Source organism: Bacteroides acidifaciens (genome assembly GCF_903181435.1).
Taxonomy (GTDB): domain Bacteria; phylum Bacteroidota; class Bacteroidia; order Bacteroidales; family Bacteroidaceae; genus Bacteroides.
In genome coordinates this window covers 403700-461370 of record NZ_CAEUHO010000005.1, presented here as the reverse complement: position 1 = coordinate 461370, position 57671 = coordinate 403700, and the positions used below count along the sequence as shown (strand labels likewise).

57 protein-coding genes and 2 pseudogenes (2 of these 59 running past the window's edge) are annotated in these 57671 nt (G+C 41.7%); 26 read left to right on the top strand and 33 right to left on the bottom strand.

The window, feature by feature from the left end; all coding sequences use genetic code 11:
• Positions 1-689, bottom strand: the 5' portion of a protein-coding gene (locus CLIN57ABFB40_RS19150; protein WP_175631513.1) for an ROK family protein. Its footprint begins 292 nt before the window's first position; only the first 689 of its 981 coding nucleotides appear in the window; the start codon lies at positions 687-689; its stop codon lies beyond the left edge, outside the window.
• 179 nt (positions 690-868) lie between these two features.
• Between CLIN57ABFB40_RS19150 and CLIN57ABFB40_RS19145 the strand changes: the two genes are divergently transcribed.
• From CLIN57ABFB40_RS19145 to CLIN57ABFB40_RS19110, 8 genes and pseudogenes are all read left to right on the top strand, one after another.
• Positions 869-1585 (top strand): ABC transporter ATP-binding protein, encoded by a 717-nt coding sequence (locus CLIN57ABFB40_RS19145; RefSeq protein ID WP_175631512.1) that lies wholly within the window; start codon positions 869-871, stop codon positions 1583-1585.
• 33 nt (positions 1586-1618) lie between these two features.
• Complete coding sequence (locus tag CLIN57ABFB40_RS19140; protein WP_175631511.1) at positions 1619-2878, top strand: ABC transporter permease; 1260 nt, start codon at positions 1619-1621, stop codon at positions 2876-2878.
• 4 nt (positions 2879-2882) lie between these two features.
• On the top strand, positions 2883-4124 hold the full coding sequence (locus CLIN57ABFB40_RS19135; protein ID WP_175631510.1) for an ABC transporter permease: 1242 nt from the start codon (positions 2883-2885) through the stop codon (positions 4122-4124).
• 57 nt (positions 4125-4181) lie between these two features.
• Positions 4182-5282 (top strand): efflux RND transporter periplasmic adaptor subunit, encoded by a 1101-nt coding sequence (locus tag CLIN57ABFB40_RS19130; RefSeq protein WP_175631509.1) that lies wholly within the window; start codon positions 4182-4184, stop codon positions 5280-5282.
• Positions 5283-5291: 9 nt separating this feature from the next.
• Entirely contained in the window at positions 5292-6632 is a 1341-nt protein-coding gene (locus tag CLIN57ABFB40_RS19125) for a TolC family protein (protein WP_175631508.1), read from the top strand.
• Between the two features lie 90 nt (positions 6633-6722).
• Positions 6723-7694, top strand: coding sequence for a peptide-methionine (R)-S-oxide reductase MsrB (gene msrB, locus CLIN57ABFB40_RS19120; RefSeq protein ID WP_175631507.1), 972 nt, complete (start codon positions 6723-6725; stop codon positions 7692-7694).
• 127 nt (positions 7695-7821) lie between these two features.
• Positions 7822-9450: an ATP-binding protein gene (locus tag CLIN57ABFB40_RS19115; protein ID WP_175631506.1), complete on the top strand. Its 1629-nt coding sequence runs from the start codon at positions 7822-7824 to the stop codon at positions 9448-9450.
• Between the two features lie 17 nt (positions 9451-9467).
• Positions 9468-9656: pseudogene (locus CLIN57ABFB40_RS19110) on the top strand (penicillin-binding protein); the annotation flags it as partial.
• A gap of 30 nt (positions 9657-9686) precedes the next feature.
• On the opposite strand, the gene CLIN57ABFB40_RS19105 reads toward CLIN57ABFB40_RS19110, so the two are convergent.
• The 4 genes from CLIN57ABFB40_RS19105 to CLIN57ABFB40_RS19090 form a co-directional block, all read right to left on the bottom strand.
• On the bottom strand, positions 9687-10865 hold the full coding sequence (locus CLIN57ABFB40_RS19105; RefSeq protein WP_175631505.1) for a hypothetical protein: 1179 nt from the start codon (positions 10863-10865) through the stop codon (positions 9687-9689).
• A 14-nt stretch (positions 10866-10879) separates the two neighbouring features.
• The gene (locus CLIN57ABFB40_RS19100) at positions 10880-11566 is read right to left on the bottom strand and encodes a DUF4476 domain-containing protein (protein WP_175631504.1); all 687 of its coding nucleotides are present in this window, start codon (positions 11564-11566) and stop codon (positions 10880-10882) included.
• Between the two features lie 30 nt (positions 11567-11596).
• Positions 11597-12274, bottom strand: coding sequence for a DUF4476 domain-containing protein (locus CLIN57ABFB40_RS19095; RefSeq protein ID WP_175631503.1), 678 nt, complete (start codon positions 12272-12274; stop codon positions 11597-11599).
• 115 nt (positions 12275-12389) lie between these two features.
• Complete coding sequence (locus tag CLIN57ABFB40_RS19090; protein ID WP_175631502.1) at positions 12390-13229, bottom strand: S1 RNA-binding domain-containing protein; 840 nt, start codon at positions 13227-13229, stop codon at positions 12390-12392.
• A gap of 186 nt (positions 13230-13415) precedes the next feature.
• On the opposite strand from CLIN57ABFB40_RS19090, the gene CLIN57ABFB40_RS19085 reads away from it, so the two are divergent.
• Positions 13416-14417 carry a malate dehydrogenase gene (locus tag CLIN57ABFB40_RS19085; protein ID WP_175631501.1) on the top strand — a complete coding sequence of 334 codons (1002 nt, stop codon included), beginning with the start codon at positions 13416-13418 and terminating at the stop codon, positions 14415-14417.
• A 281-nt stretch (positions 14418-14698) separates the two neighbouring features.
• Here CLIN57ABFB40_RS19085 and CLIN57ABFB40_RS19080 read toward each other — a convergent pair whose 3' ends face one another.
• From CLIN57ABFB40_RS19080 to CLIN57ABFB40_RS19035, 9 genes are all read right to left on the bottom strand, one after another.
• Positions 14699-15121, bottom strand: a complete 423-nt coding sequence (locus CLIN57ABFB40_RS19080; protein ID WP_175631500.1) for a Fur family transcriptional regulator — start codon at positions 15119-15121, stop codon at positions 14699-14701.
• A gap of 6 nt (positions 15122-15127) precedes the next feature.
• Positions 15128-17074, bottom strand: a complete 1947-nt coding sequence (locus CLIN57ABFB40_RS19075) for a heavy metal translocating P-type ATPase (RefSeq protein WP_175631499.1) — start codon at positions 17072-17074, stop codon at positions 15128-15130.
• 80 nt (positions 17075-17154) lie between these two features.
• The gene (locus tag CLIN57ABFB40_RS19070; protein ID WP_175631498.1) at positions 17155-17784 is read right to left on the bottom strand and encodes a porin family protein; all 630 of its coding nucleotides are present in this window, start codon (positions 17782-17784) and stop codon (positions 17155-17157) included.
• A 186-nt stretch (positions 17785-17970) separates the two neighbouring features.
• Positions 17971-18222, bottom strand: a complete 252-nt coding sequence (locus tag CLIN57ABFB40_RS19065) for a hypothetical protein (protein WP_175631497.1) — start codon at positions 18220-18222, stop codon at positions 17971-17973.
• Positions 18223-18239: 17 nt separating this feature from the next.
• A complete protein-coding gene (locus CLIN57ABFB40_RS19055; RefSeq protein WP_254871841.1) occupies positions 18240-22862 on the bottom strand; it encodes a hypothetical protein in 4623 nt (1540 codons plus the stop codon).
• A gap of 23 nt (positions 22863-22885) precedes the next feature.
• Positions 22886-23344, bottom strand: a complete 459-nt coding sequence (locus CLIN57ABFB40_RS19050) for a hypothetical protein (RefSeq protein WP_175631496.1) — start codon at positions 23342-23344, stop codon at positions 22886-22888.
• Between the two features lie 2 nt (positions 23345-23346).
• Positions 23347-26964 (bottom strand): hypothetical protein, encoded by a 3618-nt coding sequence (locus CLIN57ABFB40_RS19045; RefSeq protein WP_175631495.1) that lies wholly within the window; start codon positions 26962-26964, stop codon positions 23347-23349.
• Positions 26965-27134: 170 nt separating this feature from the next.
• Positions 27135-28163 carry a hypothetical protein gene (locus tag CLIN57ABFB40_RS19040; protein ID WP_175631494.1) on the bottom strand — a complete coding sequence of 343 codons (1029 nt, stop codon included), beginning with the start codon at positions 28161-28163 and terminating at the stop codon, positions 27135-27137.
• An 11-nt stretch (positions 28164-28174) separates the two neighbouring features.
• Complete coding sequence (locus CLIN57ABFB40_RS19035) at positions 28175-28747, bottom strand: hypothetical protein (RefSeq protein WP_175631493.1); 573 nt, start codon at positions 28745-28747, stop codon at positions 28175-28177.
• Positions 28748-29000: 253 nt separating this feature from the next.
• On the opposite strand from CLIN57ABFB40_RS19035, the gene CLIN57ABFB40_RS19030 reads away from it, so the two are divergent.
• Positions 29001-29273 carry a hypothetical protein gene (locus tag CLIN57ABFB40_RS19030; RefSeq protein ID WP_175631492.1) on the top strand — a complete coding sequence of 91 codons (273 nt, stop codon included), beginning with the start codon at positions 29001-29003 and terminating at the stop codon, positions 29271-29273.
• Positions 29274-29545: 272 nt separating this feature from the next.
• Here CLIN57ABFB40_RS19030 and CLIN57ABFB40_RS19025 read toward each other — a convergent pair whose 3' ends face one another.
• Entirely contained in the window at positions 29546-30595 is a 1050-nt protein-coding gene (locus tag CLIN57ABFB40_RS19025; protein WP_175631491.1) for a hypothetical protein, read from the bottom strand.
• An 11-nt stretch (positions 30596-30606) separates the two neighbouring features.
• Positions 30607-30966: a hypothetical protein gene (locus tag CLIN57ABFB40_RS19020; protein ID WP_175631248.1), complete on the bottom strand. Its 360-nt coding sequence runs from the start codon at positions 30964-30966 to the stop codon at positions 30607-30609.
• Between the two features lie 324 nt (positions 30967-31290).
• Between CLIN57ABFB40_RS19020 and CLIN57ABFB40_RS20425 the strand changes: the two genes are divergently transcribed.
• On the top strand, positions 31291-31497 hold the full coding sequence (locus CLIN57ABFB40_RS20425) for a hypothetical protein (RefSeq protein WP_254871840.1): 207 nt from the start codon (positions 31291-31293) through the stop codon (positions 31495-31497).
• Between the two features lie 64 nt (positions 31498-31561).
• On the opposite strand, the gene CLIN57ABFB40_RS19015 is transcribed toward CLIN57ABFB40_RS20425, so the two are convergent.
• Positions 31562-32050, bottom strand: coding sequence for a hypothetical protein (locus tag CLIN57ABFB40_RS19015; RefSeq protein ID WP_175631490.1), 489 nt, complete (start codon positions 32048-32050; stop codon positions 31562-31564).
• 51 nt (positions 32051-32101) lie between these two features.
• Positions 32102-32593, bottom strand: coding sequence for a hypothetical protein (locus tag CLIN57ABFB40_RS19010; protein ID WP_175631489.1), 492 nt, complete (start codon positions 32591-32593; stop codon positions 32102-32104).
• A gap of 221 nt (positions 32594-32814) precedes the next feature.
• Between CLIN57ABFB40_RS19010 and CLIN57ABFB40_RS20420 the strand changes: the two genes are divergently transcribed.
• Positions 32815-33012: a hypothetical protein gene (locus CLIN57ABFB40_RS20420; protein ID WP_254871839.1), complete on the top strand. Its 198-nt coding sequence runs from the start codon at positions 32815-32817 to the stop codon at positions 33010-33012.
• Between the two features lie 66 nt (positions 33013-33078).
• On the opposite strand, the gene CLIN57ABFB40_RS19005 is transcribed toward CLIN57ABFB40_RS20420, so the two are convergent.
• From CLIN57ABFB40_RS19005 to CLIN57ABFB40_RS18990, 4 genes are all read right to left on the bottom strand, one after another.
• Positions 33079-33357: a hypothetical protein gene (locus CLIN57ABFB40_RS19005; protein ID WP_175631488.1), complete on the bottom strand. Its 279-nt coding sequence runs from the start codon at positions 33355-33357 to the stop codon at positions 33079-33081.
• Between the two features lie 25 nt (positions 33358-33382).
• Positions 33383-33784, bottom strand: coding sequence for a hypothetical protein (locus tag CLIN57ABFB40_RS19000; RefSeq protein WP_254871838.1), 402 nt, complete (start codon positions 33782-33784; stop codon positions 33383-33385).
• A gap of 19 nt (positions 33785-33803) precedes the next feature.
• Complete coding sequence (locus CLIN57ABFB40_RS18995; protein ID WP_175631486.1) at positions 33804-34199, bottom strand: structural protein P5; 396 nt, start codon at positions 34197-34199, stop codon at positions 33804-33806.
• Positions 34200-34461: 262 nt separating this feature from the next.
• Positions 34462-34935 (bottom strand): hypothetical protein, encoded by a 474-nt coding sequence (locus tag CLIN57ABFB40_RS18990; protein ID WP_254871837.1) that lies wholly within the window; start codon positions 34933-34935, stop codon positions 34462-34464.
• A 213-nt stretch (positions 34936-35148) separates the two neighbouring features.
• Here CLIN57ABFB40_RS18990 and CLIN57ABFB40_RS18985 point away from each other — a divergent pair, with 213 nt between their 5' ends.
• Positions 35149-35568, top strand: a complete 420-nt coding sequence (locus CLIN57ABFB40_RS18985) for a hypothetical protein (protein ID WP_175631484.1) — start codon at positions 35149-35151, stop codon at positions 35566-35568.
• A 731-nt stretch (positions 35569-36299) separates the two neighbouring features.
• On the opposite strand, the gene CLIN57ABFB40_RS18980 is transcribed toward CLIN57ABFB40_RS18985, so the two are convergent.
• The 5 genes from CLIN57ABFB40_RS18980 to rpoN form a co-directional block, all read right to left on the bottom strand.
• Positions 36300-38138, bottom strand: a complete 1839-nt coding sequence (locus tag CLIN57ABFB40_RS18980; protein ID WP_175631483.1) for a 4-hydroxy-3-methylbut-2-en-1-yl diphosphate synthase — start codon at positions 38136-38138, stop codon at positions 36300-36302.
• On the bottom strand, positions 38138-38647 hold the full coding sequence (gene purE / locus CLIN57ABFB40_RS18975; protein WP_004296231.1) for a 5-(carboxyamino)imidazole ribonucleotide mutase: 510 nt from the start codon (positions 38645-38647) through the stop codon (positions 38138-38140). Before purE ends, CLIN57ABFB40_RS18980 begins: the two co-directional genes overlap by 1 nt.
• Positions 38648-38699: 52 nt before the next feature.
• The gene (gcvH, locus tag CLIN57ABFB40_RS18970) at positions 38700-39080 is read right to left on the bottom strand and encodes a glycine cleavage system protein GcvH (protein ID WP_175631482.1); all 381 of its coding nucleotides are present in this window, start codon (positions 39078-39080) and stop codon (positions 38700-38702) included.
• 29 nt (positions 39081-39109) lie between these two features.
• The gene (locus tag CLIN57ABFB40_RS18965; RefSeq protein WP_175631481.1) at positions 39110-39781 is read right to left on the bottom strand and encodes a hypothetical protein; all 672 of its coding nucleotides are present in this window, start codon (positions 39779-39781) and stop codon (positions 39110-39112) included.
• Between the two features lie 63 nt (positions 39782-39844).
• Positions 39845-41329 (bottom strand): RNA polymerase factor sigma-54, encoded by a 1485-nt coding sequence (rpoN, locus tag CLIN57ABFB40_RS18960; RefSeq protein ID WP_175631480.1) that lies wholly within the window; start codon positions 41327-41329, stop codon positions 39845-39847.
• Positions 41330-41467: 138 nt separating this feature from the next.
• On the opposite strand from rpoN, the gene CLIN57ABFB40_RS18955 reads away from it, so the two are divergent.
• Positions 41468-42841 (top strand): aminopeptidase P family protein, encoded by a 1374-nt coding sequence (locus CLIN57ABFB40_RS18955; protein ID WP_175631479.1) that lies wholly within the window; start codon positions 41468-41470, stop codon positions 42839-42841.
• 8 nt (positions 42842-42849) lie between these two features.
• Positions 42850-44157, top strand: coding sequence for an acetylxylan esterase (locus tag CLIN57ABFB40_RS18950; protein ID WP_175631478.1), 1308 nt, complete (start codon positions 42850-42852; stop codon positions 44155-44157).
• Between the two features lie 79 nt (positions 44158-44236).
• On the opposite strand, the gene CLIN57ABFB40_RS18945 is transcribed toward CLIN57ABFB40_RS18950, so the two are convergent.
• Together CLIN57ABFB40_RS18945 and CLIN57ABFB40_RS18940 are read right to left on the bottom strand one after the other, a co-directional pair.
• Positions 44237-44644, bottom strand: a complete 408-nt coding sequence (locus CLIN57ABFB40_RS18945; protein WP_175631477.1) for a hypothetical protein — start codon at positions 44642-44644, stop codon at positions 44237-44239.
• A gap of 219 nt (positions 44645-44863) precedes the next feature.
• Entirely contained in the window at positions 44864-46537 is a 1674-nt protein-coding gene (locus CLIN57ABFB40_RS18940) for a nucleoside kinase (protein WP_175631476.1), read from the bottom strand.
• An 82-nt stretch (positions 46538-46619) separates the two neighbouring features.
• On the opposite strand from CLIN57ABFB40_RS18940, the gene CLIN57ABFB40_RS18935 reads away from it, so the two are divergent.
• The 7 genes and pseudogenes from CLIN57ABFB40_RS18935 to CLIN57ABFB40_RS18905 all read left to right on the top strand — a co-directional run bounded on the left by CLIN57ABFB40_RS18935 (position 46620) and on the right by CLIN57ABFB40_RS18905 (position 50640).
• Positions 46620-48317 (top strand): Na/Pi cotransporter family protein, encoded by a 1698-nt coding sequence (locus tag CLIN57ABFB40_RS18935; protein ID WP_175631475.1) that lies wholly within the window; start codon positions 46620-46622, stop codon positions 48315-48317.
• Between the two features lie 458 nt (positions 48318-48775).
• Positions 48776-48844 (top strand): annotated as a pseudogene (locus CLIN57ABFB40_RS20630) (hypothetical protein); the annotation flags it as partial.
• A 90-nt stretch (positions 48845-48934) separates the two neighbouring features.
• The gene (locus tag CLIN57ABFB40_RS18925) at positions 48935-49228 is read left to right on the top strand and encodes a nucleotidyltransferase family protein (protein ID WP_175631474.1); all 294 of its coding nucleotides are present in this window, start codon (positions 48935-48937) and stop codon (positions 49226-49228) included.
• Complete coding sequence (locus tag CLIN57ABFB40_RS18920; RefSeq protein ID WP_175631473.1) at positions 49212-49598, top strand: DUF86 domain-containing protein; 387 nt, start codon at positions 49212-49214, stop codon at positions 49596-49598. The genes CLIN57ABFB40_RS18925 and CLIN57ABFB40_RS18920 overlap by 17 nt, the downstream gene beginning before the upstream one ends.
• A 110-nt stretch (positions 49599-49708) precedes the next feature.
• Positions 49709-50017 (top strand): helix-turn-helix domain-containing protein, encoded by a 309-nt coding sequence (locus CLIN57ABFB40_RS18915; protein WP_175631472.1) that lies wholly within the window; start codon positions 49709-49711, stop codon positions 50015-50017.
• Entirely contained in the window at positions 50010-50240 is a 231-nt protein-coding gene (locus CLIN57ABFB40_RS20625) for a heparinase II/III family protein (RefSeq protein ID WP_175631471.1), read from the top strand. The genes CLIN57ABFB40_RS18915 and CLIN57ABFB40_RS20625 overlap by 8 nt, the downstream gene beginning before the upstream one ends.
• Entirely contained in the window at positions 50230-50640 is a 411-nt protein-coding gene (locus CLIN57ABFB40_RS18905) for a hypothetical protein (protein WP_175631572.1), read from the top strand. Before CLIN57ABFB40_RS20625 ends, CLIN57ABFB40_RS18905 begins: the two co-directional genes overlap by 11 nt.
• Positions 50641-50732: 92 nt before the next feature.
• On the opposite strand, the gene CLIN57ABFB40_RS18900 is transcribed toward CLIN57ABFB40_RS18905, so the two are convergent.
• Positions 50733-51443: a hypothetical protein gene (locus CLIN57ABFB40_RS18900; protein WP_254871834.1), complete on the bottom strand. Its 711-nt coding sequence runs from the start codon at positions 51441-51443 to the stop codon at positions 50733-50735.
• A 131-nt stretch (positions 51444-51574) separates the two neighbouring features.
• The gene (gene rd / locus CLIN57ABFB40_RS18895; RefSeq protein ID WP_004306971.1) at positions 51575-51739 is read right to left on the bottom strand and encodes a rubredoxin; all 165 of its coding nucleotides are present in this window, start codon (positions 51737-51739) and stop codon (positions 51575-51577) included.
• Between the two features lie 227 nt (positions 51740-51966).
• On the opposite strand from rd, the gene CLIN57ABFB40_RS18890 reads away from it, so the two are divergent.
• The 4 genes from CLIN57ABFB40_RS18890 to CLIN57ABFB40_RS18875 all read left to right on the top strand — a co-directional run bounded on the left by CLIN57ABFB40_RS18890 (position 51967) and on the right by CLIN57ABFB40_RS18875 (position 57133).
• A complete protein-coding gene (locus CLIN57ABFB40_RS18890; RefSeq protein WP_175631470.1) occupies positions 51967-54651 on the top strand; it encodes a calcium-translocating P-type ATPase, PMCA-type in 2685 nt (894 codons plus the stop codon).
• Between the two features lie 10 nt (positions 54652-54661).
• The gene (locus CLIN57ABFB40_RS18885; RefSeq protein ID WP_175631469.1) at positions 54662-55282 is read left to right on the top strand and encodes an HAD family hydrolase; all 621 of its coding nucleotides are present in this window, start codon (positions 54662-54664) and stop codon (positions 55280-55282) included.
• A 14-nt stretch (positions 55283-55296) separates the two neighbouring features.
• On the top strand, positions 55297-56268 hold the full coding sequence (locus CLIN57ABFB40_RS18880) for a bifunctional riboflavin kinase/FAD synthetase (RefSeq protein WP_175631468.1): 972 nt from the start codon (positions 55297-55299) through the stop codon (positions 56266-56268).
• A gap of 85 nt (positions 56269-56353) precedes the next feature.
• The gene (locus CLIN57ABFB40_RS18875) at positions 56354-57133 is read left to right on the top strand and encodes a CPBP family intramembrane glutamic endopeptidase (protein WP_175631467.1); all 780 of its coding nucleotides are present in this window, start codon (positions 56354-56356) and stop codon (positions 57131-57133) included.
• A 15-nt stretch (positions 57134-57148) separates the two neighbouring features.
• On the opposite strand, the gene CLIN57ABFB40_RS18870 is transcribed toward CLIN57ABFB40_RS18875, so the two are convergent.
• Both CLIN57ABFB40_RS18870 and CLIN57ABFB40_RS18865 read right to left on the bottom strand, forming a co-directional pair.
• Complete coding sequence (locus CLIN57ABFB40_RS18870; protein WP_175631466.1) at positions 57149-57574, bottom strand: SufE family protein; 426 nt, start codon at positions 57572-57574, stop codon at positions 57149-57151.
• A gap of 11 nt (positions 57575-57585) precedes the next feature.
• A protein-coding gene (locus CLIN57ABFB40_RS18865; RefSeq protein WP_175631570.1) for a M20 family metallopeptidase crosses the window boundary here: on the bottom strand, positions 57586-57671 show its 3' end. Its footprint extends 898 nt past the window's final position; only the last 86 of its 984 coding nucleotides appear in the window; the start codon falls outside the window, past its right edge — the gene reads right to left on this strand; it ends in the stop codon at positions 57586-57588.

The window sequence follows — 57671 nt, the reverse complement described above, 5'->3', positions numbered from 1 at the left end:
GCTGCGTCATATACATCTTTCGAAGTGATGTTTTCTGCAGGAATGTTACGAAGCAAACTACTGTCTGTACGAGCAGCCAGGAATTCACGTGCAGTACGGGCTACACCGGTAGCCGAGCAGTAAGTTTCCAGACAACCTTTACGGCCGCAACCGCAGATACGACCGTCACGACGAGCAATCACGTGACCTAATTCACCTGCAAAGCCGTCATGACCATACACCATCTGACCGTTGATAACGATACCGCTACCCACACCGGTACCGAGTGTAATCATGATAAAATCTTTCATACCACGGGCAGCACCGTAAGTCATTTCACCGATAGCGGCAGCATTAGCGTCGTTTGTCAAAGCAGTAGGAATACCCAGTCTTTCTTCAAACATAGCAGCTAATGGAAGGATACCTTTCCAAGGCAAGTTCGGAGCAAATTCAATCGTTCCCGTATAGTAGTTACCATTCGGAGCACCGACACCGATACCTCTGATTTTGTCAACACCGCCATTGGCGATAATCAACGGAAGCAGGTTCTTGCAAACTTCGTCAGCATATTCTTCGGCAGTAGGATAACCGGCAGTTTTGATTGAGCTGCTGGCAATAATAGTTCCGCGTGCGTCTACAATTCCAAAGACGGTGTTCGTTCCGCCTATGTCAATACCTACTACGTAGGGCTTTTCCATGTTTGAATTCATGATACTTTTATTTAAAAGGGTTAGTTAATCATTAAGTTTACTGCACACAAATTACGTAAAGAAGATTGAGTCTACAAAATGTTTTTGAAAAAAAGTTCAACCTCTTTGCAACTTTTCGTATCTTGCAGTCGTCTAATAGTAGAAAATAATTAGAAAACAGAAATTAAATAAAGGAAATTGTGATACAACTAACAAACATCAACAAGACCTACAACAACGGAGCTCCCCTCCATGTACTCAAAGGCATCAACCTCCATATCGAACGAGGTGAGTTCGTTTCCATCATGGGAGCATCAGGTTCGGGCAAATCAACCTTACTTAATATATTAGGTATTCTTGATAATTATGATACCGGAGATTATTATCTGAACAATGTACTTATCAAAAATCTGAGCGAAACCAAAGCTGCCGAATACCGGAACCGTATGATAGGATTCATTTTCCAGTCGTTCAACCTGATTTCCTTTAAAGATGCCGTAGAGAATGTTGCACTTCCTTTATTTTATCAGGGAGTGGGCCGCAAGAAACGCAATGCGCTTGCTCTGGAATATCTCGACCGTCTGGGGTTAAAGGACTGGGCGCATCATATGCCGAACGAAATGAGCGGCGGGCAAAAACAGCGTGTAGCCATCGCCCGTGCACTTATCACCCAACCGCAAATTATCCTGGCGGACGAACCGACAGGAGCATTGGACAGTAAGACTTCCGTAGAAGTAATGCAGATTCTGAAAGATTTGCACCGGACGGGAATGACAATTGTAGTCGTCACCCACGAAAGCGGTGTCGCCAACCAGACAGACAAGATTATACATATCAAAGACGGTGTCATCGAGCGAATCGAAGATAACATCGATCATGACGCCTCTCCTTTCGGTAAGGACGGCATCATGAAATAATTCAAAATCCACCACTACTATACAAACATTATCATGATTGATACTTGGCAAGAAATATATAGTACCATCAAGCGCAACAAGCTGAGGACTTTTCTCACCGGATTTGCCGTAGCATGGGGTATCTTTATGCTTATCGTCCTCTTGGGAGCCGGGAACGGACTGATTCACGCATTCGAAGAATCTGCTTCGGAACGTGCACTGAACAGTATTAAAATCTATCCGGGCTGGACCTCCAAGTCTTACGACGGATTAAAAGAGGGACGGCAGATTCAACTGGACAACAAGGATTTCCAAATCACCGATACCCATTTTCCCAAAAATGTAATTACGACAGGAGCATCACTCTGGCAAGGCTCCGTCAACATCAGTTTCGGTTCGGAATATGCCAGTGCCGGACTGGCGGGAGTCTTTCCCAACCACATAGAAATGGAAACCATAAAGCTTTTTAAAGGGCGTTTCATTAATGAGACGGATATAAAAGAAAGACGGAAAGTAATTGTCCTACATAAGAAAACAGCAGAGATTCTTTTTAATAAGACACATACCGAACCTATCGGACAATTTGTCAACATGGGAAATGTCGCCTATCGGGTAGTCGGACTTTGCGTCGACAAAGGAGACAGTGGAGAGAATCCCGCTCTCATTCCTTTTTCCACCCTGCAAATAATCTATAACAAAGGAGACAAGCTGAACTGTCTGACCATTGCTACAAAGAATCTGGAAACAATCGAAGCGAATGAGAACTTTGAAAAAGAATACCGGAAAGCCCTAGGTGCCAACCATCGTTTTGACCCAACCGATCATAGCGCTATCTGGATATGGAACCGATTCACCAATTATCTACAACAACAAAAAGGCATGGGCATTCTACGCACCGGAATCTGGGTAATCGGTATCTTCACTCTTCTAAGCGGTATTGTAGGGGTATCCAATATCATGCTGATCACCGTGAAAGAACGTACACGCGAGTTCGGTATCCGCAAGGCATTAGGAGCTAAACCAAGCTCAATTCTCTGGCTAATTATTGTAGAAAGTATAATCATCACCACTATATTCGGATATATCGGCATGGTAGCAGGCATCGGAGTGACCGAATGGATGGACAATGCTTTCGGAAATCAGACTATGGACACCGGAGTGTGGACAGAAACGGTTTTCCTGAATCCTACCGTAGATATAAGAATTGCCATACAGGCTACACTCACATTAGTAATAGCTGGAACGTTAGCCGGATTGTTCCCTGCCCGCAAAGCGGTCAGCATCCGACCGATTGAAGCACTTAGAGCAGATTAAGAGTATGAGAATAGACATGGATACCTGTGAGGAAATCCTCATAACCATCACAAGAAATAAAACGAGAAGCCTGCTGACTGCCTTCGGGGTGTTCTGGGGAATCTTCATGCTTGTTGCCCTTATCGGCGGCGGACAGGGACTGGAAGATATGATGAAAAAGAACTTTGAAGGATTTGCCACCAATTCCGGCTTCCTAGCTTCACAAAGAACGGGTGAGGCGTACAAAGGTTTCCGCAAAGGCAGATGGTGGGACTTGGAAGCTACTGACGTCGAACGTCTCCGTTCCCAAGTCAAGGATGTGGAAGTCATAACTCCTTCCATAGCCCGTTGGGGTTCGAAAGCGGTGTATGAAGATAAAAAATATGATTGCAGCGTGAAAGGATTGTATCCCAACTATCTCCATATCGAATCGCAGGAAATGGCTTACGGCAGATTTATCAATGATGTGGATATAAAGGAAGCCCGCAAAGTGTGCGTTATCGGAAAGCGGGTTTATGAAAGTCTTTTCAAAGCAGGAGAAGACCCGTGTGGCAAATACATACGTGTAGACGGTATTTATTACCAGATTATCGGAATGTCTTCTTCCGAAGGGGATATGAACATACAGGGACGGGCTTCGGAGGCTGTCACCCTGCCCTTCACCACCATGCAGCAAACGTATAACCTGGGCGGACGAATTGATGTAATCTGTTTCACCGTGAAGCACGGCGTCAAAGTGTCCGACGTACAACCGGAAATGGAACAGATTATCAAAGCCGCGCATTATATCGCTCCCAATGACAAACAGGCGCTTATGTACTTGAATGCAGAAGCTATGTTTTCGATGGTTGACAACTTATTCACCGGTATCAACATCTTAGTCTGGATGGTTGGCTTGGGAACCCTGCTGGCCGGTGCCATCGGTGTGTCGAACATCATGATGGTGACTGTGAAAGAGCGCACCACCGAAATCGGTATTCGCCGGGCAATCGGGGCACGCCCGAAAGACATCATGCAACAAATCCTGTCTGAAAGTATGGTGTTGACAACCATTGCAGGAATGTGCGGAATCTCCTTTGCCGTCATGGTACTGCAACTGGCAGAAATGGCTGCCAACTCAAGCGGTGGAGATACTCGTTTCCAAGTCAGTTTCGGACTGGCAATCGGTACTTGCGCTTTGTTGGTAGCATTAGGAATGTTGGCAGGGTTGGCCCCCGCTTACCGAGCGATGGCTATCCGACCGATTGAAGCTATCCGGGACGAGTAGAAATTGAGAATAGAGAGTTGAGAACGAAGAATTAAAAATTAAACACATATATCCAAGATGAAAAAGTATCTGAAAATCGCATTATTGGTAATCATTGCCATAATCCTTATTGGAACGTTCGTATTCCTTTATCAGAAATCACAGCCGAAAGTTACTGTCTACGAAACAGTGAAGGCGGAAATAACAGATTTGCAAAAGACTACAGTAGCCACCGGAAAAGTGGAACCGAGAGATGAAATCTTAATCAAGCCGCAGATTTCCGGCATCATAGACGAATTATACAAAGAAGCGGGACAAAGTGTAAAGAAAGGCGAAGTGATAGCCAAAGTTAAAGTTATTCCCGAACTCGGCCAATTAAACTCAGCGGAAAGCCGTGTACGGCTGGCAGAAATCAATGCGGCTCAGGCTGAAACTGACTTTAACCGCATAAAGAAACTGTATGACGACCAGCTAATCAGCAGGGAAGAGTACGAGAAAAGCGAAGTAGCTTTAAAACAGGCACTTGAAGAGAAACAGACTGCCAAGGATAACCTGGAAATCGTAAAAGAAGGAATCACCAAAAACAGTGCGTCTTTCAGTAGCACCATGATTCGCTCTACGATTGACGGACTGATTCTGGACGTACCTGTAAAAGCCGGAAACTCGGTTATTATGAGCAACACCTTTAATGACGGAACGACCATTGCAACGGTAGCCAACATGAATGACCTGATTTTCCGCGGCAATATTGATGAAACGGAAGTAGGACGTATCCACGAACAGATGCCGATAAAGCTGACAATCGGTGCTTTACAGAATCTGACCTTTAACGCAATCCTGGAATATATATCTCCCAAAGGAGTGGAAACGAACGGAGCCAACCAGTTCGAAATCAAGGCTGCCATTTCCGTTCCGGACTCCGTACAAATCCGTTCCGGTTATTCTGCCAATGCAGAAATCGTATTACAACGTGCCAATCAGGTATTGGCTGTCCCCGAAAGTACCATTGAGTTCAGTGGTGATTCTACTTTTGTGTATATCATGACGGATTCCGTGCCTCAACAAAAGTTCCAACGTACCCAAGTGACCACAGGGATGAGCGATGGTATCAAGATAGAAATAAAGAAAGGGGTAACTGCGCAAGACAAGATACGTGGTGCTGAAAAAAAAGACAAATAATAGATTTCCATGAAAACAATCCGTAAAACCATATCCGTACTCCTGCTCTCAGGAATCGGAATAATTTCCATCCAGGCGCAGGAAAACAGTTCGTCACAAGCGTGGACGTTGCGGCAATGCATCGACTATGCCATTGAACATAATACAGGGATTCGCCAATCCGCTAACAATGCGGAAATAAGTAAAGTGGATGTACACACCACTAAGTGGGCACGTCTACCCAACTTGAGTGGTAGCGCCAACCAAAACTGGAGTTGGGGACGCACCGCTTCACCGATAGATAACTCATATAGCGATATCAACAGTGCCAATACAAGCTTCAGTTTAGGCACAAATGTACCTATATTTACCGGTTTGCAGTTGTCTAACCAATATTCACTTGCCAAACTAGACTTGAAAGCGGCTATTGAAGACCTCAACAAAGCCAAAGAGGACATTGCCATCAATGTCACTTCTGCCTATTTACAAGTTTTGTTTAATCTGGAAATTAGCAAAGTCGCTTATAATCAAGTAAATTTGAGCAAAGACCAACTGAAACGAATTCAAGGACTTTTCGGAGTAGGTAAAGCATCTCCGTCCGAAGTGGCCGAAGCACAGGCACGAGTCGCCCAAGATGAAATGACCGCTGTGCAGTCCGACAATAAATACAAATTATCATTACTGGACCTCAGCCAACTTTTGGAATTACCCACACCGGAAGGTTTCATCCTTGAAAATCCCCAAGAGGAACTGGTGTTTGCCCCTCTCACTCCGCCGGATGATATTTATACACAGGCACTTGCCTACAAGCCAAGTATCAAGTCCGCAGAATACAAATTACAAGGGAGTATCAACAGCATCCGTATTGCGCAAAGTAACTTCTACCCACAGTTGTCTTTCAGTGCCGGATTAGGAAGTAATTACTATACAGTCAACGGAAAATCGGAAAGGGGCTTCGGCAACCAGATGAAAAACAATTTGAACAAATATGTAGGATTCAATCTTAGTGTCCCGCTCTTCAACCGTTTTTCTACACGCAATAAAGTACGGACAGCCCGCTTGAAGCAGAATAATCTTACACTGCAACTTGACAATGCTAAGAAAAAGCTCTACAAGGAAATTCAACAATCCTGGTACAATGCTTTGGCTGCAGAAAGCAAATATAATTCCAGTGAAGTTGCAGTAAAAGCCAATGAAGAATCTTTCCGGCTTATGAGCGAAAAATTCAATAACGGCAAAGCTACGTTTGTAGAATACAATGAATCAAAGCAGAATTTGACAAAAGCCCTCTCAGACAGGCTGCAAGCCAAATATGATTATCTGTTCTGTACTAAAATTCTGGATTTCTATAAAGGACAGATTATAGAATAGAACGTTTATGTGTCATAAATAAGACTGCACTGTCCGTATCTTAAAACATATCCGTCGGTTCATTCGTTACTATAGAAAGAACCAACGGATATGAAACATTTTATTATTGCAGCAGAAATTTATCTGGCAGGAGGATGCTTCTGGGGAACGGAACATTTCCTGAAACAAATCAGAGGAGTAGAAAGTACTCAGGTGGGATACGCCAATAGTATCATCACTAATCCGACATACCAACAGGTATGTTCGGGAGAAACGAATGCAGCCGAAACGGTGAAAGTGGTCTATGACCCTGAAACGATAGATTTAGGACTGCTCCTCGAACTCTATTTTAAGACAATCGATCCTACCAGTCTTAATCAGCAAGGGAATGACCGCGGTACGCAGTATAGAACAGGGATTTACTATACAAACAAAGACGATGTGCCTGTTATCAATCAAGCTATTCAAATGCTAGCGAGTCAATATAAAAATCCTATTGCTATAGAAGTGAAGCCATTAACCAATTTCTATCCGGCAGAAAACTATCATCAGGATTATCTGGATAAGAATCCGAACGGATATTGCCATATCAATCCTGCTTTATTTGAAATGGCACGGAAAGCCAATGCTCCCCAGGCTAAGAGTTATCAAAAACCGGATGATGCAACTCTACGAAAGAAATTGTCAGCAGAGCAATATGCAGTAACTCAGAAGAATGCAACAGAACCGGCTTTCAGGAATGAGTATTGGGATGAACATCGCCCCGGCATTTATGTAGATATTACTACCGGAGAACCCTTGTTTGTTTCTACCGACAAGTTCGACTCCGGTTGCGGATGGCCCAGTTTCTCCAAACCCATTCGGAAAGAACTGATTGCGGAAAAAAAAGATACTACCTATGGAATGATTCGGACAGAAGTACGCAGCAAAAGCGGTGACGCCCATTTGGGACATGTATTCACTGACGGTCCGAAAGAAAAGGGTGGACTCCGCTATTGCATCAACAGTGCCTCGCTTCGTTTTATTCCAAAAGAGAAGATGAAAGAGGAAGGTTATGGAGACTACTTATCACTCGTTAAATAATGGATCGAAATAGATAAAAGCTCACCAAATAATCAAAAGCTGTGGACAATATATCCAATTAATCATTTGCATTTATGCCCGTTTTCACGTATCTTCGTCTAGTGATTCATAAAAAGCTGATAAGAAGATGAAATATCCCATTGGAATACAGAGTTTCGACCAAATCCGTGAAGACGGATTTGTTTATGTAGACAAGACAGACTTGATTTACGACCTTGTCATGAATGGAAAAATCTATTTCTTGAGCCGTCCACGCCGCTTTGGGAAAAGCCTGTTGGTTAGCACGCTTGCCTGTTACTTCCAAGGGAGAAAAGAACTTTTCGACGGACTAGCAATCGCCAGTCTTGAAAAAGACTGGTTACAATATCCTATCTTCCGTGTGGACTTCAACGGCGGAAACTACACCCGTGAAGCAGAACTGGAAAAAAGTATCGAAACCTACATAGCCAAATGGGAAGTGGAATATGGTAAAGACCCCCTTGAAACCACCACAGGAGATCGCTTCAAGGGAGTATTACAACGTGCCTACCAAAAGACCGGGCAGCGCGCCGTAGTGCTAATCGATGAATATGATAAACCCATCCTCGATGTGTTGGACACCGGAGCTTTCACACGCAATCACGAAGGAGAAAAACTACTGCTCGAAGAGCATCACAGAGAAATTCTGAAGTCGTTCTATTCCACCTTCAAAGGAGCCGACGAGTATCTGAAATTTGTACTGCTGACGGGAGTCACGAAATTCTCACAAGTAAGTGTATTCAGCGGTTTCAACCAGCCTAAAGACATTAGTCTGGACGAACGCTACGAATCATTATGCGGAATCACCCAAGAAGAGTTGGAAAAATACTTCGAAGAACCTATATCGCGATTGGCAACTAAATACGAATGTACGGTTGAAGAAATGAAGGACTGGCTAAAAAGACAGTACGATGGTTATCATTTTAGTACGAACATGGCAGCCATTTACAATCCGTTTAGCTTACTCAATACTTTTGATATGAATGAAATCCACAACTATTGGTTCTCTACCGGGACTCCTACTTATTTGATACGCTTGCTACAGCACAATCATGAGCAGATGAACGAACTGACTGGCAAATTTTATAAACCGTCTTTATTTGTGGACTACAAGGCAGATGTGGAACAGCCTTTACCTATGATTTATCAAAGCGGTTATCTCACAATTAAGGAGTATAACAAAAGAATGGGAACCTATTTGCTTGACTTCCCGAATAATGAGGTGCGTGAGGGATTCTTGTCTGTATTAGCAGCCAATTATATGAAGCCGAAGAGTAAGGAAGTGACGAGTTGGATAACAGATGCCGTGATGGACCTTGAACAAGGTGATACAGACGCGTTCCGCCGTTCCCTCACCTCTTTTTTGGCAAGTATACCCTATGACTCCCACGGTTCGTTGAAAGATATAGATATAACAGAAAAGCATTTTCAATATACTTTTTATCTATTACTTCGACTGATAGGCGTATATTGCACTGCCATCCATTGTGAAGACCGCCAAAGCTACGGACGGGTGGATTGTACGCTGGAGATGGAGGATTACGTCTATATCTTTGAATTCAAAATGGACGGAACAGCACAGGAAGCTTTGGAACAAATAGAGAAGACCGGCTATGCCAAACCTTACCTGGCAGACAGACGAAAGGTGGTTTGTATTGGAGTCAACTTTTCATCCGCCACACGGACAGTCGAAGATTGGGAAGAAATCTCCATCGTTTCCCAAACAAAGAGTTATTAAAAGTAGGATAAATAATAAAAGGCGAACATCTGAAAGAGAATATGGAAGGCTATTATAAACTGATTGCCGGACGTCTTGCACAGAAAGGGCTGATAAGTGAAATCGAGGCGGATACAATCCGCCCCGACACCCAAGTTACGGGCAATGCCCGGAATAGTCTAGCCGACGAGAAGTCGGAGTCTAGTTCTCCTACCACCGAGGAGTAGTGATAATGATATTAATAATAAAGGAATAGGTTATCTTCTTGAACCGTTGCTTCTTTCAGATGAACGGGAAGAGCTATTACTTCTCACACTTCCAGAAGAACGTCTTTCTGTCTGTCCACTAGAAACATTGCTCCTACTGGGACTACCGCTTCGAGTAGAGCTGGAGTTGCTGCTACCACGGTTTGAACTGCTACTGTTTCTCCGACTGGAAGAGCCGTTGTTTCTTTCGGAACTGTTATTTTTACTAGAGGAACTACTTTCACTTCGTCTGCTTGAACTTCCTGTCGAACTGCTGTTTGTACGTCCGCTTTCACGATTAGAACCGGAAGTTGTCGAGTTACCACTTGCCGGTCTACGCCCGGAACTTGATGAACCGGAATTCGTTTCCGGACGACGATTGAAATGACCTTCACCTCTGTTGTTGTTTCTATCAGGCACAACGTCCTTGTTCGGTCTTTCATTCCCGGACGGCCTAGATGGTCTGGTAGAAGTGGACGGCCTATGTTCCGTTCCGGGACGAGAACCCGTTGATGTTCCGGGACGTGAAGAACTACCCGGACGTACAGCCACTCCTGGACGAGTCGGTGCATTATGCGGACGGGTGGAAGAATTCGGACGGAAATGAACCGAGCCAAAATCCGAACGGCGATAAGAGTGATATACTCTCTGATCCCTCACCCGATGCGGAGTAGAATAATGGTGGAAATTAGTATATCTGCCCCGATAATAGCTTGTATGATGAATATACGGACGATAATGTGCTCCACAATATGTACGATAATGATAAGGTACTCCAAAGTAGAACAAGCTACGATTCGGATAATTGACATAAACGCGGAAACTCCATTTTCCTCCGGTCACGTATATCGGCCGATAGAAATAATCGGCTCCCATAAAACGGCGGTATTGCACATCACTCAATACCCAGCGAAGGTCATCATTACGAATATCCAATGCTTCATAATAATCGTCCAACGCCCATTCATAACCACGTGCCACATAATCCATTATATTACGGACAGAATAAATAAAGTCGTAATTAATCTCATACGCATCATTATATTGCTGAGTACTCAGACTCAATTCATATGCCATCTTATCCGTAAGGAAACGTGTCTCCTTACGCACTTTGCTGGTGCTCATTCCAGCCATCACGGTCATACTGGCACTCAGACCGACAGCAAAGAGTAAAAACAGTATTCGTTTCATAATTCAATCTCCTATCATTTATTATTCTGATGATACTCCTTGATAAACTTACGCACTTCATCTTTATAGATATCAGAGAATAAGATATTAATCACCTTATTAAAATTCTGTTTGTCCCTTACATACGGATACATCTTCTTCATCATCTCCACCTGGTCGGGAGTATAAGAAATCTCCTTCACCATTTCCACACATTGAGCCGAAGTGACATCATGCTTTTGTAGCATCCTCTCAATCATTTTTTTCTGTTCATCATCCATTATTGTAAACTTCAACTTATCATGAAAATTTTCAAACTCCGAGTCGGACATTACCCGAATCTCTTCCACCGGATAACGGTTCGGAAAGGCTCCGATTGCAGTAACAGCCGTTGGCGAAGGGGTTACTACCGTAGTAGCGTTCATCTCCATACTTCTGTCTTTAAAAGAATCCATTCCCGATACACGCCCGTCTGTGAACTGAATCAGCACAACAGACCATCCAGCATTGGCAGTCGTTGAATAACGGCGATATTCCCATTCTTCCGAATTTCCTTCGAAACGGCGAAAGTCGGGTTCTGCTCCAAAAACATTACGAACCTCAAGCGGTGTCATTCCCTGCTGAATGCTCATCAACATTTTACCGGACATATTACTGGACGTGAAGCAAGCACTGGTCAAAAGAATCAATGACAAAAACAAAACAGCGTGTATCTTTTTCATAACGATATAGTTTTTATTAATTAGCAAATATCAGCGTCTTCCGTAGTTCTGCACAAACTCATTCATCTTATCCTTATTCGAAGAGAATGTCAGCGTAGAAATTACTGTGAAGAACGCCTCTTTATCAACAATCCGGGGATACATCATCTTCATTATCTCCATCCGATCATCATCAAAAGTATAGAGTTTCGTCAATTGGAGACATTGACCGGAAGTGAAATCCGAACTTGCCAATGCTGCATTTATCAATGCTATGCGGTCATCTTTGAAAGGTTCTTTCTTCACATTACCAAGAAATGTCTGAAAGAGTTGGTTGTCCATCACTCTGTCGTGGCGGTCGTAATTCGGGCGATGCCCTCCTTGTCCGGGACGTCCGGGTCTGTTGTCCGGGCGAATCCCGCCACGTTCATTCACCATTATCTCTTTTACACCATTTCCATTGAAATAGACACGTTCATTATATAACTTTTCTCCTTTCCATACACGCTCTCCCGGACGGGTGAAACGGGTAGCATACACTTCAATAGTATAATAGCCCGACCTCAAGTTGGCAACGAAACACGTTGTAGTCGGCAGACACATCTGATTGCCGCCAAAGTAAACAAGAATCGGTGTATTTCCACCGTCAATGCGGATTCCGCTAAGGGATTGCGCCTTCAAGGAAAGGGCAGCAAACAGTATACAGAGACTTATTATTATCCTACGCATAGCATATCTAGTTTTTATTATTAATACCTTTAATCTGATACCACAAAAATAGGGTGAGAAAACTCCCCACCCCAATGATTCTCTCTATTCGTATGTAGGGATTTCCCTATTCTATTTAGGATTCCGCCAAAGTGATGCCATCCTCATGCAGGGCAATCAAACGTTTCTTATACAAGTCACCCACTCCTTTCTTGAAGGTCTTTTTGCTCACACCGAACGTAGCATAAATATCTTCCGCAGGGCTTTTATCATTCAAGCTGATTCGCCCGCCCTGTTCTTTGATATAATCCAGCAATGTTATCGCAAAATCATCAATCTTCTCAAAGCCCGGTTTCTGAAGAATCAAGTCTACTTTGCCATCTTCGCGCACCTGCTTCACGAAAGCTTTCATTTCCATCCCTGTCTCCAGCGAACGGAATATTTCATTCTCATACAGCAGACCGCTATACTTATTATCTATAATAGCCTTAAAGCCCAAATCCGTTTTTTGCCAGATAAGGATATTCACCTCATCACCCGAAGCATACTCCGGTTTGTCTTTCGACAGATAACGCTCCACCTTTGCCGAAGCCACGATACGATAACTTTCTTCGTCCAGATGCGCATGAACCACGTATTTACGTCCCACCTGCATCTTCATCTTCTGCTCACGGAACGGCACAAACAAGTCTTTCATCAGCCCCCAATTCAAAAAAGCCCCGTATTGATTCACCCAAGACACTTCGAGACAAGCAAACTGGTCGACCTGTACGAACGGGGTCAGCGTAGTGGCAATCAACCTCTCATCCATATCCAGATAAAGAAACACATTCAAAATGTCCCCAATCTTACAATCCTCGGGCACATAGCGGGTAGGCAACAAAATCTCACCTTCTTCCCCACCGTCGAGATATACGCCGAAATCGACTTCTTTCACGACTTCAAGCTGGTTGAACTTTCCTAATTCGATGCTCATATTCTTATCTATTTATTATATAAGATACAAAGATAATCTATTTTGACCAGATCTCTCTACGAGTCAGCTATAACTTTTCGTTATCAAGCAAAACTATTTGCAATGAACAATCTGCTTTCTAATATGTTAACTTTGTAGCGGCAAAAAAGAAAAAGTAAATTATTCACCTTTTAAACATATAAGATTATGGAATTTCTAACCAACGAGAAACTTACGATTGTGGGAGCTGCCGGAATGATCGGCTCCAACATGGCACAAACAGCCATGATGATGAAACTCACTCCGAATATTTGTCTCTATGATCCATTCGCACCAGCTTTGGAAGGAGTGGCAGAAGAACTGTATCACTGCGGTTTTGAAGGTGCCAACCTCACCTATACTTCCGACATCAAGGAAGCGCTGACCGGAGCTTCTTATATTGTTTCTTCCGGTGGAGCAGCCCGCAAGGCAGGTATGACCCGCGAAGATTTGTTGAAAGGAAATGCAGAGATTGCCGCCCAATTTGGTAAAGATGTGCGTCAATACTGCCCGAATGTGAAACATATCGTTGTCATCTTCAATCCGGCAGACATTACCGGTTTGATTACCTTATTATATGCAGGTTTGAAACCTTCACAGGTTTCCACATTGGCTGCCCTTGACAGCACTCGCTTGCAAAATGAATTAGTGAAATACTTCCACATTCCTGCTTCCGACATTCAGAATTGCCGTACGTATGGCGGCCATGGAGAACAAATGGCTGTATTTGCATCTACCACCAAAATAAAAGGAGAACCCCTGACCGATCTCATCGGCACTACCCGTCTTCCGTTGACGGAATGGGAAGCACTGAAAGTACGTGTCATCCAAGGTGGAAAGCATATCATCGACCTGCGCGGCCGTTCTTCTTTCCAAAGTCCGGCTTATCTTTCCATTGAAATGATTGCTGCCGCTATGGGCGGACAACCTTTCCGCTGGCCTGCCGGAACGTATGTTTCTAACGGCAAATTCGACCATATCATGATGGCAATGGAAACTTCAATTACCAAAGACGGTGTTACTTATAAAGAAGTAGCCGGAACTCCTGCCGAACAGGAAGAACTGGAAAAGAGCTACGAACATCTGTGTAAACTTCGTGACGAAGTAATTGAAATGGGAATCATCCCAGCCATCAAGGACTGGCATGCATTGAATCCCAATATAGACTAATCAAACAATATTAGCGAAAAGCCGGAAAAGAGATGTGTTTTCTCTTTTCCGGCTTTTATTCCAATTACTCACATATACCCTACGCTTAGTCTATAAATCTTTCAAGACTCCAATTCTAATGACCATGCAAAGTTGGAGATAATTCATCAATTAAAAAAACAGACAAAATGGAAAAAGTACCTAAACTGAAGTTCCAGGTACTTAAAGTGCGAAATATAGTGCTTATCCTATCCAAATTAGTGAATGAAATAAACTCCCTATCAAAATTTATAGAATATCTGTCATTTTTGAGAAGTACATTCGGAACAAATCCCTTTTAGTACATAGTTTATGCTGTGCAAAGTAAATCCTTCAGGCAAATCAACCACCGGGATATGCGTCCCTTCCAGGCAAAATGTCTTATGGCATTTCTCACAATAGAAATGTGAATGTAAATCCTGCACCACACAATTGCAAGAGTTGTCGCAAACGGCATACTTCAACGAACCGCTTCCATCGTCTATGCTATGTATGAGGTGATGAGACAAGAAGAGAGCGATAGTACGGGAAATGGTCGATTTATCGACTGTATCCAGCAGAGTCTCCAAATCAAGCAATGATACTGCACGTTCAACCTCCATCATATTCTTTAATATGAGAAGCCTTATTGCTGTCGGCTTGATATCTCTCCGCGCCAACTTATCCAAATAAATATTCTCTTCCATAATCTCTTACTTTATCATTTTCTGTATTCTTACAGCATTCATAATAGCGAGCAACGCAACACCTACATCTGCAAAAACTGCTTCCCAAAGGGTAGCGATTCCACCGGCTCCCAATATCAGTACGAGCAGCTTTACTCCGAATGCCAGCGAAACGTTCTGCCAGACAATCTTGCGCGTCAATTTTCCTACCTTGATGGCTTCGGCTACTTTTGAAGGTTGGTCTGTCTGTATCACAACATCGGCTGTTTCAATCGCTGCATCGCTACCCAATCCGCCCATGGCAATACCAACGTGACTTAAAGCAAGCACCGGTGCGTCATTCATTCCATCACCGACAAATGCAATCTGATTCGTCCCGTCCTGCCGCAGTTCTTCCAAATGCCGCACTTTTCCTTCCGGCAACAAATCTCCATAAGCACTTTTGATACCGAGCTTTTCCGCAAAGTTAGTAACAATACTCTGTTTATCACCGGATAATATCTGAATGTTTTTGATATGCAACATTTTTAAATCATCAATAGCTTTCTTTGCATCCTCTTTCAATGTATCAGCTAATAACAAATAACCAGCATAGTCTGTTCCAATGGCGCAGACTACAATCGTATCGGTAATCTGTAATAATTCTGCCGGATATTTGATATTAAATTTGGATAGTAAACGACAGTTTCCAACCAATACCGGAGTTCCGTTAATCATTGCCTCCAAACCGAATCCGGCAAATTCTCTTGTACCGGTGACAGGTAGCAGTTCTACGTTTTGTAGCTTTGCATAGTTCACTATGGCTTTAGCAATCGGATGGGTACTGTTGCTTTCTACCGAAGCAACCATCTTAATCAATTCTTTTTCTTTAATACCGGATGCGGATTTACATTCTTGCACTTCAAAAGTTCCCTGAGTCAGCGTTCCCGTTTTATCAAATACAACCGTATTGATTTTAGTGATTGCATCCAGATAATTACCGCCTTTGAATAAGATTCCCAACCGGGAAGCAGCTCCGATGCCACCAAAATATCCCAACGGAATACTTACTACCAAAGCACACGGGCACGAAATCACCAGAAAGACGAGAGCCCTGTACAGCCAGTCATTAAACACATACGCAAACTGATTATCAATGAATGAATAAACAAACGGAAAGAGTACGATTAATACCGCCAGTCCTATAACAATAGGTGTGTAGATGCGTGCAAATTTACGGATAAACAATTCTGCCGGAGCTTTTCGTTCCGAAGCATTTTGCACAAGTTCCAATATTCGGGCAAGCGCACTCTTATCGAATGGTCTTGTCACCTTGATTCGAATCACTTTATCCGTCACAATCATTCCGGCAAGCACTTCTTCGCCTTCGTGAATATTACGGGGGACACTTTCACCTGTCAATGCCGCCGTATTAAAAGCGGCAACTTCGTTGAGCATCACTCCGTCCAAAGGGACTCTCTCGCCCGATTTTATCTCTATAATCTCGCCGACCTTTACATTCGTCGGACTTTCTGTAATCAGACTGTTATCTCTCAGTACCAAAACCTTCTCCGGCCTTACATCCAATAAAGCGCCGATATTGCGTTTTGCTTTATCAACCGCCTTGTCTTGAAACAGTTCGCCGATGGTATAAAACAGCATCACGGCTACCCCCTCCGGGTATTCGCCAATATAGAAAGCTCCGATTGTGGCAACAATCATTAGAGTAAACTCACTGAAGTAGTCTTTCTCTTTTATGCTCTCCCACGCTTCTTTCATAACAGAGAATCCGACCGGAATATAAGCTACAATATACCAGATTAAAGTTACATACTCTTTATGAAAAAAAGAGAAACCCAGGGCATTCATTATAATACCACTTATCAGCAATATAAATGAAAGCCCTGCTTTCCAGTATTCTTGAAATATAGAATTTTTAACTTCAACTTCCTTTTCTGATGCACATCCGTGTGCACAGCAACTACAATGTCCCATATCTTTCATCTTTTAGTTGCTGCAAAGGTAGTGAATGATTCGTGCAACAAAGTTGCAAAAAGAATATCTACTGTCTATTTTTAGAACATATATCCTAATGAAATCATCAGGTTTCTGTTCTTCATTCCTAAATCTTTTTGCACATCAATCAAACCGAAATCGTAACTTATGGCAACTTGATATTTCTTACTGAACTCAACACCGGCTTTCAGTCCAAGACCAAAATCGAATCGTTTTAATCCGTCATCGCCAAATATATCTTCGGATGCAGAGTTAGTACCCAACTCTCCTAAATCGGCAATATTACCGTCAACTTTTGCTTTAGCCTTTCCAAACAAGCCGACAGCAATGTAAGGACCCACATTACCAAATAATGCAAAGTCATCATTTACTGCATATTTATAACCAACATGTACCGGGACCTCCAAATAATACGGATTAAATTTAATACTTGCAATTGAACCACCATCAATCTTCGCACCTTTTAATGTCAGTAACGCTGCAAAATCCATATATGCCCCGCTCGCTTCCTGAGACAACCCTAATTCGGCTTTTACACCTGCATGAAAACCTATCCTGCTGTCAAATCCGGTAATAGTGTATTTACTGACATTCATACCTGCCATCACACCCCATTTCAGATTATCCTGCGCGTTGATACTTACTACGCTTATCGCTACTAAAGCGAAAAATAACAAAACCTTTTTCATAAGAATAAATAATTTAATTATTGTTTAGAAATCATGAACTGCAAATATAATAAAACAAGTTTAATATATTATGGAAAATAAGTAATTTCTCTACAATAAAAAGACTTATATAACACAATAATGATAGTCATCAAATAAAAGAAAAGGCTGACATAATCTGCCAGCCCCAATAACAAACATTACCAGCTATTCCAACATAGCCATAACGGCTTCTTGAACAAATGCAACAAAGCCTGTCTTCACATAACTCTTAATACATTCCACTTGCTCTTGTGTTAATTCAACTTCCCCTTTCTTATAAATTTCCCGGGCAAGTTCCAATTCACCCAAATCTGCCGTTTTCTGATAAATCGCGTTACCTAACATTTTTGCAATATCTACGGTACTGTTATTTCCTTCGATATCTTTCACCTGAATTTTTCTAAAGTCTATTCTCATTATATTTTACCCAATGATTAAAAAGCATTTCGACCGACAATTATTACCGAAAAAGTATCATCTTCAAGAGTACCACTCCTAGCTCTTACATATACAACAAAATAGTTATCATATATTTCCTGAACATTAATAAAGTTCCAATCACTCACCATTGAAACCAGAGGTATATAATCAGTCCTTCCTAAATTATGAGTTATAACATAAACTCCGGCAGACCTCTTATACGAACTGAAGGCGGGAGTTCCGTTTCCCCATTGGCATTCCATCCCTCCACCACCATTTATTCGCGCGGCCCTGAGTATTCCCGGTCCATTCCAAATTTCCCCATTACGCTGACCGAAAACATGACTGCCATAAGATTCAATTGCAGATTTTGCCCCATTGCCAATTACATACAATGCTGTTTTATTACCTCCTGCACTAATATTGATCCCAGCCCCTTTATCATTTCTGATTTGAAGAAGTGCCGCACTTTCATTGCGCAATCCGTATTCATTTATTCTAAAAAAGCGAGAACCACTATCAGTGCCAATTTCAATAGCACCAGTTGAATCTACAGAAGTTAGTTTACTTCCTTCTATTTTAAATCCTCCTATTCTCGCTCCTGTTTTCACCTCCAAATTCTCCGTATACAAATTCTTAGCATCAATCATCGGCACCCCATTCACCTCCTTGAACATAGCAATCTCTACTCCCGAATTACTTCGGATAAGAGTTCTATCAGCTGTCAGCACTATTTTACGATTAGAGATATCAATACCGGTTTTCAATAATTCTTTCGCAAACACTCCTAACTTTTTGATTGATACATTTCGAATATATCCTGTTCCGCCTACACCTCCCAAAGCTGTTACCTTAAAAGTAGGGACAGATGAAATATTTCGAACTTTAAAGGTTTGGGATATAGTCTGCCAACTATTCAATTCCTTAGCAAGGAATGTTTTCTGACCACCATTAGCTTCAATTTCATAAGATACTGTTAAATTCGCAGTATCAGCATAAACATCAAAATCAAGTTGATACTCGTCATCCACACCCATCTCTGCAATATAACGAGGAATATTGACCGAAGTATATACGGAACGGTCTGAATATATTTCCTGAGCATAACCCGAAAGCAAACGATACCAACCACAATCACTTCCGGTATCATTCGAACTATCTTTTCTATAACCCACTATTACAAAATGTTGTCCTGCTGTAGGAACCGTAATTGAAACCGTCTTTGCGTTTGTTCCAGTTCCCGATACTCGATCCTGATAATTAGAATATGAAGCATTTGCATCATCCACTTTTCCAACAAAAAGCCAATCATAATTAGATTCGGAACTAGCCTTAATTTCAAAGTTCACCACAGTATTTACAGCATTTGTATAAAACAAGACCTTCTCACGAGTAACCTGATTGTGAGTTATGACAGGAGATTTGCGATAAGCCCCATCTACAGTCCATGCTCCATAACTATCCATATTCACATATTCTACACTCACAGATTTCCGATAACGTGTCCTAAGCTCAAAAACCGGAAAATCAAATCGTGTCGTATTCAAATGTGCATGATACCCTTTCTCCGGATTAGCGACACTTGCATCATAATCACCCCATCCTACCGCAGAAACAGTACCATTAAGACTCTCATCCCATCCCGGGTGTACTTCTTCCTGTTCGGCATAATCACTATTAGGAACTAGGTTATCGCCTCCCTTCATAGTGTCTTGAAGTGCATTTTCAATACCGCCCACCGAGAATTCCAATCCGTCCGGATCTACCAGCCGCCCGTCTGCAGTCAGTTCCAGCCCACTCACATTATGCTTAATCGCTCCTTTTGTCATTTCCCAGCCTTGTGTCTTATTCTGATCACCTACAAATATAGAAGAAGAGCCCAACACATCAATAGAAGCATTTTCCGCAAGCATGACCTGAGTAGCCACATTGACAAATTCATTAAAATTACTCCATTGCGAAGAATCAAAAACAGCACCCGAGGTATGGGAAACTTTACAAACATAACTGTTACCATCATAAATTACCGTATCCCGATACATGGCGTCATTTACATAATCAACTCCAGTTTGCCATATCCCACGGGGGCGAAGCAGGCTCCCATCCTTACCGTCTATACCTTTCCTTACAAGTAGTTTCCAGTCAGCAGCATCTTCCGCCGGTTCCTGTTCCGTCGGATTCTCAGAGATACAAAGCCATGTACTTCCGTTATACACCACCTCATCATAATAAAAGTAGGAACTTCCTGCTACATATTCACCTTTAAAACAGGGAACTGGCGCTTCTGTCACACCATCAGAAGATAATTGCCTGATTGTTCCTGTCAGATACACATTACGCAGATAGGCACTATGTCCTTCCATATTGATACCAAACAGTTTCAAGTTCGACAAATCCCCCAACTGCATCACAATGCAATCTTTTGTAATCTCCCAGTTATTGACTCCCGACAAATAACGTTTATAACTTTGTGTCTCATAACTGGAACACTGCCTAGAAAGATTCGTAAAATTGCCATAACAAACAAAATGCATCAATGCACACGGATGATGCGTCGTTCCGTCACGAAGCACATAAGCAAACGTAGCCTCATCCACTATCTCCGTAACCCGGAAGTAAACCGTCTGAAAACCTGTCGCATCATTAAAGGTAGCCTTACAAATATCATCTACTGCCACCGAGGCAACCTCCCCCGGCTCAAGTTTCAACCTAATCCGGCAATTTTCTTCATCCACAGAAGCAATAATGCCACCTCCCGAAGCATTCCAACGTTCCCCACTGACCACTTCGACCCGGTTATATCGCAACTCGTCCGATTCCAGAAAGCCACGAACACGCACATTACCAAATTCCGCATCACCAGAAGGAGAAATCAGCCATCCCAAAAACTTTTCAGCATAATCATAGGAAGAAACAGTACCGGAGAATGAAGCTTCCTTACCTACCAGTTTATCAAGAATATGCATGATTTGAGTAGTGACTTCCGTTGCGGTAAGCGTATCGGTTGTCAATCCTCCCGTTACCGAAAGCCCTTGTTCTATAAGTAACCCGCCTAAGAGTTTAAGAAAATAATTGCTTTCATCCGGACGCAGCTTGCTGATGGCACGTTCATCAATTTCTTTCCGAGAACGCAAAGATGAAAACACATCATAATTGGTCGGAGTCTTTGTATCCCAAGTTTTCAACACTTCAACAATAGCCTGCTTGAAATTCTCGGCCACTACATACTTCAAGTCATTCAGCCCTGTATCAATGCTTTTCTTCCAGCCCTTCCCTACCTTATTCGTACATTCGATAGTAGCGCCGGACAAATTATCGAGTTTACGTGAGATTCTCGTTATACGTGTATCCTTGTATCCCGTCTCACCGAAATACTCGTTACTCAACAATCGGACACGTTGCCCCGGAACGAGAGGTACCTGATTGGCATCCACGTAAATATAATCCATGTCACAACGATAAATAATCGTGTCGACACTTCCCTTTTGCAGATAATCACGCACGGCGGCTTCATATTCCTTTTCAGCCTGCGTATAATACTCATCGGGCATACTGATATTCCACAAGATGTATTCATCACCAGACGCAGGAATTATATGACCGCCCGGAATCTGTGTCCTCTCGTCAGGAAACGTAGTGATAATCTCAAATTCACGCGTACTACTATTATAGTTCACTTCAAAATCACGCCCGTTCAATTCACCACTCAGAAAACTGACATGTTTCACCAAACCGGGAAGTTCATAATCATTCGGATTGAAATTCAATCCCTTATCCTTGAAGTAATAAACTGTATACGCTCCATTCTCATTCTTCTTCTCAGCATAGCGGACGTCAGACACTTTGCCGACACGTTTGGGGTAAATTTCGGAGAAAGCAGCTTCCTCCACCTGTTCATATAATCCATAATGAATATTTTGTTCTACATACTTTTGCCGCCCGGGAAGTTGCAACCGGGAAAAGCCATATTTACTCCGGTCAATATTGCGGGTACTGCCCAAAGGAATCAACCGGGTAAAGAATTTCACATCATTGCTGTTTTCAGCAAGCGCCATCTTAGTCAGTCCTTGTCCGTAGCCAAGGCTTACTGCATCTCCACGTTCACAACGGGTCAAGTTTACATGATGTCCGTCTATCCACCATTCCGTTTCAAAAGTCTCGGCAATCATGCCAAGAGCATCCCAACAATTCACGTTGTTGTATTCAATGTTTCGTTTGCCGTTGTCAACAACTTCACCCACTTTCCATGTGTCAGAGCCGTCGATACGGTTCAAATTATCCACCACTTTCTGCAGATGGGCCGCCGCATTATTATCCAGTGAAAACTGGGATTCAAACTGTCCGTCTGTCAGATTCAACATCTTCACCCGTTCCGCATCATGCTCCGGTCCGTAGAAATGCATACTGTAACTGTACTCCAACGTACTATTCTGCTGTGGTCGATACTCGCTACGAATAGTAAAACGGATGCCCGCAACTTCCATATAGTCATTGACCGAGAAAGTCAAAAGTTCAGGAGACGTAAAACTGACCGAAAGACTATTTTCTGACATCAGTTCATGACTCCAGGTACAGGAAGAAGAGGCAGGAGCGGTAAATTTCAAAATACCTTCTCCATCATAAATATTTAACTCCATAAGTCATTTCATTTTTTCAATTATTATACACTCGGAACCGGTTCCCGCAACTTAACTTTAAAACGTGCAGCATACAAGCCATCCTTTTCGAGGAAAGTCAGTTGGTCATAACTGCTGCATTCCTTATAATACATCCGGTACGTCTTATCAATTTCCGGCAATCGTATCTGAAGCCATCCGCTTTTGAGAAGATTGACAAAACCGGTATAACGCTCCAACCAATTCTGCGTTGTCTCCGCTACGATAGCAAAATACAAAGTCACATCCCGAGCCTCGAATCTCGGTTGAGGCAATACTTCCGGCAATTCTTCACCATCCCGTTCGCGATAAACGACGGTAGGATAATCCTTCATGGAAGGCGGCTTGAGTAATGCCGAGTAGTTACTATAATCACCTTGCTTGTCCTCTGTAAGGAAAGCTCCATACTGTAGATACACATCCTGATTATTGATAAGCAATAATCCTTCTAAAATCTTTTCCATAATTATTTCATTTTAATTCCATCACGTTTCAATTCCGATATATCTGCTGCCATCTGTTCCAAATGGTAACAGTAGCCTGTATTGCGTACAATAGCAACCAATGAGTCCGATGCTTCGTACATGGAACGGCTGATATCAAAAACAATAGTATCTATACTACTCACATGATCCTGAACAGAGGTGAATAATCCTTCGAGTTTTGTTCCTTGCTCTTGAGACATGGTGGTGAAGGAGCCGGAGCGACCGGACTGATCGGAATCAGTTTGTTCCCATATATTAAATCCCCTTTTTTTTGCTTCAGCCTGCCAATTCTCCATAAAATCCTGTGCATCATCCATTCTACTTCCAATAGTAGCATAAAAATACCCCAATACATTCATAGCATCATTAGCAATCTCTTTTTCCGACTTCCCACTACCATAAACAGCTTCCAAATCTTTTTGTAATTCATCAAACTTATCCGCAAAGAAAAGAGAATAAGCAATCTGCTTACCGAGATTCTCTAGAACTTCTGCACCTTTGTCGCCAAATATCTCCCAAGCATCAGTTCCTGATTGAATTGCAGTAGTTATACTTTCAAGCATACCATCACCAAGACTCCCAAAAGTATCTTGTATATAATTATGCAATTCCTCTTGTGCTTTTTCCGCTTGCTCTTGTAAATTCACTAAACTTTGTAGTGTAGCCTTGTTAACATCACTCATAGTCTGAGTATTGAGTATTGTCTTAGCACGTTCAATATTTAGTTTATGCTCTCCATCTATCAAATCCGGATAGACATCCAATACTCCTGAGTAAATATCCTTCCCTTTTCCCCAACCAAAAAGTCCCGTTTTCTTATGTCCGGTTTTAATAGTAATACTAGCTAAAGCTCCTATCCCCTGTTTATATTCATCCATTCTCTTTTTAAAACTGCCACTAATACCTCCAAACAGTCTTTCCATTCCTGTCATTTTGGGCGCTTCTCCTTGTAACTCACTTTGATATTGCTTTATTGAATCACGGTAAACATCTATTGCCCGAGCAGCTTTTGCTATTCTACGTTCTCCAAAGTCATTCGTAGCTTCTTTCATCAATAGATTTTGTTGAAGCAACAACAAATTATACTCACGTTGCATCGCCAGCTTATTAGTTGCCACTTCCGCCAACACTTCCTGATGTCTTCTTTCAGCAGACGATCCCATCGAAAAAATAGAGGTTATCATCTGCACGGCAGTGCCAATAATAGCTAGTATGACAGACGCTTTCTCTACCGTTTTTATTCCTTCAGCCGCTCCTACACTCAATTTTTGTACTCCATTAATCATAGCAATCGCTCCACCTGCGATATTACTAGCTGCTTGCAAAACATTCTTTGTACTATCATCCAGAAAATCCATCGAATTGATCATATTATCAATTTCTTCTTTGCACTTCCTGATAGCTTCTCCATTCTTGTGCCATTTCGTTTGCGTATCCGGCCCCTTTACATCTTCTTCTGCCCGAAGTTGCGCAATCTGAGCAGTCATAGCAGCTACCTTAGCTCGCGCCACTGCAGTTTGTTTACTATCTTGCCCATTAGACGCATCACTTTCGGCCAAAGCATCCTGTGCTTGTAACAGAGCTCGCTGAAGTTCATCCAAACTCATATTGGTAATCTGTCCCATGAGTGCACGAAAGTGTACATCCTTTTCCGCCAAAGTGCGATCCAATTCTCCTAAAGCTGCCGTCTTTGCTTCTTCTGCAATAAGAATAGCATCTTCAATTTGTGCATCTTTTTCAGCAGTGCCATCTTTTGTACCTCTAAGTTTCCGAATATCTTCATTGTATTTCTCTTCTATTTCTAAACGCTGTTCAGCAAGAGTACGATAAGGAGCCAATTGTTGGGCTAAATTTTCCGTATCTCTATCTTTAATTGCTTGCTCTTTAAATTTATATTTTTTAGTGACAGCACCTGTTTCATTCTCAACTTGTGTGTCTACCTCTTTCTTTTTCTCCTTCAAATCAACATCAAGACCTTTCTCTTTCATTCGCCGATAAAGTTCCATTTGTCTCTCTGCACTTCTTTTAATTTGCGCCAGCTCTTGTTCCTTGCCTAAATTCAATTGTTTCAATTCTTTTTCCTGACCTTCTGCCAAAGCTGCTATTTCTAATTCCTGAAATCTCCAGCGCGCCCTCATTTCGGCTTCTTCGTTCTCCTGAATCAATGCTTCTTGCTCTCTCTTGAGTGCAGAATTATCGTTCTTTTTGCCTATTATAGCATCTAATTTAGCTTGTTCTATTAAGATTTCAGTTTCCAAACGCTCATAATCACTATTACTTGTTACTCTTTCCTGTGCCTGTCTTTTCGAGGAAATGGAAGCTTTTATCTCTGCAATTGATCCTTTAATCGGTATATTTGCAGGTTTTATTCCTGCCATTCCAAGCAAAGATTGTATTTCATCGGAAATTCCAAGGTACTGCTGCATATATTTTTTAAACTCCACCAATAAATCGTCCACTTCATTTTTCAGTTTTGTTTTCTTCGGATTATCAACAGTCTTTGTTTCCCATTTCCCATCCAACATATTATCCCCTTCATTCCAAGTAGGAATTATTTTTTGGGCAGGAGTACTGTCTATTTCCATCATTTTTTCAATTGCTTTCTTATACTTATCAGTAGCGAGTTCCATTATTGCTGCAGCATTTGCTCTCAACATAAGGCTATTAATAAATACATCTTTTTGTGCACCAAAAAGATTTTCAGCTTCAACTACATCGTTTATCGAAGCTCCCAAACGTTGAAAAGCCTCCTGGTTATTATCTATGTATTTTTGCTTCGCATCCAAAGAATCTCCCAATTTATCATATTCAGCCGCCATCTTTTGGAATTCAACAACAGATGAAGCTGACAAATCCGCCACCCGCTTACGAAAAGTTTCATCCGCTTTAGCTGCTTCTTCTTGAGAAGAGCTATATCTATCCCACAATAAAATAAGCCCTGTAATAACAACTGACAAACCTAATGTCAAAGTAGCCATCAAAGCCTGTGCAGCAACGGTCGATATCCCTAAGGAAGTCGCCAGAGCAGCATTCGCCGCCGTTAACATTTCCTTTGCCCTTACCAATAAAACAGTACTAAAATAACTGCTATGATTCAATACATTTGCAATTTTTTGTAGCCCATTAGTAATAGCAAGCATAGCTTGCAGTTTTGCCTGTATTTGAATTAACTTAGATTGCTCACCTCCAAATAAAGACGAAGTATTAATAGCGACACCCATTATTGCATTCAGTCCTTCTAATCCTTCTTTTGCCGCTGTCAACTGTTTATTACCTTCATTCTTTGAAACAGTCGGCATTATATTCATACGGTTGCCGGTATCCTGCGCTTGTCCCGCCAACGAAGAAAGATCTTTCTTCAGCAAGTTTATTTCTTCACGTAAAACTTTAAGCATTGCCAAATTATCAGTCTGATCTTTTCCGACGCGCATCGCTCTTTCGAATGCTACTTGCATTGAAGAGAGACTAGTCTCAATAGCATTAATCTGCTTATTAAAACTACTAATATAAGTACTCATCTCAATCACATTTTCCCGTAGGGACTGCATCCCCTCCCGAACGCTGTCTCTCATAATTATTTCCAAATCTATTGAGTTCATTGAATCACATTTTAAATTAATATTTATAATATGAAACAAACATACGAGAAGGTAAACATATTAACAAATAAGTGTGCAATGCTTACCAACTATTATGTAAGCATTGCACACCATACAAAAAATACAGCTTTTTTCTTAAAATAAAAAAGCTGCTCTACAAAAAATATGCTTTAATAATCTTGAATCGTTCTCAAAATCCCATTTTCGAAATATAAATAGCTACTACCTTGATGATATATCCATTGTTCATGATTTCCATAGTTACCCTTAGTTACATTAACTGATTCCGGTTCTCCCCAAGCCTCAATACACATAGCTTTAGTCCACCCTATGCGTATCTGATTTTTAATAATCAAATCTGCATTAGTTCGCCCATACTTACGAACAAGTACAGCTTCTTTTTTAAGTCGAGTCTGATACTGTTGTTCAGTCTCAAGACCATAGATATCATCAATTTCCTTCTCATTTACAACTTCATACAATTCTTTATAAACAGGATGTTCCAGCAATACAATAAACGGAAGCCGATCTTCTCTGATAGCAATATCCTTACAAACAAATTTAGTACCTTTAGGAACAACAACTTTCTCATCTGTTTTTAAATTCCTAAAAGTTGAATAAGTTTGAAAAGCATACAATGATTTCCCAATATATCTTTCTTTCAGTTTCTCAAAATAGCCAACATTAATAAATGAAAGAGGATTTCCCTTATCATAACGATAGTACAATTTCTCATAAGGAGCATCTTTCATTATAAGTTCAAAAATATAAATCTGTACTTCATCATCGAATAACGACTTTTCACTCTCTAATATTCTATTAACATAATAATATCTATTAGCTACAGAGTCCAAATCAGTACCTTTATATCCTCTCTTCATAACCTGCTTATAAACAGAATTATAAACTTCTTCAAAATAATCCGTATCCTTCTTTTTCTTTATTTTAGTATAGAAATCGTCTCCTATTCCTTTTTCACGATCCATTTTTGTCCCATAATAGTACCATGTTTGCCCTATTTGACTTTTAAAATTACTTTTTGTTATATTAGTCAAGCTATCATAAGGAATAATACTATCCTTTTTCTCTGTTTGTTCCCCAACCTTTATTATATTAAGTTGCGCCGTTACTATTCCTGAATTAAAAAACAATCCGATAAATAGGAATAATACTTTTAAATAAATAGAGATAATCTTCATTTTATACTACTTTAAAATTCATAAGGATTATCTTTCCAATTCAGCCAAGGAATACATCCACACTGAGTCAAATCACCAGGCATCACAACTGTCAATGTTATGGGATTATAACGACTATAGACATCATAGTATTTACATGTATACTTATTTCTATATTTAGCTTCAGAAGTATCGTCATACGCTACCACAAAATAACGACCAACAGGAACATCCACTTCTAAAGTCTTGCCCGAAATAATGGAAGTTTTAAACTTATAAATTGCATTAACGATTGTACCATCATCAAGCTTCATTTGATTGTTTTCCCGTAACATCTTATAAGTTTCCTCCTCTTGAAGGCAACTATAAGCATATTCTGATTCAACAGATACTTTATTATTACCCGTCACATATTCTTTTCCTGAATTTTCCGGAAAGAAAAGAAAGGTAATAGAAGCGAGCGCTTTATCTCCCTGATGAAAACCAAGTTCATACCCGTTTATCCAAACCGTCTGATTTAAGTTCTTATTTTCATCATCATCGTTTTTACAAGAAGAAAACATCATTGAGACAACAGCCATCGCCAAGAATAAATAGTTTTTCATATCGGTTGCTATTTTAGTTAATAAATTGTTTTGTTATAGATAGCACAAAGATAAAGAAAGATTCAGAAATAATTCCTTATATTCAAGAAAAATCAATAGATAAAAAACATCACTATTATTCTTATCTATATTTTTAGGAAAATCCATACATGAAATTAGTTAATTTCCTTTAGAATAGGATTTTCCCTCATTAAAATTTGGCGGAAGAGAATAACGAGATTATTATTGAATCACCTTAAACAAATTACCAATTATGATGAAAATAGATTTATATACCAAACTCGTCTTGACAGTTATTGCTATTTCAGTGTCGATAATAGCATATCGAAACATCGAGTTTATACCTTCTACTCGTGCACATTCTATGAACCTGGCTCTCAACACCCCCTTAGACGTAAATATTGTTTCGGTTCCTTATAATGGAATAGATGTAAATGTGAATAATAAAATTAAAGTAGACACTCCTTACGGCGGATTAGATGTAAATGTAAAAATTATAAAGAGTCCAAGTAAGGTTTATCAATGACAGCAGCTCACAAAAAAGCAAAAAGAAACCGGAGCTGATTAAAGAAATTGACACATCAGATCCGGTCTTTATTTTGCAAGGTATTACTATTCATAATTTTTTCTAAATCGATTGTTCCCATGTACTTGATATTGTTTAATATTACATCATTTATTCAATTAAAGCAACACAAACATACCATAGGAAAACCTATAACACAAATAAGTCTGTAACGCCTACATAAATATATGTAAGCGTTACAGACTTATTATAAATAAAGAATGATTTATCAACTAGTATTGAATAGTAGTCAGAACTCCATTCTTAAAGTATAAATAACAACTTGAGGAGTATACCCACTGTTCTGTTGTTCCATCCGCACCAGATATTACATTTACTGATTTTGGAGCACCCCAAGATTCACGACACATAGCCTTGCTCCATCCGGTACGTACTTGATTCCTTATTATGAGATCTGCATTAACCTTACCATATTTTCGAGCTAAAGTTGCTTCCTTTTGTAAACGAACTTTATACATTTCAGGGGTATCCAATCTTTCCATCTCAACACCAAGCGTAAGATCAGCATAAAAGTCACCATACTTATCGTGATGTAATATCAGCAAAATATGATATTGATTTCCATCTTCAATACTTATGTCTGTACACTTTAGATGAGTTCCTTTAGGTATTTTTTCATATTTCCCTGTGCCAATCTTCTCCAAGCCACTATCATCTTTATGAATAATTAGTTCCTTACCAACATATTTCTGTTTCAGTTTTTCGATATAACCGACATTTATTAATGTTCTAAAATATGCATCACGAGAATCAAAATCAAAATAAACAGTATCATTAGGAGCATCTTTCATGATAAGTTCATAAGAATAATTTGAGGCGAATTTCTTAGGACCATTCTTAGGATCTTCAATCAAACGGTTCACATAATAGTATTTACCTACAACAGATTCATAATCTGAGCCACGTTGCCCTTCTCCCACCGTAAACTTATACACTATAGAGTCAGGCAAATACCTCATATTCTTATTCTTAAGCACTAATGCAAAATACTCAAACTTAGGCATTGTAGTAATACCTGAATACACTCCCCATTTCTTAGCAATTGCATCATCATTCAAATACAAAGTCTGTCCCACCTGACTACGGAAGTTCTCCTTACAAATATTCTCCAAACTATCGTAAGGAGCAACAACTTCTTGTTCAGGAGTCTCTTCCTGAACCGTTTTTATCTTCGATATTTGTGCTATTGCTACATCATTAAAAACAAACAATAGCATGAACAATACCAGTTTGGCTATAAAAAACTCACACTTGCTATTCATTACTGATAGGTTTACTGCTTTACAAAAATCTCAGAATATCCATCCTCATCAACCAAAGTCATTTTAGTACCTTCGATTGTTCCATTCTCTTTATATCCATCAAACCAAGTTATTGAAACAGATGGAGCGGCATACTCATATTTTCCATTAGCCGTAAAACGACTTTCATCTTCTCCATGCAGTTTTTCTACAACTTCCACTGAGCATTCTCCATTCATATGAAATTGTATAGTACGAGAGCATTCGTCGAAACCCGAAACGTCCTCATTACATACCCAAGTTGTGCCAGACAATGCGTCTTTGTCATCATCCTTACAAGAGAAAAAAGCAATTGCGATAACAGCTATCGCCAAAAATAAATAGTTTTTCATACCTTAGAAGCATTTTAGTTAATAAATTGTTTTGTTATCTGTAATGCAAAAGTAATCAAATATTCTGTAATAGAATGTTTTATTCAAAATATTCTATTAAAAAATGTACAACATTGACGATGGGTAAATTAAAAGAAAAGCTTCCAACCTGTGGACGCTCTCTTACTTGTCAAAGTAACAGCCTCATGTCAATGAAGCTGAAATATGCACTTCCATAACAATTATTTTTAGCTTTATGATGATAATTCAGTTATTTATTCATACTTTTGTAATTAAGGATTAGGTAGGGAACAACACACGAACTAACCATTATTCAATAAATATATGAAGTATGAATTTATAGGAAACAGTTATAAAAAGAGAGTGATAGATGTAAATAGGATTTATGACGAGCACTCAAAAGAAGGTTTGACCAACAGAGAGATTTTTAGAAAATTCATTTATCCTATCTATCGTATCTCTGAAAAGACTTTTTACAATTGCCTCAACGCAAGTGCAAGATTCCCGGATACGGAGAAGGATTCCAAGTAAAAAAAGACCGGAGCTGATTAAAGAGATTGACATATCAGCTCCGGTCTTCTTATAAAACCAATCCTTATGCAGGAGTTACTGCCGGCGGATAAATGGCGTAACCGGCACCACCGTCAGCAGGGGCCAGCACTTCCAATTCGCACTCGATAGCCAGTACCTCGCTACCATTGATATTACCGGAAAGCTTAGCGGAAAGGCTACCATTGAAGACACGGATAGTATGACCGCTCGCACACTTGATGTCCGCAACCCCAACCAAATCTTCTACCGTTGCCGGTGGAGTATATGTACCGTCAGCAGCAACAGTACCTCCCATCACATCCTTGCAATGCACACCATCAAGCTGGATAAGCTTGAAAGTAATCACGTTCGTACCATTGTTTTTGGTAATCACTTTCACCGGACCACCTTTCACCTGAGCGGCATTGATTTTCACCTTTTCAGGTTTATCTCCGCCCCACGCCAGACCTTCTTCACTAATATAACCCAATACTTTTTCACCAAACTTAAACTGGTCTAATCCATATGTAAGACCATCATTTACTTGTGCCATAATTTTAATTTGTTTTTAATTAATAAAATAAGTAATCACTCAATTCTTCAATCAAGCATTTGCAGGAGAGCTTGCGGGCGGACAGATAGTATAGCCAGCCCCACCGTCAGCAGCAGCCATTATCTCCAGTTCGCATTCGATAGCCAGAACCTCGCTACCATTAATATTACCGGAAAGTTTGGCAGACAGACTACCTTTACTGATGCGAATAGTATGTCCACTACTGCAAACGATTTCGGCAGGACCTTCCAATGTTACTGCAACAGGCGGTGTGTACGTACCATTAGCTTCTGTCTTTCCACCCATCACCGCTTCGCAATGAGGACCGTCAAGCTGAATAAGCTTAAACGTAATCACATTAGTGCCGTTGTTCTTGGTAATGATCTTCACCGGTCCGGATTTCACCTGAGCAGCATTAATCTTCACCTTCTCGGGTTTGTCACCTCCCCAAGCCAGACCTTCTTCACTAATGTAACCTAATACTTGATTGTTGAATTTAAACTGGTCCAACCCAAAAGTCAGACCGTCATTAATTTGTGCCATAATAAATCTATTTTTTAGTTATTAATAAAAACGACAGTGCAAACATACAGGGATGAGAAGTGGAAAACAAATAACAGTATAACGCTTGCATAAATGTATGTAAGCATTGCACAAGCCTCATTTTTTCTATTATAATATAATTATTTTTCCATATCTTTATGACATCAAATCCAAGACAAGGAATTGAAATAAAAGAGTAAAAAAACCAAAAAAATTAGATTATGAAAAACGAAATGAAAGGCAAAAGTTACGAGGAGAGAGTAAAAGACGTAAATCGAATTTATGACAAGTACTCACGGTCAGGTTTATCCAACAGAGAAATTCTTAGACGGTATATATACCCAATCTATCATATCTCAGAGAAAACATTCTATAACTACCTCAACGCAATCACCAAGTTCCCGGATTACGATGTCTAGCAAAAAAGGAAGTTCTGCGTTTATGAATATAATTCATTTACACAGAACTTCCTTTTTCAATCTCATTCAACAAAACGAACTGTTACTTTTCTTCATTTTTATTATCAAGACAAAAGAAAAAATAATAGCCGAGCATTTTCCAAAGTATATCCAGAATGACTGCCATCCGGTCGGCCCTCTTGTCATAAGAGAAACCGACTGGCGCGTGGAAGAATCACGAAACCGGAGCAACTCCTCCTCCAACCGTAAATACTCCCGTTGCAAACTGTCACAAGTAGCAGTCAGATACAAGGTATCCCCTTCTGCCTTGGTGATGTTTATTGTGGCACGATCACTCTGATGCATATATCCGGCTCCAACCGGAAGAGATTCAATCTGTGGTATTATCAGTTTGATTTTTGCCCGACTTGGCGGCACGGGCATGAGTGCCAGTTCCACCCTTTTTCTTGACCGGAGACTGTCGCCCTGATAATCTGACTGTACTTGCAAGTTCTGCTGACTCCTGCAACTCATGCCGCATAGGACAATCATCCCAATAACAACAATCCGTAGCTCTGAGTACCGCTTTCTCAAACCGCTCCACAATCTGATATAATTTTCTATTTTCATCTTTGATATGAGTTAAAGTTGTACATACATCATCGTACATCACCTGATAAATATCATGTACTTCCTTCTTTTTTTTAGCGCGGTAGAGATTACGGCTAAACATCCAAGTTACGATTGAGCCTATTCCGGCCGGGAATAGCATAGCCAATATTTGCATGAACATATCCATCGTTCTCTATCCGTTAAAGTAAATCCCATCCGGCTTCCACATCAGCCATGACAGCCGGCACTCCATTCTCCACCCGACTCATAGCTCCCGCCAGCGAACACATGAGATGACGGTCATAAACATCAATCCGCCGGTCGGGGTCGATGCCCGCTATCTTCGCGACAGTAGTAATATAGCCTTTCGTATCGTTCTCCGAAGGTGGAGCCCATCGGCTCACCATCGTACGGATAGTATAGCAATGATGCAACAACGAATAATTACGTAGTAGCTTCAACATGGCTCTATAGCCATATGCCATCGTTTTGAACTGTTTGAATGCAAAATCTGTTGAGGGAATTATTTCTCCCTGCCATCGTGTACCATCATGACGAATGTTACCTGGATTATTATTTCTCAATCCTCTAGTCATATGATTCTATTTTAGGTTTATATTTATTCATCTTTTGATAATCTGGTCTGAAAAAAGTCAAGCGCCTGCTTACCTTTGCGGTAATTCCTACGTGCTTTTTTCTGTGCCTCTTTCGCATCCACATACCTTGGTGCATCTGCCGCCATTAGCAGTAACATGGGATATGAGATATTCCACATAATATAGTGAGGCGTCCAACCTGTAGCAGAAGCTATCTGCCAAATTAATCCGAACGGGCTATGAGGGCCTTCCGTATGTCCCTTTAACTCCCTGTTGTTCCATGGCTCAAACGGCGAGTCATCACATTCATCATCTGCGCCGATTTGATAGTAGTCGAGAAAGACTTTATGTCCAACAAAAGCAATAGCTGCAACATGGCTTCCTGCAAATAGGCCGGATGCACACGCCAACGCAACCACCAAGCTACTACTTTATTAAACACTCGCCCTGTGATATAACCGCTGACGATGGCGCAGGCCACCAATTCACTGATTTCCTTGCCACGCTCAGCAACAAACTCCATGTTCCGGTCAAACGTATATTCCCGCATTTCATCGACCGATACCCCCAGACTCAAATACTTACGGGAAATCCGGATAAGCCCACCTAATGCGGGGGTACGCATGGTAATCCCACACCGCTTCCTCTTTGTCATGAAACGTAAAGGACGGACCGGAATAGAGATTCCCATATCCAACAGAAGTCCGGAAGCACGAAGTTCTGCTTTCTGTTTCATTGTAGTTGTTTCTTCATTCATCATTACATACATTTATGTTATTAATTCAAATACGGATGCAAACATAAGGCTCATCCCTAACAATCGGCAAATTATAATGCAACAGTTACATAGAACTATGCAGGCACTTCACACTTATTTTTCTATCCACACAAAAATACCCTAATTTGCAGATATTATTTAGTATCCATATTATATTTAATTTATTGAATCATGAAAAAAGAACTTTATCAGGCAATGGTGAGCCGCTTACAAGAAATCACCAATGAGAATACCCAAGAGTGTGTTTTCAAAGATTTCGGATTATGGAAACCGGAAATCTTGAACGAAGTAAGTGACATATCAAATAAAAGACCTGCCATATACATTGAATTTCTACCTATTGCCTGGAAAGCTCCATGCGGTGGTGTACAGAACGGAAATGTACAGATACGATTGCATATCATAGGACCAGAATCTACCGAACTGGAAAACAACCTGCAATTACTGGATTTGGCGGAAACTGCAAAAGAACACATCGTACATTGGCAGGACTCAAGCTATGGAAGAATCATTTGTGTAGAAAGTACGGTCAATCATGAACAAGCATTGAGAGAATGCACAGAGACGTTTCAGATTGCCATTCGGCAATAGATAAACTAAAATACTGTTGCAGATATACACTGCAAAACTTATAAGTAATATCTGTAGCAGTTATTTTCACTTTTTCCATCGCAGCAATTATTCCCTATGTCGTTCTGATACATAAAACGGATTTTCAAAAATAGTATTCTCATAGTTTAATCATCAACACTTAATGAATTGTAGCAAAACTAGCGCTCATCTTCATCATAACTAACTGATAACCTAAATTATACTACTGTAATCAATAGATTTTCAATAAGACATATCTATCGTTGCACTCCAGTGAACAGACTCGTTTACTAGAGTACACAGGTCTATCCACTCTAGTGCAACAGCCTGTTCACTGGAGTGGAACAATACATATGAAGGCAGAAAAACACAACAATGTCAGTTATGAAAGATATCTTATCTACCGAGTTAACATACAAACTATAATTATATTGCCTTCTACATATTAGTTTCTTGAAACAAAGACAAGCATAATATGTAGCATGAGAAATGCCAAATAAAGTATGAGAAATGCCTTCTTTAAAAGCATTTTACAGCTATAAACCATGAGAAATGCATGTAAACAATTTTATTCTCATCATATATAAGGCTAGTAATCAGGCGAATATACTTTTTCTATGAGAATATGAGAAATGATTTTATTTTTTTCTTATAGGAGAGCCTTAGTAACGGCGGTTGCAGTAACCACCGTTACTAAGAGGAAACAACTGATTATGAAGTTTTACATATCACTAAGAATTTTCTCCCCTGTCATTCCGTATAAACTCCAACAATCTTTCCACTGCTTCTTCTTCGGGAATATTCTTTTCTACACAGACCTTGCCTTTATAAAGACTGATTTTGCCTCGTCCGGCACCTACATAACCGTAGTCAGCATCTGCCATTTCACCGGGACCATTCACGATACAGCCCATGATACCGATTTTCAGTCCTGTCAGATGTGAGGTAGCTGCCTTGATGCGGGCAATCGTCTTCTCCAAGTCGTAAAGCGTACGACCGCAACCGGGACAAGAGATATATTCTGTCTTAGAGGTACGGGTGCGTCCGGCTTGCAGGATTCCGAAAGCAGTGGCGTCTACTACAGCATGGCTCAGGTTACCTTGATTGAACAGGAAGATACCATCGCAAAGTCCGTCAAAAATCAATGCGCCCATATCGGCGGCAGATTTTATTTGCAAATCCTCTGCATTATCTTCTGCGTAATGTTGGAAGAAGACAACCGGGTTTTGCAAACCTTCCGTCATTAGTTGATGCACCAATGCGCGGTGTTCGCCCAAACGGTTCGGGTGATTGCTTTGGGAAACAATGACCACTTCCGGATGTTGCTTCAGACAGGCGATTACTTCTTCTGTCTGTGCCATATAAGGCATGAACAGGAATTTGAGTTCTGCATTACATCCGCCCATCAGCGGTAATTGCACATGATTAAAGGCAGGCCAAGTTCCGGTTTCCCCTTGCCATACGTCTGCATCGAGGATATATTCCACACCTGCTTCACGCTGTTCAGGCAAAGCACGTCCGGCATAGATATAATCCGGAGTGAATTGGGGATTTACTTCCGTCTTTCCATCCATGCGGTCGGCAATGACTACGGGCACATGTTCGCCTCCGATGTTACGGACCGCTTTTGTCTTCCGGCGTTCAGGAGACAGATAGTTGAATTCCGGTGCTTCCAAGCCCGGAATATAGGGATGACCCTGCCTCAACAGAACATAATCCACCAATTTACGGGCTACCGGAATTTCAGCTTCGGGTGCTTCACTCAAAGATACGCGGATGGTATCGCCCAACCCGTCGCTCAACAATGCGCCGATGCCGAGAGCAGACTTGATACGCCCGTCTTCTCCGTCTCCGGCTTCCGTCACTCCGAGATGCAGTGGGAAAGCCATGCCTTCTTTTTCCATCACGTCCACCAACAGTCGGACGGTTTTCACCATTACGACCGTATTGGACGCTTTGATGGAAATCACTACATCAGTGAAATTCTCCTCAACACAGATGCGGAGAAATTCCATACAAGATTCCACCATCCCGGCAGGTGTATCACCATAGCGTGACATGATGCGGTCGGACAAAGAACCGTGGTTCACTCCGATACGGATAGCCGTGTGGTTCTCTTTGCAGATATTCAGGAAAGGAACAAACCGGTCATGAATCTTTTGTATTTCCTGTGCGTACTCTTCGTCTGTATATTCCAGTTTCTTAAAAGTACGCGCAGCATCTACATAATTCCCCGGATTGATACGCACCTTTTCCGCATATTGAGCGGCTACGTCGGCAACCTTCGGATTGAAGTGCACATCGGCCACCAGCGGGACCATATATCCCTGGCTGCGCAAACCGATATTGATATTCATCAAGTTTTCCGCTTCCTTGATGCCTTGCGTTGTCAATCGGACATATTCGCCACCTGCGTCAACAATACGCTTCGCCTGTTCCACACAAGCCTGCGTATCCTGTGTAGACGTGTTGGTCATCGACTGGACACGAATAGAATTGGGGCCGCCCAACGGTACAGCCCCAATATTCACTTCTGTGGTTTCTCTTCGAAAATAATTGAATAGATCCATTAGTTCGTTTTATATTCAAACTTAACTTCTTTCAGTTCTTCGTTTGCTTTTACGATTTTCTTTTTCAGTCCTTCTTTGTAAGCAGCAAAAGCTTCCGCCAGTTTCTCGTCACTCAACGCAAGCATCTGGATGGCCAGAATAGCCGCATTCATCGCTCCGTTAATGGCAACGGTGGCTACAGGAATGCCCGGAGGCATCTGGATGATAGAGTAAAGAGCATCTACGCCATCGAGCACGGAACCTTTTACGGGCACTCCGATAACAGGAAGTGTAGTGTTAGCTGCAATTACACCGGGAAGGGCGGCAGCCATTCCGGCAGCAGCGATAATCACTTTAATGCCGCGGTTGCGGGCATTCTTGGCAAATTCTTCCACAGCCTCAGGCGTGCGGTGAGCAGAAAGCGCGTTCATTTCGAACGGTACATGCATATCATTCAGCAGTTGCGCAGCCTTCTCCATAACAGGAAGATCGGACGTACTGCCCATGATGATACTTACAATTGGAGTCATTTTGATTTACTATTTTACGATTTACTATTTACAATTTAAAGTGCGGTAAGAATTATCCGTTTACCACAGCTTTATAAGCCTCAGCATCCAACAGGTCCTCAACGGCTTTCAGGTCTGCCGGTTTCATTTTAATCAGCCAGCCTTCGCCATAAGGGTCTTTGTTCACCAGCTCCGGATTTTCTTCCAGTGCTTCATTTTGTTCCATCACTTCACCGGCTACCGGCAGGAAAAGGTCGGAAATGGTTTTCACTACTTCGATGGTTCCGAATGTCTCACCGGCTTCCAACGTTTCACCAACAGTCGGTATATCTACGAACACAATATCACCCAATTGTTCTTGAGCATAGTCTGTGATACCAACATAAGCAATGTCACCTTCAATGCGAATCCATTCGTGTTCGCTTGTGTACTTCAAATTCTGTGGAAAGTTCATAATAATTAGTTTTTAGGATTTATACTATTTTAAAATAAAAATACTCGAAATAATAGGTTCATCATCGGATGGAGCACCAAAAGAGCACATACCAATCCGACAGCAAAACCGGAAAGCACCTCACCCAGCGTATGATGTCCCAAGATAATCCGTGCAGAGCCGAGTATGCCGGCTATCAATATAAACAGGCATAACCACACTACCGGATTATAACCGAATAATGCACTGAAAGATACCAGCCCCCCTATCACGCCACCTATCCCGGCCATATGCTCGCTCAGTTTCCATTTTAGGTTTACTCCGATACAAATGACGGACACGAGCAAAGAGGTCAGGATGATGCCTGTCATATACCAGGGGATATTCAGTTTGCGCATCATCAGCCAGCAGAACACGTATGAGATGATAGTCAGCAGAATCGGTATATAACGCTTCTTACGTTCGCCCAGTTCCTGACGGTCAAATCCATTGATTTTACGAAACAGGAAAATCGTGATGGTAGGTGTCAGTATGGTGAAACAGTAGATGATTCCCAACACAATCAGCTTATACTGCATCGGCATGATACGAAGATAAGAAAACAGGAATAACACCAGGAATGATAAAAACGGGATAGAAAATGGGGTGAACACCATTGAAGTGATTCGCGCCACTTGCAACATTGTCTTATCCGCTATGATATGCTCTCTTTCTCTGTCCACTCTTTTTTTTATTACTGATTACTAATTACAAAATTATAACTCTCTTACGGACCCGACCGACTATTATTTCCTTAGTCGCGCTACGGGAATATTCAGCTGCTGGCGATATTTCGCTACCGTCCGGCGGGCAATAGGATATCCTTTTTCTTTCAGGATGTCTGCCAGTTCATCATCCGTCAGCGGTTTCTTCTTGTCTTCGCTGTCGATACACTCTTTCAGAATCTTGCGAATCTCGCGGACAGACATCTCCTCTCCGTCTTCCGTTGTATATCCGTCAACGAAAAAGAATTTAAGCTGATAGATACCGAAATTCGTCTGCACATATTTGCTGTTGCTGACACGGGAGATGGTCGATATATCCAGTCCTGTACGTTCGGCTACATCTTTCAGAATCATCGGCTTCAACAGCGATTCGTCTCCTTCGAGGAAGAAAGGCCGTTGCAGGTCAACGATTGCCTGCATGGTAGTAATCAATGTATTCTGACGCTGCTTGACGGCATCGATGAATCCTTGTGCCGCGTCCATCTTCTGTTTCAGGAACATCATCGCTTCCTTGGATTCTTTCGACTGATTGGCCTTATTCTTGGTATGTTCTTCCACCATTTCCGTAAAATCCCGGCTCATACGGAGTTCGGGGACATTGCGGTTATTGAGGCTTATATTAATCGTTCCGTCATCATATGTTTCTACGATGAAATCGGGAATAATCTGCTGAAGGTTTCTGCCGATTGCTTCTCCCAAAGAAGCACCCGGGCGGGGATTCAATTTGGTAATTTCACTGATAACCTCTTTGAATGTTTCTTCGTCAATATCCAATTTCTTTATAATCTTTTCCCAATGCTTACGTGTGAATTCTTCATAACAGTCACGAATCACACGTTCTTCAAGGTCGAGTATAGGATTGGGCGCTTTTTCTTCATCTTTCTTCCGGCAAATCTGTATCAGCAGACATTCCTGAAGGCTACGGGCACCGATACCTGCCGGGTCAAAGTCCTGCAAGATGCACAATGCTTCTTCGAGTTCTTCCTCTGTCGATTCTATGCCGGCATAAATTGCCAGTTCGTCACAGATGCTCTCCAGAGACTTGCGAAGCAGACCGTCATCATCCAACGAACCGATCAGGTATTCGACCAATTCGCATTGATGCTCTGTCAAATTCCGTTCACGAAGTTGCTCTTTCAGAATTTCATAAAAAGAGGTGGTGTCGGAGAAAGGTATATTTTCCGCCTGATCGTCCTTCGAGCGGTTGTTCTCCTGCAGTTTATAATCGGGAATATCGTCTTCGGTGAGGTAATCACTTAAAGAATCATAGTCGTTAGCATCATTCTCCATACCGTCTGCCGCACTGTCGGCATCGGAATATTCATCGGCGGCATTTTCTTCTTTACCTTCTTCAAGTGCCGGATTTTCAAGCAGTTCGGCATGGATACGGTCTTCCAGCTCCACTGCGGGAAGTTCCAACAATTTCACGACCAGAATCTGCTGGGGCGAGAGCGTCTGTACTTGCTGTTGCGCCTGAGATTGTATTTGACGGGAACCTTGTGCCATATTCGTTTTTGCTTTCTACTATTTCTCGCTACAAAAGTAACTTTTTAACGAGAGATTACACAGATTAAGGGGATTATTTTTAATCCTATAACACAAAATTCCTTATCTTTGTTGCACGAACTTAAAAATTAGGACCATATGTTTGCCAAAGAAACGTATATGCAGCGGAGAGCCCTGCTGAAAAAGAATCTAGGCTCTGGAGTATTGTTATTTCTTGGAAATGACGAGTGCGGATTGAATTACGAGGATAACACATTCCGTTATCGACAGGATTCCACTTTCCTCTATTATTTCGGACTTTCATGCGCCGGACTTTCGGCAATCATAGATATCGATGAAGACAAGGAAATCATTTTCGGTGATGAACTGTCTATTGACGCTATCGTATGGATGGGCTCGCAACCGACATTGCACGATAAATGCGAACGTGTGGGTGTGGCTAATTTAATGCCGTCTGCCGAGATTGTAAGTTATCTTCATAAATGTGTGCAGAAAGGAAAGGCGATTCATTATCTGCCCCCTTACCGTCCCGAACATAAACTGAAACTAATGGACTGGCTGGGGATACCGCCTGCACGCCAAGAAGGTTCCGTACCTTTCATCCGCGCTGTCATCGCTCAACGTAATTATAAATCCGCAGAAGAAATCGTAGAAATAGAAAAGGCTTGCGACGTGACTGCCGATATGCATATTACAGCCATGAAGGTGCTTCGTCCGGGTATGTACGAATATGAGGTAGTAGCAGAAATGAACCGGGTGGCAGAATCTAACAACTGCCAGCTCTCTTTTGCCACAATTGCCACTATCAACGGGCAAACGTTGCACAACCATTATCACGGCAATCTCGTGAAACCGGGTGACTTGTTTTTAATTGACGCCGGTGCGGAAGTTGAATCAGGATATGCGGGCGATATGTCGTCTACGGTTCCTGCCGACAAGAAGTTCACAACCCGCCAGCGTGAAGTGTACGAAATTCAAAATGCAATGCATCTCGAATCGGTGAAAGCTCTCCGTCCGGGAATTCCTTATATGGAAGTTTACGAATTGTCCGCCCGCGTGATGGTAGAAGGCATGAAAGCTCTCGGACTGATGAAAGGAAATGCTGAGGATGCTGTTCGCGAAGGCGCTCATGCCCTGTTCTATCCGCATGGATTAGGTCATATGATGGGATTGGATGTACATGATATGGAAAATCTGGGTGAGATATGGGTAGGATACAACGGTCAGCCGAAGAGTACGCAGTTCGGTCGTAAGTCACAACGTCTCGCCATTCCGCTGGAACCGGGATTTGTACATACCGTGGAACCGGGCATTTACTTTATTCCCGAACTGATTGATATGTGGAAAGCAGAAAAGAAATTCGCTGATTTCATCAACTATGACGTGGTGGAAACTTACAAGGATTTCGGCGGTATCCGTAACGAAGAAGATTATCTGATTACAGAAACCGGCGCTCGCAGACTGGGCAAGAAAATTCCTTTGACTCCGGAAGAAGTAGAAGCTTTGAGATGAACAGCCCCATGAAGAAACTACTCTTATCCGTATGTCTACTGTCAGCAATCTTGTTATCTGTCGTAGCCGAAAACTATCCTTATAGAAGCGATGTGCTTTGGGTTACTGTTCCCAACCATGCCGACTGGATTTATAAGACAGGAGAAAAAGCGACCGTGGAAGTACAATTCTATAAATATGGTATTCCCGGAGATAACGTAATTGTCAACTATGAAATAGGCGGAGATTTGATGCCTGCCGATACAAAGGGAAGTGTTACACTCAAAAACGGCAAAGCCATAATTCCTGTCGGCACAATGAAAGAGCCCGGATTCCGCGATTGCCGCCTGAAGGCAACAGTGGACGGAAAAACGTATTCGCATCATGTCAAAGTCGGTTTCTCACCGGAAAAGCTTAAGCCATATACTGCCATGCCCGCCGATTTCAACGAATTCTGGGAGAAGGCTAAAGCAGAGCAGAAAGATTTTCCGCTGACTTATACGAAAGAGCATGTAGAAAAGTATTCTACGGATAAAATAGATTGCTATCTCGTGAAATTGCAACTGAATAAAGGCGGGCAATGCATCTATGGCTATTTATCCTATCCGAAGAAAGAAGGGAAATTTCCGGTTGTATTATGTCCCCCGGGAGCAGGTATCAAAACAATTAAAGAGCCTTTGCGCCATAAATATTATGCGGAACAAGGCTGCATCCGCTTTGAAATTGAGATACACGGGCTTAATCCGGAAATGAATGAACAGGAATTTAAAGAAATAAGCAATGCATTCAATGGTAGAGGGAACGGGTATCTAAACAATGGTTTGGACAACCGTGACAATTACTACATGAAACGGGTATATCTGGCTTGTGTCCGCAGCATCGATTTCTTAACTTCCTTACCGGAATGGGACGGCAAGAATGTGATTGCTCAAGGGGGAAGCCAGGGTGGCGCATTAGCTTTAATCACCGCCGGACTTGACCAGCGTGTCACCGCTTGCGTCGCCAATCATCCCGCATTAAGTGATATGGCAGGATATAAGGCAGGACGTGCCGGTGGTTATCCGCACTTTTTCAAAAGAGCAACGGGTATGGATACGCCTGAAAAGATAAAGACAATGGCTTATTACGATGTAGTGAACTTCGCAAAGCTAATCAAAGCGGACACTTATATGACATGGGGATTCAATGATGACGTATGCCCACCGACCACCAGTTATATTGTTTACAATGTATTGAACTGCCCGAAAGAGGCGTTGATAACTCCGATTAACGAGCATTGGACTTCAAATGATACTGAATACGGGCATTTGCTTTGGATAAAGAAGCATCTGAAATAAAATTTTGCCACTGATTACACAGGCACATACCTGTATAATCAGTGGCAAAACTCTGCTTCTTAAATCCTTTTACCTGTCTTTAATCATCCCAATCAGACAAAGGTAGCGTTTTCTTCCCGTACCACTTCATCCATGCATACGATTTTCTTTTTCTGATATAAAGCGTATCGCCACAATTCTCCACCGCTTCCCAATCAAAAACGGAATGAGGACGGAATGACTTTTCCAGCCAGTAAAACACATGGTAAGTCATAAAGGGAAGTATCATCCACCACCATGAATACACTAATGACAAGACTAAGGCAGGCGACAGTGTCAAAAGGAAGCACTCCCAAAACTGCCTTGCATGAATCCGTAGTTCCATGTCTTCCCAAACTTCCAAATACTTATATCGGGTAAAGAAAAAACCACCGAACATAAAATAATGACTCTTATTCCTCTCTTTTCCTAAGAACCATTTTGCTAAAAGATTATTATAAAAAATCATATTCTCTCTCTTTTTTATTGTAAGTAAATTCATAACATAATAAACAATTAAAGGTTCAATGTTTTAAAGTTTAATAAAAGGTTCAGACGCTATTTTTCGAAAATAGAAGCTAATCATCATCTATTTTGTATTTCCTTTGCGTTTTTACAGCACAAAAAAAGTCCCTGTGTTCTCATTGCAGAAAACACAAGGACAAACAATTGTTTATTATATCTCTACTTAATATTTAAAACTGCTCCCACCCAAAAACTCGCGAAGCAGGGAAGTCGGCGGAATTTCCTTATCCTGTACCGGAACAAAATATTTAATGAATTTCAGCAACCGGTAAGCTTCACAATATTCGGGACAATTGCGCGGAACTCCCATCAAGATAGGTTCGGCATGCAGGCGAAGAACGGCAAATTCAAAGAGTAATGCCGAATTGAACATAACATCGGCATTCTCTTGGTAAGGGAATATCCACTTGTCTTCACCGGCACGTACACTAGGCCAGCGTGAAATGGTTTCACGGGCGGAATATCCACGATAATTGAAGTCACGGATAATACGGCGCAACAGACGGTTATCTGTGGTCGGAATCCAGTTATGGTCGTCCAGGGAAATGGTAGTCAGTGCAGATACGTAAATCTTAAATTTGCGTTCAGCCGGAATATGGGGAGTCAGCTCCGGATTCAAGGCATGAATACCTTCCAGAATCAGAATCGTGTTATCTTCTATTTTCAATTTGTCACCTTTATACTCTTTCTTGCCAAGGGAAAAGTTGAAACGGGGAAGTTCCACCTCTTCACCACGTAGCAGGGCTTGCAATTGCTGGTTGAACAAATCCAGGTCGAGAGCGTAAAGTGATTCATAATCATAGTTTCCGTTTTCATCCAGAGGAGTGTCTTCACGGTCTACGAAATAGTTGTCCAAAGAGATTGGATAGGGTTTCAAGCCGTTTGTCATCAACTGGATAGAGAGACGTTTGCTGAAAGTCGTTTTCCCCGAAGACGACGGTCCGGCAATCAAGACAAGTTTCACACGGTTGCCGTTTTCTCCACGGTGGAAGATGGTATCGGCTATCTGAGCTATCTTCTTCTCCTGCAAGGCTTCGGCTACATTAATCAAATCTGTGGCGTGCCCTTCTTCACAAGCCAGGTTAAAGTCTCCGGCGTTGTTGAGTCCCATAATGTAACTCCAGTTCAGATATTCCTTAAAGACGTCCAGCATCTTCTCCTGCTTCACAACATCTTCCAATACTTCGGGATTCTCGCGGCTCGGAATCCGAAGAAGCAGTCCATCATAATATTTCACGATGTCGAACAACTTAATATATCCGGTGCTGGGCAACAGATTACCATAATAATAATCGACCGTATCACCCAACGTGTAGTAATAGGTATAGAGAGAGCCGGAAGTTTCGAGCAGCCGCACTTTGTCATTCATCCCCCGTTCACTAAATACGCGTACAGCTTCCGCCGTATGACATTCGATGCGGTGATAAGGAATATTTTCGGCAATAATTTCCTGCATACGCTGCTTGATGCGTTTCACATCTTCCAGTTCGATAGGACGCCCGATACGCAAATTGCAGAAATAGCCTTTTGACACAGGATGTTCTACGAATAACTTTCCGTCGGGATACAACTCCGTGACAGCCTTAAACAAGACAAAGCAGAGCGAACGGACATAGGTACGTATACCGGACTGGTCTCTTACGTCCAGAAACTCTATATCCTTATTGTTATATACCCTAAAATTAAGTCCCTCAGAGCGGTTATTGACTTTGGCACTGACCACTTGATAAGGAAAATTAAGATTAAAACCGTAATAAATATCCAAAAGTGAGCTCCCGATAGGGAATTCTTTAGAAATATTATTATTTTTGCAACATATTTGTAACATCTGTTTCATCGAGTTCGTTAAAAGGTGAATAATTTGGGACTAATATACTTATAATCAGACTGAGAACAAATAACCATTAAAAATATTATAGATGGAATATTCTTTTTATGATTTTTTAAAGCTCATAGGTTCATTAGGGCTCTTCTTGTACGGAATGAAGATAATGAGCGAGGGCTTGCAAAAGGTCGCAGGTGACAGACTACGAAGTATCTTGACGGCAATGACTACCAACAGGGTAACGGGAGTATTGACAGGTGTGTTAATCACAGCCCTTATCCAATCTTCTTCAGCGACGACGGTAATGGTCGTGAGTTTCGTTAATGCCGGGTTACTTACTCTTGCCGAATCTATCAGTGTCATTATGGGTGCCAACATCGGTACTACGGTCACTGCCTGGATTATCTCAATTTTCGGATTTAAGGTTGACATGGCCGCTTTTGCCCTTCCTCTTTTGGCCATCGCCCTTCCGTTTATCTTCTCGGGCAAAAGTAACCGCAAGTCCGTTGGTGAATTCATTTTCGGTTTCTCTTTCCTCTTCATGGGACTTTCTTATCTGAAAGCAAATGCGCCCGACTTGAATGCCAACCCGGAAATGCTCGCCTTCGTACAGAACTACACGGATATGGGATTCTTCTCCATTCTGTTGTTCCTGTTCATCGGTACGATACTGACCATGATTGTACAGGCTTCTGCCGCCACGATGGCAATTACGCTGATTATGTGTGCCAACGGCTGGATTAGTCTGGAACTGGGTGCAGCCCTCGTACTGGGAGAAAATATCGGAACTACAATCACCGCCAATCTTGCCGCATTAACAGCCAATACACAGGCTAAACGGGCAGCATTGGCGCATTTTGTTTTTAATGTGTTCGGTGTTATCTGGGTATTGATTATCTTCCACCCTTTCATGCAACTGGTGAACTGGGTGGTAGACACTTTCTTCCAAAGCAGCAACCCCGAAGTTGCCATCTCATACAAACTGTCCGCTTTCCACTCTATCTTCAATATCTGTAACGTATGTATCCTGATATGGGCCGTGAAACTGATTGAACGTACCGTATGTGCTTTAATTCACCCGAAGGAAGAGGACGAAGAACCAAGACTGCGGTTTATCACCGGCGGTATGCTGTCTACAGCGGAGCTTTCCATTCTTCAGGCACGCAAGGAGATTCATCTTTTTGCAGAACGTACCCATCGTATGTTCGGCATGGTGCAGGACTTGCTGCATACGGAAAAGGATGATGATTTCAACAAACTGTTCAGCCGGATAGAGAAATACGAGAATATCAGCGACAATATGGAGTTGGAAATAGCCAACTATCTGAACCAGGTATCCGAAGGTCGTCTGAGTTCCGAAAGTAAGTTGCAGATACGCGCCATGCTACGTGAAGTGACGGAGATTGAAAGTATCGGGGACAGTTGTTACAACCTGGCACGTACCGTCAACCGGAAGCGTCAGACAAACCAGGACTTTACCGAAAAGCAATACGAGCATATCCACTTCATGATGAAGCTGACGAATGACGCTCTTGCACAAATGATTATGGTGGTAGAGAAACCGGAACATCAGAATATTGACATCAACAAGTCTTTCAATATTGAAAACGAAATCAATAATTACCGCAACCAATTGAAGAATCAGAATATCCTGGATGTGAACAACAAGGAATATGATTATCAAATGGGAGTTTACTACATGGATATTATCGCCGAATGTGAGAAACTGGGCGACTATATAGTAAATGTGGTAGAAGCCAGCAGTGATGTGAAAGAAAAGAAGGTTTCCTGATAAAGCAAAAATCATAATATAAGAAAGGAGAACCGAGTGATTATATAGCCGGTTCTCCTTTTTATTTCAGAGTTCCTCCTGCCCCCTTGATTCCTGATATTGACGACTCTGATGGCGATATTAGACATAAATAATATAGAAATAGAAGAAATCGATATAGATACGGCTAAAATGACTTCTAATGCTATGGATAATGAATTCCTGAGCAAAGTAATACAAATTATTGAAGACAACATCAGTGATGAAAAGTTCTCGACAGAAGATTTGGCAAACAAATTATTTATGAGCCGTTCCAACCTGTATATCAAGATGAATGCCATATCCGGAGAAGCACCGGCAAACTTTATCCGTCGTATCCGCTTCAACAAGGGATGCCAGATGCTGCTTGAAGGACGCTATACCGTTGCTGAAATCAGTAATAAAAAGGTTTTAGCTCGCCTTCCTATTTCACCAATAGTTTTAAGAAACATATGGGAATGCTTCCTACCGAGTATATCAAAAAGCATCAGGAAAAAAGTAATTCCTGAAGTTTTTAATTAATAATACGACAAAATGTGATTGAGAATTTGCTAATTCCAATATTAATTTTAATATTTGCATAGCAACTATAGTATCAATTGAAAACAAAAGATGAAATAATCACTATTCTCCGGAATTTTAAGGAAGAGTTTGGGGAGAGATATGGAATTGAAAAGTTAGGGCTTTTCGGTTCTGTGGCTCGTGGTGAACAGAAGGAAGATAGTGATATTGATATTTGTATTAAACTCCAAGAGCCTGATTATTTTACTCGAATGGAAATAAAAGAGTCTTTAGAAGAACGTTTTAATGCAAAAGTGGATGTCGTGTCTTTAACTGCAATTATGCGTAGTTTATTTCGAAATCATATAGAGAAAGATGCAATCTATATCTAATGCTGACATATTGGATATGCTTCTTTTTGTAGAAGAACGCATTCATACAACTATAGAAAGATGTAGTAGTGTTATTTCCGTGAATGACTTTTTGGTTTCTCCTGATAAGATGGATATTTTTGATGCAACTTGTATGCGTTTGCAAACCATAGGTGAAACTATTAAAAACATAGACAACCTGACTAATCATGGACTATTAATAAATTATGCTGGCACTCCGTGGAAGAGTATAATCGGACTACGCAATATTATTTCTCACGAATACCTATCTATTGACCCGGAAGAAATTTTTAAAATAGTAAAGGGGCATTTGCCTGGATTGTTTCTTGCAATTCAGCAGATCAGAAATGATATTGCCGATAATATATAAATTCATTTTTAGGTATTGCTGATAATTTATTCTTAAGATATAACGAGGGTGTCCTAACATTTGAAGTGCACCCCAAAAGTTAGACAAAAAACTTTTGGGGTGCATTCTTTATGAAATACACTTTTGAAAAAAAGTTCAATATAGTGAGCAGGGTAAAAGCCGGTTGTCCAATTAGACAGTTGGCAAAAGAAAACAACCTACATGAGAATAAAATTCTCGATTGGGTACGTTTATATGATAGATACGGGGTTGATATCCTAAGAAAACGTTCCAAGATAAAGCCTACAAGTGATTTTAAGGAACAGGTTGTACGCGAGCTATTGGAAAAAGGATTACCTTTGTCCCATGCATTGATAAAGTACCGTATAAGTCGTACAGCACTTGAAGGCTGGGTTCGTACGGTTCGTAAACATGGATAAAAAAAATCCACTTCTGGAGATTTCTAAAGAAGAATATGAGATTCTGGATAACAGTACACTTCAGGACGAAGCCGAAAACAATCGTTTTGCATGGCGTCCATTAGAGGTTAGCGACAGGTTACAGGCACAATTGATTCAATTTCTGTTATTTCTGCCCGCCCAATCGTTTACAACCTCGTTCTGTATTCTTTGTCGACAATTCATTCTTTGTCATTGTAGATGAGGCAATAGGAAAAGCCAAAGGCACAGTTAATTTACATTATCAGTTCTGTGAAGGAGAAACAGTTTTGGACTTCCAAAAGATATCTCTTACGACAGCTTTAGAAAATGAAAGCAATGTAAAACTACAATGCTTCAGCACTGACAAAATGAAAGTTGTTAAAGAGGAAGGCTGGTATTCAACAGCCTATCGCCAACGTAGCGAACGTCCTGCAATAGCATTTAATATAGAGAAAAAAGATGATAAGCCGGTGCGCTACATCACTGTAATCTATCCTTTCAAAGACAAAAATAACAAAGACAAGTTCAACGCTCGTTTTAAAAATAAGAAATTCAATGAAAACGAATTGGAAATCGAAGTAAAGGTAAATGGGAAATCGAGAGTTTTAGGGTATAAGTTATAAAAATCAAAAAGAGGATTCCCATATGTTTTCAATAGGCAGGGGAAGAGCTAACCGCCCTTCCCCTTAAATTTAATACGAAACGGAATGAGTAATCAATAGACATAAGACTCCGCCAGCCGCCAAAACAAAGTGGATTCCGGCACAACAGTGGTTCGAAGGATTTTTGCCGCACTGTTTCCCGACGCCGGATTGATATTGGCGAACATATTCCATCCTCTAACGAAAGAGCAATCACTATAATAATAGGAGTTATCACTGCCAGTCAACGAAAACGGACGGTCGGCGAACTGATAGCCAATCATTGCTTTTCCTGCAGAAGACTCCTTCCCTGTCCAATTGGATAAAGCTATTCTCCCCACCCTTTTATCACCTTTAAAAATAAAGAAATCGCCCAGTGTAGCTACAAGGGCATAGCCGTCATTTGAAGTTCCCGTCCAGTGTCCTCCCATATCACCTCCTCTGCGGTCTACTTTCTGCAGCACTTCCGGAGAAAAGACAGTGGGCAAATCCATAATAATCAGTCCGTTTTCATAAGGGAATGTAAGAGTCTCAATCACTTGCCAGTCTAACCCGATCACTTCTACCTCAACCCGGTCGAATGTGAAATTATCAGGTATATTCTGTATATCTTTGACTATTATCGTACTATAATCCGGAACATCTGGAACTTCGGGAACAGACGGTTCTTCTTCGTTTTCGTCATCCCTACAACCAACCATTATAAGGCTGAATATCAATAAAAGACAGATTACGGGATATAAGAGAAAGTTTGAGCCGATAGTAACAGTTGTTTTATTATGCATGATTCCTATTTTGCGGGCAAAGATATTACATTTATAACCAGCAGAATAATTTTCGGGCATAAAAATAAAAATGACCGGACACATATCGCATCCGCTCATTTCCACATAATAAATTCTTTCCCTCTTTGTTTTTATCCTTCGTACGGTTCGAAATCTTCTTTTCCGACTCCGCAAAGTGGACAAGTCCAATCATCAGGAATGTCCTCAAACGCAGTTCCTGGTTCAATTCCGCTTTCCGGATCTCCTTGTTCGGGGTCGTAAATATATTCACAGACCGTGCAAATGTACTTCTTCATAACGTTCGTATTTTTAATTGGTTTTCTAACTAATATAACACAAATAGCAAGATATTTGTTCAACACTATTTTCCAAACTAAAGAAATTTCTCAAACCATTGTCCATTCCTTATCGCACATGTGGTAAACCACGATAACAAACTCGACTTCATAAAAAGTTTTAATTAAACAATTTATCACAATATTATGTTGTACTTTTGCAGTCCAAACTAAACGCATGTATCTGCATGAGTACAAATAAAGATGACTTTTATCATATAGGACTTACAGACAATGAAGTCCTCCAAAGCAGGGAAAAAAATGGTATCAACCTGTTAACGCCACCCAAGCGTCCTTCCTTGTGGAAGCTTTATCTCGAAAAATTTGAAGACCCGGTGGTGCGTGTACTGTTAGTAGCAGCCGCATTTTCCCTAATCATCTCCATCATCGAAAATGAATACGCCGAAACTATCGGAATCATTGCCGCCATCCTACTGGCTACCGGTATCGGTTTCTTTTTCGAATATGATGCCAGCAAGAAATTCGATTTGCTGAATGCAGTCAACGAAGAAACGTTGGTAAAAGTCATCCGTAACGGACGTGTGCAGGAAGTTCCCCGTAAAGACATAGTGGTAGGCGATATAGTGATTTTGGAAACCGGTGAGGAAATTCCCGCAGACGGAGAATTGCTGGAAGCAATTTCTTTGCAGGTAAACGAATCCAATCTGACAGGAGAACCCGTCATCAATAAAACTACCATAGAAGCGGAGTTTGACGAAGAGGCAACGTATGCTTCCAATTTGGTGATGCGCGGCACTACGGTAGTCGACGGACACGGAACCATGCGCGTACTGCATGTGGGAGATGCTACTGAAATCGGAAAAGTAGCCCGCCAAAGCACAGAAGATAATCTGGAACCCACTCCGCTGAACATTCAGTTGACAGAACTTGCCAATCTGATTGGAAAAATCGGTTTTACCGTTGCGGGACTCGCTTTCCTTATCTTCTTTGTGAAAGATGTATTGTTCGCCTTTGATTTCGGCGCATTGAACGGATGGCATGAATGGCTTCCTGTTTTCGAGCGGACACTCAAATACTTTATGATGGCGGTTACTTTGATTGTAGTAGCCGTGCCCGAAGGCTTGCCAATGAGCGTCACCCTCAGCCTGGCGTTGAATATGCGCCGTATGCTCTCTACTAACAACCTGGTACGGAAGATGCACGCTTGCGAAACGATGGGTGCTATCACTGTGATTTGCACGGACAAGACCGGTACGCTGACACAAAACTTGATGCAGGTGCACGAACCAAATTTCTATGGTATCAAGAACGGCAGCGACTTGTCCGACGATGATATCAGCGCACTTATCGCAGAAGGCATCAGTGCCAATTCTACCGCTTTTCTTGAAGAACCGGCTGCCGGTGAAAAGCCGAAAGGAGTAGGAAATCCTACCGAAGTGGCTTTGTTATTATGGCTGAACAGCCAGGGAAGAGATTATCTGGCACTTCGTGAGAATGCACATATCCTCGACCAGTTAACATTCTCCACCGAACGGAAATTCATGGCGACACTTGTAGAATCGCCATTAATCGGAAAGAAAATACTCTATATCAAAGGAGCACCGGAAATTGTTCTTGGCAAGTGCAAGGAAGTTGTACTGGACGGGAATCGGGTAGATGCCGTGGAATACCGTTCGACAGTAGAAGCGCAATTGCTGAATTATCAGAATATGGCGATGCGCACACTTGGATTTGCTTTCAAGATTGTAGGGGAGAACGAGCCGAATGACTGTACGGAGCTGGTATCAGCCAATGATTTGAACTTCTTAGGCGTCGTAGCCATTTCCGACCCGATTCGTCCGGATGTGCCTGCTGCCATAGCCAAATGCCAGTCGGCAGGTATCGGTATCAAGATTGTGACCGGTGACACACCGGGAACTGCTACGGAGATTGCCCGTCAGATAGGTCTTTGGAATCCGGAGACGGATACGGAACGGAATCGTATCACCGGAGTGGCATTCGCCGAATTGAGTGACGAAGAAGCATTAGACCGGGTGATGGAGCTTAAAATCATGTCGCGTGCCCGCCCGACGGATAAACAACGCCTGGTACAATTGCTCCAGCAAAAAGGAGCGGTAGTAGCCGTGACCGGAGACGGCACGAACGACGCACCCGCTTTGAATCATGCACAAGTCGGTCTGTCGATGGGAACGGGAACTTCCGTAGCCAAAGAAGCCAGTGACATTACCTTGCTCGACGACTCATTCAACAGTATCGGAACCGCTGTCATGTGGGGACGTTCACTTTATAAGAATATCCAGCGTTTCATTGTTTTTCAGTTGACGATTAATTTCGTCGCGCTGCTTATCGTTCTGCTGGGGTCGGTTATCGGTACGGAACTTCCGCTGACCGTAACACAAATGTTATGGGTAAACCTGATTATGGATACTTTTGCCGCTTTGGCTTTGGCTTCCATTCCGCCCAGCGAAACTGTAATGCTTGAGAAACCCCGTCGCAGCACTGATTTCATCATCAGTAAAGCAATGCGGTCTAATATAATAGGTGTAGGTTCTATTTTCCTTATCGTACTGCTCGGAATGATTTATTATTTCGACCACAGCCCGCAGGGTATGGATATACACAATCTCACTATTTTCTTTACCTTCTTCGTCATGTTACAATTCTGGAACCTCTTCAATGCCCGCGTATTCGGTACTACCGAATCGGCATTCAAAGGGCTTTCCAAATCGTATGGTATGGAACTGATTGTGCTTGCCATCCTGGTAGGACAATTCCTGATTGTGCAGTTCGGTGGAGCTGTATTCCGTACGGAGCCGCTCAACTGGCAAACTTGGCTTCTTATTATAGGCGTTTCGTCCACGGTGTTATGGGTTGGAGAACTTGTTCGCCTTGTTCAACGTATTATTCACTAAAAGAGTAGAAATGAAAAGTAAAGGAATTAAAAACCTTCTTATTGATTTGGGCGGTGTGCTTATCAATCTCGACCGCCAACGTTGTATGGAGAACTTTAAGAAATTAGGGTTCACAGACGTAGAAGAGCGATTGAATATCCAACAACTGCATGGAATATTCATGCAGCAGGAAAAAGGCCTGATCACTTCCGCCGAATTCCGGAACGGGCTCCGGGACATGATGGGGAAAGTAGTCAGTGACAAACAAATAGATGCTGCCTGGAACAGTTTTCTGGTAGACATCCCCCAATATAAGCTTGACTTACTGCTGGAATTGCGTTCCAAATATGTAGTCTACCTGCTTAGCAACACAAATGAGCTCCATTGGAGATATGCCTGCCACAACCTGTTTCCATATCGTACCTTCAGAGTGGAAGACTACTTCGAAAAAGCCTATCTCTCTTATGAGATGCACATGGTAAAACCGGAAGCGGATATTTTTAAGGCGGTCATTGAGGATGCAGGTATCGAACCTCAAGAGACACTCTTCATTGATGACTCAGAATTAAATTGCAAGGCGGCTCAGGAACTGGGCATCTCCACCTATACGGCAAAAGCCGGCGAAGACTGGAGCCATCTTTTCAAAAGCTAATAAAACCCGTGGAAATGCAGATTATACGTGACATATCGCCCCTCACTCCGGAACCCTGCGTAGCTACCATCGGTTTCTTTGATGGAGTTCATGCAGGACATCGCTATCTCATCCAACAAGTGAAAGAGATAGCCGCAGCCAAAAGTCTACGTTCTGCACTGGTTACTTTCCCTGTTCATCCCCGCAAAGTGATGAACGCCGGCTATCGCCCGGAACTTCTGACCACAGCGGAAGAAAAAATAAATCTTTTAGCCGGCATCGGAGTAGACTACTGCCTGATGCTCGACTTCACCCCGGATATTTCTCGCCTGACCGCACGTGAATTCATGACCCAGGTACTCAAAGAACGTTTCCAGGTGAAATGTCTGGTAATCGGTTACGACCATCGTTTCGGACACAACCGTAACGAAGGGTTCGAGGACTATGTACGTTACGGAAAAGAAATCGGCATAGAAGTTATCCAAGCAAAAGCATATGCCAACAATATAGAAATGGAAGACGAAGAACATACAACAGTCAGTTCTTCGCTAATCCGCAAACTGCTTCATAAAGGAGATGTAGACTTGGCAGCCCGTTGCCTGGGATACGAATATTTTCTGGACGGAACCGTTGTAAGCGGTTATCAGGTAGGCAGGAAAATCGGTTTCCCGACTGCCAACTTAAGTGTGGACGATCCGGACAAACTCATTCCTGCGGATGGCGTTTATGCCGTATGGGTGACCTTTGACGGAAAAACCTATATGGGTATGTTGAATATAGGCGTCCGCCCGACGATTGGCAATGGCCCCAACCGGACGATTGAAGTGAATATCCTTCACTTCCACTCCAACATATACGACAAGTTTATCCGGCTTACTTTTGTAAAGCGGACTCGTCCCGAACTGAAATATGACAGTATCGACGAGCTAATCGTACAACTTCATAAAGACGCCGAAGAAACAGAAACAATCCTTAAAAATACATTCGTATGCAAAAGACATTTATGAGTATCTCACTGGTGGTAATAGCCATATCCATGTTGGCTATGTTCATATGCAGTTTCTTTACCGCTAAATAAAGCGTATAAGCCTTATGAAGACAGCCATCAAGTTAATACTGCTCGAACTTCTCATCGCGCAGATCATCGCTCCTATTCTGATTATGATTCCCTGTACCATCTATTTATTGGTCACTACGGGAAATCTGGACAAAGCAGTTTTAACGCAGACAATCATGATTCCGGCACAACTTGCCGGTCAGATTATGATGGGTATTTACCTTTGGAAAGCAGGCTATATCAGTACACAAAAGTCTACATGGTCGCTTGTATCCACCCCTTATCTGATTAGCAGCGCGTTGGCTATCCTTACTGGCGGATTTCTGGTATCCGCACTTATGAGTCTGATGGACTGGATTCCTAATATCATGGAGCAGTCTTTCGATATTCTTCAATCCGGTTGGGGCGGTATTCTTGCGATAGCTATCGTAGGGCCTGTGCTCGAAGAACTATTATTCCGCGGCGCCATTACCAAAGCACTCTTGCAACAGTACAATCCGACAAAAGCCATTCTCATCTCCGCACTTCTGTTCGGTGTCTTCCACATCAATCCCGCCCAGATACTCCCGGCATTTCTGATTGGTATTCTGCTGGCATGGACGTATTATAAGGCCGGCAGCCTGATTCCATGTATCCTTATGCATATACTGAACAATTCCCTAGCCGTCTATCTCAGCATCAAATATCCCGAAGCGGAAAATATGGACGACTTGATAAGCGGTACACCCTACCTACTTGTTTTATCAGGAGCGGCTCTATTACTTATCGGAAGTATTCTAACCATGCGTTACCTGACTACTAAAAAGCAAGAATAAAAAAAGGGAAGTTTTTCACTTCCCCTCTTTTGCCTTGAATGCCAATGCATACATCCGTATTTGTTTTACCATCGACAGCAAACCGTTGCTGCGAGTAGGTGACAGATGCTCTTTCAGTCCGATCCTATCAATAAAATAAAGGTCGGAGTTCAATATTTCATCAGGCGTATGTCCCGACAATACTTTTATCAACAAAGCTATGATTCCTTTTACAATCAACGCGTCACTTTCTGCCTTAAAAACAATTTTACCGTCTACATCATCCGCTTGAAGCCATACCCGACTTTGGCATCCTTCAATCAGATTCTGCTCCGTCTTATATTGTTCTTCCAGCGGTTCCTGCTCATTTCCCAAGTCAATAAGTAGTTGGTAGCGGTCCATCCAATCGTCGAAGTCACTGAATTCAGCAATAACTTCGTCCTGCAATTCATTAATTGACATATTATTTAATTTTATTTCTCGTTATAGATTACTTCCATTACAGTCTGTCCGACTGCTTTCAATGTATTTTTATCAATATGCTCCATGTTATCCGTAA

Bases quoted from the DNA above. Each gene is read 5' to 3' on its own strand.
- CLIN57ABFB40_RS18875 (WP_175631467.1), top strand. From the start codon at position 56,354: ATGAAGACAGCCATCAAGTTAATACTGCTCGAACTTCTCATCGCGCAG.
- CLIN57ABFB40_RS18940 (WP_175631476.1), bottom strand. From the start codon at position 46,537: ATGAAACAGATGTTACAAATATGTTGCAAAAATAATAATATTTCTAAA.
- CLIN57ABFB40_RS18990 (WP_254871837.1), bottom strand. From the start codon at position 34,935: ATGAAACAGAAAGCAGAACTTCGTGCTTCCGGACTTCTGTTGGATATG.
- CLIN57ABFB40_RS19040 (WP_175631494.1), bottom strand. From the start codon at position 28,163: ATGAAGATTATCTCTATTTATTTAAAAGTATTATTCCTATTTATCGGA.
- CLIN57ABFB40_RS20625 (WP_175631471.1), top strand. From the start codon at position 50,010: ATGGATAAAAAAAATCCACTTCTGGAGATTTCTAAAGAAGAATATGAG.
- CLIN57ABFB40_RS19075 (WP_175631499.1), bottom strand. From the start codon at position 17,074: ATGGGACATTGTAGTTGCTGTGCACACGGATGTGCATCAGAAAAGGAA.
- CLIN57ABFB40_RS19070 (WP_175631498.1), bottom strand. From the start codon at position 17,784: ATGAAAAAGGTTTTGTTATTTTTCGCTTTAGTAGCGATAAGCGTAGTA.
- rpoN (WP_175631480.1), bottom strand. From the start codon at position 41,329: ATGGCACAAGGTTCCCGTCAAATACAATCTCAGGCGCAACAGCAAGTA.
- CLIN57ABFB40_RS19000 (WP_254871838.1), bottom strand. From the start codon at position 33,784: ATGTTCATGCAAATATTGGCTATGCTATTCCCGGCCGGAATAGGCTCA.
- CLIN57ABFB40_RS18995 (WP_175631486.1), bottom strand. From the start codon at position 34,199: ATGACTAGAGGATTGAGAAATAATAATCCAGGTAACATTCGTCATGAT.
- CLIN57ABFB40_RS19130 (WP_175631509.1), top strand. From the start codon at position 4,182: ATGAAAAAGTATCTGAAAATCGCATTATTGGTAATCATTGCCATAATC.
- CLIN57ABFB40_RS18935 (WP_175631475.1), top strand. From the start codon at position 46,620: ATGGAATATTCTTTTTATGATTTTTTAAAGCTCATAGGTTCATTAGGG.
- CLIN57ABFB40_RS19135 (WP_175631510.1), top strand. From the start codon at position 2,883: ATGAGAATAGACATGGATACCTGTGAGGAAATCCTCATAACCATCACA.
- CLIN57ABFB40_RS18950 (WP_175631478.1), top strand. From the start codon at position 42,850: ATGAAGAAACTACTCTTATCCGTATGTCTACTGTCAGCAATCTTGTTA.
- CLIN57ABFB40_RS19050 (WP_175631496.1), bottom strand. From the start codon at position 23,344: ATGGAAAAGATTTTAGAAGGATTATTGCTTATCAATAATCAGGATGTG.
- CLIN57ABFB40_RS18885 (WP_175631469.1), top strand. From the start codon at position 54,662: ATGAAAAGTAAAGGAATTAAAAACCTTCTTATTGATTTGGGCGGTGTG.
- CLIN57ABFB40_RS19015 (WP_175631490.1), bottom strand. From the start codon at position 32,050: ATGGCACAAGTAAATGATGGTCTTACATATGGATTAGACCAGTTTAAG.
- CLIN57ABFB40_RS19010 (WP_175631489.1), bottom strand. From the start codon at position 32,593: ATGGCACAAATTAATGACGGTCTGACTTTTGGGTTGGACCAGTTTAAA.
- CLIN57ABFB40_RS18870 (WP_175631466.1), bottom strand. From the start codon at position 57,574: ATGTCAATTAATGAATTGCAGGACGAAGTTATTGCTGAATTCAGTGAC.
- CLIN57ABFB40_RS20425 (WP_254871840.1), top strand. From the start codon at position 31,291: ATGAAGTATGAATTTATAGGAAACAGTTATAAAAAGAGAGTGATAGAT.
- gcvH (WP_175631482.1), bottom strand. From the start codon at position 39,080: ATGAACTTTCCACAGAATTTGAAGTACACAAGCGAACACGAATGGATT.
- CLIN57ABFB40_RS19085 (WP_175631501.1), top strand. From the start codon at position 13,416: ATGGAATTTCTAACCAACGAGAAACTTACGATTGTGGGAGCTGCCGGA.
- CLIN57ABFB40_RS18980 (WP_175631483.1), bottom strand. From the start codon at position 38,138: ATGGATCTATTCAATTATTTTCGAAGAGAAACCACAGAAGTGAATATT.
- CLIN57ABFB40_RS19020 (WP_175631248.1), bottom strand. From the start codon at position 30,966: ATGAAAAACTATTTATTTTTGGCGATAGCTGTTATCGCAATTGCTTTT.
- CLIN57ABFB40_RS18890 (WP_175631470.1), top strand. From the start codon at position 51,967: ATGAGTACAAATAAAGATGACTTTTATCATATAGGACTTACAGACAAT.
- CLIN57ABFB40_RS19100 (WP_175631504.1), bottom strand. From the start codon at position 11,566: ATGAAAAAGATACACGCTGTTTTGTTTTTGTCATTGATTCTTTTGACC.
- CLIN57ABFB40_RS19025 (WP_175631491.1), bottom strand. From the start codon at position 30,595: ATGAATAGCAAGTGTGAGTTTTTTATAGCCAAACTGGTATTGTTCATG.
- CLIN57ABFB40_RS19055 (WP_254871841.1), bottom strand. From the start codon at position 22,862: ATGGAGTTAAATATTTATGATGGAGAAGGTATTTTGAAATTTACCGCT.
- CLIN57ABFB40_RS18945 (WP_175631477.1), bottom strand. From the start codon at position 44,644: ATGATTTTTTATAATAATCTTTTAGCAAAATGGTTCTTAGGAAAAGAG.
- rd (WP_004306971.1), bottom strand. From the start codon at position 51,739: ATGAAGAAGTACATTTGCACGGTCTGTGAATATATTTACGACCCCGAA.
- CLIN57ABFB40_RS18880 (WP_175631468.1), top strand. From the start codon at position 55,297: ATGCAGATTATACGTGACATATCGCCCCTCACTCCGGAACCCTGCGTA.
- CLIN57ABFB40_RS19125 (WP_175631508.1), top strand. From the start codon at position 5,292: ATGAAAACAATCCGTAAAACCATATCCGTACTCCTGCTCTCAGGAATC.
- CLIN57ABFB40_RS19030 (WP_175631492.1), top strand. From the start codon at position 29,001: ATGATGAAAATAGATTTATATACCAAACTCGTCTTGACAGTTATTGCT.
- purE (WP_004296231.1), bottom strand. From the start codon at position 38,647: ATGACTCCAATTGTAAGTATCATCATGGGCAGTACGTCCGATCTTCCT.
- CLIN57ABFB40_RS19095 (WP_175631503.1), bottom strand. From the start codon at position 12,274: ATGCGTAGGATAATAATAAGTCTCTGTATACTGTTTGCTGCCCTTTCC.
- CLIN57ABFB40_RS19115 (WP_175631506.1), top strand. From the start codon at position 7,822: ATGAAATATCCCATTGGAATACAGAGTTTCGACCAAATCCGTGAAGAC.
- CLIN57ABFB40_RS18955 (WP_175631479.1), top strand. From the start codon at position 41,468: ATGTTTGCCAAAGAAACGTATATGCAGCGGAGAGCCCTGCTGAAAAAG.
- CLIN57ABFB40_RS19035 (WP_175631493.1), bottom strand. From the start codon at position 28,747: ATGAAAAACTATTTATTCTTGGCGATGGCTGTTGTCTCAATGATGTTT.
- CLIN57ABFB40_RS18900 (WP_254871834.1), bottom strand. From the start codon at position 51,443: ATGCATAATAAAACAACTGTTACTATCGGCTCAAACTTTCTCTTATAT.
- CLIN57ABFB40_RS20420 (WP_254871839.1), top strand. From the start codon at position 32,815: ATGAAAAACGAAATGAAAGGCAAAAGTTACGAGGAGAGAGTAAAAGAC.
- CLIN57ABFB40_RS19090 (WP_175631502.1), bottom strand. From the start codon at position 13,229: ATGAGCATCGAATTAGGAAAGTTCAACCAGCTTGAAGTCGTGAAAGAA.
- CLIN57ABFB40_RS18920 (WP_175631473.1), top strand. From the start codon at position 49,212: ATGCAATCTATATCTAATGCTGACATATTGGATATGCTTCTTTTTGTA.
- CLIN57ABFB40_RS19005 (WP_175631488.1), bottom strand. From the start codon at position 33,357: ATGCATCAGAGTGATCGTGCCACAATAAACATCACCAAGGCAGAAGGG.
- CLIN57ABFB40_RS18915 (WP_175631472.1), top strand. From the start codon at position 49,709: ATGAAATACACTTTTGAAAAAAAGTTCAATATAGTGAGCAGGGTAAAA.
- CLIN57ABFB40_RS18985 (WP_175631484.1), top strand. From the start codon at position 35,149: ATGAAAAAAGAACTTTATCAGGCAATGGTGAGCCGCTTACAAGAAATC.
- CLIN57ABFB40_RS19080 (WP_175631500.1), bottom strand. From the start codon at position 15,121: ATGGAAGAGAATATTTATTTGGATAAGTTGGCGCGGAGAGATATCAAG.
- msrB (WP_175631507.1), top strand. From the start codon at position 6,723: ATGAAACATTTTATTATTGCAGCAGAAATTTATCTGGCAGGAGGATGC.
- CLIN57ABFB40_RS19045 (WP_175631495.1), bottom strand. From the start codon at position 26,964: ATGAACTCAATAGATTTGGAAATAATTATGAGAGACAGCGTTCGGGAG.
- CLIN57ABFB40_RS19140 (WP_175631511.1), top strand. From the start codon at position 1,619: ATGATTGATACTTGGCAAGAAATATATAGTACCATCAAGCGCAACAAG.
- CLIN57ABFB40_RS19105 (WP_175631505.1), bottom strand. From the start codon at position 10,865: ATGAAACGAATACTGTTTTTACTCTTTGCTGTCGGTCTGAGTGCCAGT.
- CLIN57ABFB40_RS19065 (WP_175631497.1), bottom strand. From the start codon at position 18,222: ATGAGAATAGACTTTAGAAAAATTCAGGTGAAAGATATCGAAGGAAAT.